55 protein-coding genes (2 of these 55 cut by a window edge) are annotated in these 55,320 nt (G+C 67.1%); 18 read left to right on the top strand and 37 right to left on the bottom strand.

The annotated features are described in order from the left end of the window. The 3 genes from ACIGKL_RS20340 to ACIGKL_RS20330 form a co-directional block, all read left to right on the top strand. Positions 1-593, top strand: the 3' portion of a protein-coding gene (locus ACIGKL_RS20340; protein ID WP_397488259.1) for a glutathione S-transferase N-terminal domain-containing protein. The gene continues 112 nt to the left of window position 1, outside the view; 593 of the gene's 705 nt are visible here — the last part of the coding sequence; the start codon falls outside the window, past its left edge; its stop codon occupies positions 591-593. Positions 594-703: 110 nt separating this feature from the next. Continuing rightward, positions 704-1,930, top strand: coding sequence for an MFS transporter (locus ACIGKL_RS20335; protein WP_397488258.1), 1,227 nt, complete (start codon positions 704-706; stop codon positions 1,928-1,930). Positions 1,931-1,996: 66 nt separating this feature from the next. Further along, positions 1,997-2,554 carry a hypothetical protein gene (locus tag ACIGKL_RS20330; RefSeq protein ID WP_397488257.1) on the top strand — a complete coding sequence of 186 codons (558 nt, stop codon included), beginning with the start codon at positions 1,997-1,999 and terminating at the stop codon, positions 2,552-2,554. Between the two features lie 12 nt (positions 2,555-2,566). Here ACIGKL_RS20330 and ACIGKL_RS20325 read toward each other — a convergent pair whose 3' ends face one another. After that, complete coding sequence (locus ACIGKL_RS20325) at positions 2,567-3,877, bottom strand: CitMHS family transporter (RefSeq protein ID WP_397488256.1); 1,311 nt, start codon at positions 3,875-3,877, stop codon at positions 2,567-2,569. A gap of 240 nt (positions 3,878-4,117) precedes the next feature. Here ACIGKL_RS20325 and ACIGKL_RS20320 point away from each other — a divergent pair, with 240 nt between their 5' ends. Beyond that, entirely contained in the window at positions 4,118-4,585 is a 468-nt protein-coding gene (locus ACIGKL_RS20320; RefSeq protein WP_397488255.1) for a hypothetical protein, read from the top strand. A 63-nt stretch (positions 4,586-4,648) separates the two neighbouring features. Here the strand turns inward: ACIGKL_RS20320 and ACIGKL_RS20315 are convergent, their stop codons facing one another. Beyond that, positions 4,649-5,068: a helix-turn-helix domain-containing protein gene (locus ACIGKL_RS20315; RefSeq protein ID WP_397488254.1), complete on the bottom strand. Its 420-nt coding sequence runs from the start codon at positions 5,066-5,068 to the stop codon at positions 4,649-4,651. An 84-nt stretch (positions 5,069-5,152) separates the two neighbouring features. Between ACIGKL_RS20315 and ACIGKL_RS20310 the strand changes: the two genes are divergently transcribed. Then, positions 5,153-5,650 carry a DUF2938 domain-containing protein gene (locus ACIGKL_RS20310; protein WP_397488253.1) on the top strand — a complete coding sequence of 166 codons (498 nt, stop codon included), beginning with the start codon at positions 5,153-5,155 and terminating at the stop codon, positions 5,648-5,650. A 55-nt stretch (positions 5,651-5,705) separates the two neighbouring features. Here the strand turns inward: ACIGKL_RS20310 and ACIGKL_RS20305 are convergent, their stop codons facing one another. The 9 genes from ACIGKL_RS20305 to ACIGKL_RS20265 all read right to left on the bottom strand — a co-directional run bounded on the left by ACIGKL_RS20305 (position 5,706) and on the right by ACIGKL_RS20265 (position 16,936). Then, positions 5,706-6,506: a substrate-binding periplasmic protein gene (locus ACIGKL_RS20305; protein WP_397488252.1), complete on the bottom strand. Its 801-nt coding sequence runs from the start codon at positions 6,504-6,506 to the stop codon at positions 5,706-5,708. A gap of 148 nt (positions 6,507-6,654) precedes the next feature. Next, on the bottom strand, positions 6,655-7,188 hold the full coding sequence (locus ACIGKL_RS20300) for a DUF3087 domain-containing protein (protein WP_397488251.1): 534 nt from the start codon (positions 7,186-7,188) through the stop codon (positions 6,655-6,657). Between the two features lie 192 nt (positions 7,189-7,380). After that, entirely contained in the window at positions 7,381-7,812 is a 432-nt protein-coding gene (locus tag ACIGKL_RS20295; RefSeq protein WP_397488250.1) for a hypothetical protein, read from the bottom strand. A gap of 253 nt (positions 7,813-8,065) precedes the next feature. Beyond that, positions 8,066-12,103, bottom strand: a complete 4,038-nt coding sequence (gene hrpA, locus ACIGKL_RS20290; RefSeq protein WP_397488249.1) for an ATP-dependent RNA helicase HrpA — start codon at positions 12,101-12,103, stop codon at positions 8,066-8,068. Positions 12,104-12,275: 172 nt separating this feature from the next. After that, positions 12,276-12,440, bottom strand: a complete 165-nt coding sequence (locus ACIGKL_RS20285) for an amidohydrolase family protein (RefSeq protein ID WP_397488315.1) — start codon at positions 12,438-12,440, stop codon at positions 12,276-12,278. 96 nt (positions 12,441-12,536) lie between these two features. Then, positions 12,537-13,661 carry an agmatine/peptidylarginine deiminase gene (locus ACIGKL_RS20280; protein ID WP_397488248.1) on the bottom strand — a complete coding sequence of 375 codons (1,125 nt, stop codon included), beginning with the start codon at positions 13,659-13,661 and terminating at the stop codon, positions 12,537-12,539. A gap of 218 nt (positions 13,662-13,879) precedes the next feature. After that, positions 13,880-14,968 (bottom strand): extracellular solute-binding protein, encoded by a 1,089-nt coding sequence (locus ACIGKL_RS20275; protein WP_397488247.1) that lies wholly within the window; start codon positions 14,966-14,968, stop codon positions 13,880-13,882. Between the two features lie 2 nt (positions 14,969-14,970). Continuing rightward, on the bottom strand, positions 14,971-15,879 hold the full coding sequence (aguB, locus tag ACIGKL_RS20270) for an N-carbamoylputrescine amidase (RefSeq protein ID WP_397488246.1): 909 nt from the start codon (positions 15,877-15,879) through the stop codon (positions 14,971-14,973). A gap of 4 nt (positions 15,880-15,883) precedes the next feature. Then, positions 15,884-16,936 carry an agmatine/peptidylarginine deiminase gene (locus ACIGKL_RS20265; RefSeq protein WP_397488245.1) on the bottom strand — a complete coding sequence of 351 codons (1,053 nt, stop codon included), beginning with the start codon at positions 16,934-16,936 and terminating at the stop codon, positions 15,884-15,886. A gap of 134 nt (positions 16,937-17,070) precedes the next feature. Here ACIGKL_RS20265 and ACIGKL_RS20260 point away from each other — a divergent pair, with 134 nt between their 5' ends. Next, entirely contained in the window at positions 17,071-17,943 is an 873-nt protein-coding gene (locus ACIGKL_RS20260) for a LysR substrate-binding domain-containing protein (RefSeq protein WP_397488244.1), read from the top strand. A gap of 96 nt (positions 17,944-18,039) precedes the next feature. On the opposite strand, the gene fadD1 is transcribed toward ACIGKL_RS20260, so the two are convergent. Both fadD1 and fadD2 read right to left on the bottom strand, forming a co-directional pair. After that, positions 18,040-19,728, bottom strand: coding sequence for a long-chain-fatty-acid--CoA ligase FadD1 (gene fadD1, locus ACIGKL_RS20255; protein WP_397488243.1), 1,689 nt, complete (start codon positions 19,726-19,728; stop codon positions 18,040-18,042). 403 nt (positions 19,729-20,131) lie between these two features. Beyond that, entirely contained in the window at positions 20,132-21,820 is a 1,689-nt protein-coding gene (gene fadD2 / locus ACIGKL_RS20250; RefSeq protein ID WP_397488242.1) for a long-chain-fatty-acid--CoA ligase FadD2, read from the bottom strand. A 182-nt stretch (positions 21,821-22,002) separates the two neighbouring features. On the opposite strand from fadD2, the gene ACIGKL_RS20245 reads away from it, so the two are divergent. From ACIGKL_RS20245 to codA, 4 genes are all read left to right on the top strand, one after another. After that, the gene (locus ACIGKL_RS20245; protein ID WP_397488241.1) at positions 22,003-22,737 is read left to right on the top strand and encodes a substrate-binding periplasmic protein; all 735 of its coding nucleotides are present in this window, start codon (positions 22,003-22,005) and stop codon (positions 22,735-22,737) included. A 63-nt stretch (positions 22,738-22,800) separates the two neighbouring features. Continuing rightward, a complete protein-coding gene (locus tag ACIGKL_RS20240) occupies positions 22,801-23,751 on the top strand; it encodes a lysophospholipase (protein WP_397488240.1) in 951 nt (316 codons plus the stop codon). Then, positions 23,748-24,218 carry a MaoC family dehydratase gene (locus tag ACIGKL_RS20235; protein ID WP_397488239.1) on the top strand — a complete coding sequence of 157 codons (471 nt, stop codon included), beginning with the start codon at positions 23,748-23,750 and terminating at the stop codon, positions 24,216-24,218. Before ACIGKL_RS20240 ends, ACIGKL_RS20235 begins: the two co-directional genes overlap by 4 nt. A 56-nt stretch (positions 24,219-24,274) precedes the next feature. After that, positions 24,275-25,510: a cytosine deaminase gene (gene codA / locus ACIGKL_RS20230; protein WP_397488237.1), complete on the top strand. Its 1,236-nt coding sequence runs from the start codon at positions 24,275-24,277 to the stop codon at positions 25,508-25,510. 121 nt (positions 25,511-25,631) lie between these two features. Here the strand turns inward: codA and ACIGKL_RS20225 are convergent, their stop codons facing one another. From ACIGKL_RS20225 to ACIGKL_RS20190, 8 genes are all read right to left on the bottom strand, one after another. Continuing rightward, a complete protein-coding gene (locus tag ACIGKL_RS20225) occupies positions 25,632-27,995 on the bottom strand; it encodes an EAL domain-containing protein (RefSeq protein WP_397488235.1) in 2,364 nt (787 codons plus the stop codon). Positions 27,996-28,162: 167 nt separating this feature from the next. Next, entirely contained in the window at positions 28,163-29,017 is an 855-nt protein-coding gene (locus tag ACIGKL_RS20220) for an efflux RND transporter periplasmic adaptor subunit (RefSeq protein WP_122107506.1), read from the bottom strand. Between the two features lie 14 nt (positions 29,018-29,031). Continuing rightward, entirely contained in the window at positions 29,032-29,232 is a 201-nt protein-coding gene (locus tag ACIGKL_RS20215; RefSeq protein ID WP_122107507.1) for a DUF1656 domain-containing protein, read from the bottom strand. Beyond that, entirely contained in the window at positions 29,219-31,204 is a 1,986-nt protein-coding gene (locus tag ACIGKL_RS20210) for an FUSC family protein (protein WP_397488234.1), read from the bottom strand. The genes ACIGKL_RS20215 and ACIGKL_RS20210 overlap by 14 nt, the downstream gene beginning before the upstream one ends. Positions 31,205-31,381: 177 nt before the next feature. Beyond that, positions 31,382-31,498 (bottom strand): cytochrome c oxidase subunit CcoM, encoded by a 117-nt coding sequence (ccoM, locus tag ACIGKL_RS20205; protein WP_397488233.1) that lies wholly within the window; start codon positions 31,496-31,498, stop codon positions 31,382-31,384. 200 nt (positions 31,499-31,698) lie between these two features. Next, positions 31,699-31,860, bottom strand: coding sequence for a hypothetical protein (locus ACIGKL_RS20200; RefSeq protein WP_021445693.1), 162 nt, complete (start codon positions 31,858-31,860; stop codon positions 31,699-31,701). After that, complete coding sequence (locus ACIGKL_RS20195) at positions 31,857-32,456, bottom strand: alpha-ketoglutarate-dependent dioxygenase AlkB family protein (protein WP_397488232.1); 600 nt, start codon at positions 32,454-32,456, stop codon at positions 31,857-31,859. The genes ACIGKL_RS20200 and ACIGKL_RS20195 overlap by 4 nt, the downstream gene beginning before the upstream one ends. Before the next feature lie 36 nt (positions 32,457-32,492). Continuing rightward, positions 32,493-32,786: an aspartate-semialdehyde dehydrogenase gene (locus tag ACIGKL_RS20190; protein ID WP_397488231.1), complete on the bottom strand. Its 294-nt coding sequence runs from the start codon at positions 32,784-32,786 to the stop codon at positions 32,493-32,495. A 163-nt stretch (positions 32,787-32,949) separates the two neighbouring features. On the opposite strand from ACIGKL_RS20190, the gene rapA reads away from it, so the two are divergent. Continuing rightward, on the top strand, positions 32,950-35,790 hold the full coding sequence (rapA, locus tag ACIGKL_RS20185) for an RNA polymerase-associated protein RapA (RefSeq protein ID WP_397488230.1): 2,841 nt from the start codon (positions 32,950-32,952) through the stop codon (positions 35,788-35,790). Between the two features lie 142 nt (positions 35,791-35,932). Here the strand turns inward: rapA and ACIGKL_RS20180 are convergent, their stop codons facing one another. Beyond that, on the bottom strand, positions 35,933-37,168 hold the full coding sequence (locus tag ACIGKL_RS20180) for an RNA polymerase sigma factor (RefSeq protein ID WP_397488229.1): 1,236 nt from the start codon (positions 37,166-37,168) through the stop codon (positions 35,933-35,935). Between the two features lie 163 nt (positions 37,169-37,331). On the opposite strand from ACIGKL_RS20180, the gene ACIGKL_RS20175 reads away from it, so the two are divergent. The 4 genes from ACIGKL_RS20175 (at position 37,332) to cmoB (ending at position 40,471) form a co-directional block, all read left to right on the top strand. Continuing rightward, entirely contained in the window at positions 37,332-37,967 is a 636-nt protein-coding gene (locus ACIGKL_RS20175; protein ID WP_397488228.1) for a lysoplasmalogenase, read from the top strand. Between the two features lie 80 nt (positions 37,968-38,047). After that, positions 38,048-38,620: a hypothetical protein gene (locus tag ACIGKL_RS20170; RefSeq protein ID WP_397488227.1), complete on the top strand. Its 573-nt coding sequence runs from the start codon at positions 38,048-38,050 to the stop codon at positions 38,618-38,620. Positions 38,621-38,762: 142 nt separating this feature from the next. Next, complete coding sequence (gene cmoA, locus ACIGKL_RS20165) at positions 38,763-39,506, top strand: carboxy-S-adenosyl-L-methionine synthase CmoA (RefSeq protein WP_397488226.1); 744 nt, start codon at positions 38,763-38,765, stop codon at positions 39,504-39,506. Beyond that, the gene (gene cmoB, locus ACIGKL_RS20160; RefSeq protein ID WP_397488225.1) at positions 39,503-40,471 is read left to right on the top strand and encodes a tRNA 5-methoxyuridine(34)/uridine 5-oxyacetic acid(34) synthase CmoB; all 969 of its coding nucleotides are present in this window, start codon (positions 39,503-39,505) and stop codon (positions 40,469-40,471) included. The genes cmoA and cmoB overlap by 4 nt, the downstream gene beginning before the upstream one ends. Positions 40,472-40,607: 136 nt before the next feature. Here cmoB and ACIGKL_RS20155 read toward each other — a convergent pair whose 3' ends face one another. Further along, positions 40,608-40,874, bottom strand: a complete 267-nt coding sequence (locus tag ACIGKL_RS20155; protein WP_397488224.1) for a hypothetical protein — start codon at positions 40,872-40,874, stop codon at positions 40,608-40,610. Between the two features lie 117 nt (positions 40,875-40,991). Here ACIGKL_RS20155 and ACIGKL_RS20150 point away from each other — a divergent pair, with 117 nt between their 5' ends. Next, complete coding sequence (locus ACIGKL_RS20150; protein WP_397488223.1) at positions 40,992-41,876, top strand: LysR substrate-binding domain-containing protein; 885 nt, start codon at positions 40,992-40,994, stop codon at positions 41,874-41,876. A 79-nt stretch (positions 41,877-41,955) separates the two neighbouring features. Here the strand turns inward: ACIGKL_RS20150 and pdxJ are convergent, their stop codons facing one another. From pdxJ to rpoE, 12 genes are all read right to left on the bottom strand, one after another. Beyond that, positions 41,956-42,702 (bottom strand): pyridoxine 5'-phosphate synthase, encoded by a 747-nt coding sequence (gene pdxJ / locus ACIGKL_RS20145; RefSeq protein ID WP_397488222.1) that lies wholly within the window; start codon positions 42,700-42,702, stop codon positions 41,956-41,958. Continuing rightward, positions 42,695-43,384, bottom strand: a complete 690-nt coding sequence (gene recO / locus ACIGKL_RS20140; protein ID WP_397488221.1) for a DNA repair protein RecO — start codon at positions 43,382-43,384, stop codon at positions 42,695-42,697. Before recO ends, pdxJ begins: the two co-directional genes overlap by 8 nt. Before the next feature lie 55 nt (positions 43,385-43,439). After that, complete coding sequence (gene era / locus ACIGKL_RS20135) at positions 43,440-44,339, bottom strand: GTPase Era (protein WP_031303358.1); 900 nt, start codon at positions 44,337-44,339, stop codon at positions 43,440-43,442. Next, positions 44,332-45,021, bottom strand: a complete 690-nt coding sequence (rnc, locus tag ACIGKL_RS20130; RefSeq protein ID WP_397488220.1) for a ribonuclease III — start codon at positions 45,019-45,021, stop codon at positions 44,332-44,334. Before rnc ends, era begins: the two co-directional genes overlap by 8 nt. Further along, positions 45,018-45,395, bottom strand: coding sequence for a DUF4845 domain-containing protein (locus ACIGKL_RS20125; RefSeq protein ID WP_397488219.1), 378 nt, complete (start codon positions 45,393-45,395; stop codon positions 45,018-45,020). Before ACIGKL_RS20125 ends, rnc begins: the two co-directional genes overlap by 4 nt. Positions 45,396-45,482: 87 nt before the next feature. Continuing rightward, positions 45,483-46,337, bottom strand: a complete 855-nt coding sequence (lepB, locus tag ACIGKL_RS20120) for a signal peptidase I (RefSeq protein ID WP_122108661.1) — start codon at positions 46,335-46,337, stop codon at positions 45,483-45,485. A 6-nt stretch (positions 46,338-46,343) separates the two neighbouring features. Continuing rightward, positions 46,344-48,143, bottom strand: a complete 1,800-nt coding sequence (gene lepA, locus ACIGKL_RS20115) for a translation elongation factor 4 (protein WP_397488218.1) — start codon at positions 48,141-48,143, stop codon at positions 46,344-46,346. Between the two features lie 151 nt (positions 48,144-48,294). After that, entirely contained in the window at positions 48,295-49,716 is a 1,422-nt protein-coding gene (locus tag ACIGKL_RS20110) for a DegQ family serine endoprotease (protein WP_397488217.1), read from the bottom strand. A 34-nt stretch (positions 49,717-49,750) separates the two neighbouring features. Beyond that, a complete protein-coding gene (locus tag ACIGKL_RS20105) occupies positions 49,751-50,206 on the bottom strand; it encodes a SoxR reducing system RseC family protein (protein WP_397488216.1) in 456 nt (151 codons plus the stop codon). Further along, on the bottom strand, positions 50,203-51,150 hold the full coding sequence (locus ACIGKL_RS20100) for a MucB/RseB C-terminal domain-containing protein (RefSeq protein WP_397488215.1): 948 nt from the start codon (positions 51,148-51,150) through the stop codon (positions 50,203-50,205). Before ACIGKL_RS20100 ends, ACIGKL_RS20105 begins: the two co-directional genes overlap by 4 nt. An 8-nt stretch (positions 51,151-51,158) precedes the next feature. Further along, entirely contained in the window at positions 51,159-51,731 is a 573-nt protein-coding gene (locus ACIGKL_RS20095) for a sigma-E factor negative regulatory protein (RefSeq protein WP_397488214.1), read from the bottom strand. Between the two features lie 30 nt (positions 51,732-51,761). Continuing rightward, positions 51,762-52,343, bottom strand: coding sequence for an RNA polymerase sigma factor RpoE (gene rpoE, locus ACIGKL_RS20090; protein WP_003245473.1), 582 nt, complete (start codon positions 52,341-52,343; stop codon positions 51,762-51,764). A 376-nt stretch (positions 52,344-52,719) separates the two neighbouring features. On the opposite strand from rpoE, the gene nadB reads away from it, so the two are divergent. Then, positions 52,720-54,342, top strand: coding sequence for an L-aspartate oxidase (gene nadB, locus ACIGKL_RS20085; RefSeq protein WP_397488213.1), 1,623 nt, complete (start codon positions 52,720-52,722; stop codon positions 54,340-54,342). Here the strand turns inward: nadB and ACIGKL_RS20080 are convergent. Continuing rightward, complete coding sequence (locus ACIGKL_RS20080; protein WP_397488212.1) at positions 54,305-54,763, bottom strand: protein YgfX; 459 nt, start codon at positions 54,761-54,763, stop codon at positions 54,305-54,307. The genes nadB and ACIGKL_RS20080 overlap by 38 nt on opposite strands. After that, positions 54,747-55,001, bottom strand: coding sequence for a succinate dehydrogenase assembly factor 2 (locus ACIGKL_RS20075; protein WP_397488211.1), 255 nt, complete (start codon positions 54,999-55,001; stop codon positions 54,747-54,749). Before ACIGKL_RS20075 ends, ACIGKL_RS20080 begins: the two co-directional genes overlap by 17 nt. 145 nt (positions 55,002-55,146) lie before the next feature. Between ACIGKL_RS20075 and ACIGKL_RS20070 the strand changes: the two genes are divergently transcribed. Then, a protein-coding gene (locus ACIGKL_RS20070) for a YgfZ/GcvT domain-containing protein (protein WP_397488210.1) crosses the window boundary here: on the top strand, positions 55,147-55,320 show its beginning. The gene runs 768 nt beyond the window's last position; 174 of the gene's 942 nt are visible here — the first part of the coding sequence; it begins with the start codon at positions 55,147-55,149; its stop codon lies off the right edge, out of view.

Genomic DNA, 55,320 nt, shown 5'->3' with positions numbered 1-55,320 from the left:
TGGAGGAAACCGGTCTGGCCTATGAGCCGCATCTGGTCAGCTTCGACAGCAACGACCAGTTCAGCGAAGCGTTTCTCTCGCTCAACCCGAACAACAAGATTCCCGCCATCCTCGACCCCAGCGGGCCGAACGGCGAGCCGCTGGCATTGTTCGAGTCCGGCGCCATCCTGCTCTACCTGGCGGAGAAGACCGGCCAGCTGCTGCCGCAGGCTGCCGGTGCACGCTACCAGGCGATCCAGTGGCTGATGTGGCAGATGGGCGGCGTCGGCCCGATGTTCGGCCAGCTCGGCTTCTTCCACCGCTTCGCTGGCCGCGACTACGAGGACAAGCGTCCGCGCGACCGCTACGTGGCGGAGAGCAAGCGCCTGCTCGGCGTGCTCGACCGGCACCTCGAAGGCCGCGACTGGATCATGGGCAGCGAATACAGCATCGCCGATATCGCCACCTTCCCCTGGATACGCAACCTGGTGGGCTTCTACGAGGCCGGCGAGCTGGTCGAGTTCGAGCGCTTCGCCAACCTGCGCCGCGTGCTCGAGGCCTTCCTCGCCCGCCCCGCCGTACAGCGCGGCTTGAACATCCCCGCGCGCGGCTGACGCACCTGAATACGACGAAAGCACCGATCTAGAGCCATTGCCAATCCCCCGACGCACTGTCGGGGGCCTATAATGCGCCGGCCGTTTACCCTCCCCGCCCAAGGTTATTCATGAACGACCATGCCGCCGCCGGCGCGACCAGCCTGTCGCCCGGTGCGATCCTTCTCATTCAACTCGCCCTGGCCCTCGGCGGCTTCGCCATCGGCACCGGCGAATTCGCCATCATGGGCCTGATGCCCAACGTCGCCGCCGACCTGGGCGTCAGCGAGCCGCAGGTCGGCCACGTGATCAGCGCCTATGCCCTCGGCGTGGTGGTCGGCGCGCCGGTGCTCGCCCTGCTCGGCGCGCGCCTGCCCAGGCGCATCCTGCTGTTGCTGCTGATGGGCTGCTTCGCCCTCGGCAACTTCGCCAGCGCCCTGGCCCCGGATTACCTGGCGCTGATGCTGTTCCGCTTCGTCGCCGGCCTGCCGCATGGCGCCTACTTCGGCATCGCCATGCTGGTGGCGGCGAACATGGCGCCGCCGCACAAGCGGGCCAAGGCGGTGAGCCGGGTGCTGGCCGGCCTCACCGTCGCCATCCTGATCGGCAACCCGCTGGCCACCTGGCTCGGCCAGGGCCTGAGCTGGCGCTACGCCTTCGCCCTGGTCGGGGTGATCGCCATCACCACCATCGCCATGGTGGCGATCTTCCTGCCGGCCGATCGCAACGAGCAACGCAGCAGCCCGATCGGCGAGCTGCGCGCCTTCAACCGCGCGCCGATCTGGCTGGCCATGGCCATCGGCTCGATCGGCTTCGCCGGGATGTTCTGCGTGTTCGCCTACATGGCGCCCACCCTGCTGCAGGTGACCGGCGTGCAACCGGGCTGGATTCCGCTGGCGATGGCGCTCTTCGGCGCCGGCTGCATCGTCGGCAACAGCGCCGGCGGCTGGCTGTTCGACCGCCTGCGCTTCAAGGCGGTGGCCTGGATCCTGCTGTGGAGCGCGCTGGTGCTGCTGTCGATGCCGCTGGCCGCGCAATCGGTGTGGAGCGTGGCCCCGGCGATCTTCGCCCTGGGCACCATGATCGCCCTCGGCCCGGCGCTGCAGACCCACCTGATGGACGTGGCCAGCGGCGCGCAGACCCTGGCCGCGGCCTCCAACCACGCCGCCTTCAATATCGCCAACGCCCTCGGCCCCTGGCTCGGCGGCCTGGCCATCGGCGCCGGCCTGGGCTGGACGGTCACCGGCTATATCGGCGCGGCCACCGCCGTGCTCGGCCTCGGCCTGTTCGCCTGGGCCTGGCAGGTGCAGCGCGCGCAGCCGGTCGCGGCGGCGCCCGCCGAGCCGGCGGCGAGCTAGCAAGGCGCGCCGGCGGCAGGTATCTTCTGCCGCCAACGCCAACCGCCCTTGCCCATCGAGTCGCCCATGAATCCGCGCCTGCTTCGCCCCCTCCTGCTCTGCAGCCTCGCCCTCGCCGCGCTCGGCGCGCAGGCCCGGGTCGAGGTCGAGGCGCGGGACGGCCTGCTGGCGGCGAAGATTTCCGAGGAGATCGCACCCGGCGACTACGAACGCCTGCTGCAGGGCCTGCGTGCCCATCCGGGCAGCTACAGACGCAAGATCGTCCTGCTCGACAGCATCGGCGGCAGCGCCCCAGAGGCGATGCGCATGGGCCGCCTGCTGCGCGAGACCGGCTTCGAGGCGCTGGTGCCGACCGACGGGGTCTGCCAGGGCAGCTGCGTCTACCTGCTGGCGGCCGGCAAGCGCAAGATCGTCAAGGGCCACGTCGCCCTGCGCCGCCCGCCCTTCGCCGCCGGCGACTCGGCCCAGGCCCAGGCCGCTCACGGCCGCCAGCCGTTCAGCCCGGCCGCTTACTTGCGCGAGATGGGCGTCGCAATCGACCTGGCCGCAGACATCTACCGCGCCGCCCCCGGCCAGTTACGCCTGCTGAGCAGGGACGAGCTGGCGCGCTATCGGTTGCACTGAGGCGACCGGCGCTTAGAACAAACCCAGCCCCCAGGCGGCCCCGAACAGCACCAGCGAGAAGCCCCACATCCACCACAGCGAGTAGCGGATGTGCCGCCCCAGGTCCAGCCCGGCCAGGCCCAGGGCCAGCCATAGCGCCGGCGAGAACGGGCTGATGAAGGTGCCGATGATATTGCCGATGGTCAGCGCGTAGACCACGCTGGCCGCCTCCACGCCCTGGCCATTGACCACTTCCAGGGTCACTGGCAGCAGGCCGAAGTAGTAGGCGTCGGTACTCAACATCAGTTCCATCGGCAGGCCGAACAGGCCCAGGACGATATGCAGCTGCCCCACCAGCGGCGCCGGCAGCAGCTGCACCAGATCCTTGGCGATGGCGGTGAGCATGCCGGTGCCGGTGAAGATGCCGAGCATCGAGCCGGCGGCGAGGATGATCATGCCCATGCTCAGCGCCGCCGGCGCATGCGCGGCGATGCGCTGCATCTGCAGCTTGCCGCCGGGGTAGTTGATCAGCAGCGCCAGGCACAGGCCGATCATGAAGATGTAGCCGGCCGGCAGCACGCCGGAAAACAGCGCGGCCAACACCAGCAGGAACAGCCCGGCGTTGACCCACAGCAGGCGCGGGCGCTCCAGTTCGCGTTCTGCCGCGCTGGGCTCGTGCAGATCGACACTGGTTTCCACCAGCACGCCCTCGTCGCCGCTCTGGCCGGCGGCGATGCGGCGCTGCTCGCGCCAGCCCAGCAGCACGGCCAGGGCGATCAACAGCGCCACGCCAATGCCCTGGATGACGATCAGCGGCCGCCACAGCTCGGTCACCTCGATGCCGGTCACCGCCGAGGCGCGCCCCAGCGGCCCGGCCCAGGGCAGCATGTTGAAGATGCCGGCGCCCAGTGCGAGCAACAGCAGCATCAGGTAGGGGCTCATGCGCAGTTGCTTGTACAGCGGCAGCAGCGCCGGAATGGTCAGCAGGAAGGTGGTCGCGCCGGCGCCGTCGAGGTGCGCCAGCATGCCGATCACCGCCGTGGCCACGGTCACCGCGATGACGTTGCCGCGGGTCAGCCGCACCATGCCGCCGATCAGCGGGCGGAACAGCCCGGTGTCCTGCAGCACGCCGAAGAAGGTGATGGCGAAGACGAACATGCTGGCGATGGCGATCACCCGGCCGATGCCGTCGGTGAAGAAGCCGGAGATCGCCTCCGGGCCGAAGCCGGCGCCCAGGGCCCCCAGCAGCGGCACCAGAATCAGCGGCAGGACAGGCGACATGCGCCCGATAAGCAGCAGCACAACCAGGCTGCCGATGGTCAACAGACCGATCAGGGTCAACAAATCGATTTCTCCTCTTTTTCTTGTCGAGCGCAGCAAAGGCGCGCGCGGAGGCTAAGGCGCGAACCTTTCAGCAAGCTTTAAGCGCCTGGCGCGGCGCGGCGGAAATGTCAGGGGATATGTCGGCGCGGGCTCGCCGCGTGCCGCATATCGCCGCGCCGGGAGCAGCGCGCGGACAGCGACTAGGCTGCATGAGGGACCTCATGCCCTACTCCGTCAAAACCCTACAAGGAGGTACCCGCGATGGTTTCAGCCCTGATTCAGAACCTGCCCCTCAACAACCATTCGCCGGTCGGCGGCATGCTGCCCTACCACCAGAACTGCGTGGCCATGGCCTTCTCCCGCACCCTCGGCATCGGCGTCAACGCGGCGGTCAACCTGTTTATCGCGCGGGGTTGGGTGGGCAGCGCCAGCGCCCTGCAGTACGACAACGCCATCGCCAATATCGTCGCCCAGCTGCCGCTGGCCAACGTCGCCCTGGACGAGTCTTGGCTGTCGCTCAAGCCGCGCCTGAGCACGCTGGCGGATGGCCGCTACTTCGCCGTCAATTCGGGGGCCAACAACTTCGGCGGCACCGGCATCGGCCATGCCTTCGCCATCGTCAAGCACGGCAGTTGGGGCACCGCCGCCAACAACTCGGAGAAAACCGACAGCAACTACGGCAGCAGCATCGCCGGCTCGAGCAAGATCAGCCTGTGGGGGCCGGCCTAGGCTGGACCCACTACGCCCAGGCCCTGCGCGCCGGAGTCATAGCGACGCTGCGCAGACAACGCACTAGCCTGCTTTCTTCCTACCGGTCTTGCGCGCATGGGCACCGGCGGCGGCGGCCTTGAGCAGGCGCTGGAAGGTCGGGCACTCGGCGTGGCTCGGCGCCGGGCAGGCGGCGGCATGGCGCAGGCCACGGCTCATGGCGCGCAGGCGCTTGATGCTGGCGTCGATCTCGTCGGCCTTGGCCAGCAGCGCCTGGCGATCGATGTTCGGCGCGCCGTTGCCGGTCAGCATGCTGCGGATCTCCTCCAGGCTGAAGCCGGCCGACTGGCCGAGGGAGATCAGCGCCAGCTGGTCGAGGATCTGCGGGCCGAAGCGACGTCGCTCGCCCTGGCGGTTGAGCACCTGCAGCAGCCCCTTCTCCTCGTAGAAGCGCAGCGTCGATGCGGGCAGACCGGAACGTTTGACGACTTCGGCGATATCCATGCGAATACCTCTTGACCTCAAGCTCACTTGAACTTGTAGCCTCACATCGAAGCCAGCAGTGGTCAACCCGAGTGAGGCACCGAAATGAACCCGTTACTGCAAAACCTTCTGCTGACTGTCGCCATAGGCGCCGGTGCCACCCTGGTGATGGATGCCTGGCTGCTGCTCCTGCGCCGCCTGGGTGTGCCAACCCTGAGCTTCGCCTTCGTCGGCCGCTGGGTCGGCCACCTGCTACGCGGAAAGGTGATGCACGAAGCCATCGCCAAGGCCGCGCCGATTGGCGGCGAGCTGGCCCTGGGCTGGCTCGTCCACTACGCCACCGGCATCGCCTTCGCCGCCCTGCTGCTGGTTCTCGCCGGTCCGGACTGGGCCGTACGTCCCTCGCTCCTGCCGGCCCTGGCGCTGGGCCTGGTCAGCGTGGCCGTGCCGCTGCTGCTGATCCAGCCGGCGATGGGCGCCGGTATCGTCTCGCGCCACACGCCGACGCCGCTGAAGAACTGCCTGAGAAGCCTGGCCAGCCATGGCGTGTTCGGCCTCGGCCTATACCTGAGTGCCAGCCTGCTGGCCGCGCTGCCGACCTGAGCCCGGCCTTCGCCCCAGGCGCTGCCTGTTGGCCAAAAGCGATGGGCGCACGTACTCAGGGCCCCAGGTAGCGCTGTTCGATGCGGGCGTAGCTGCCGTCCTCCACCAGCCCGCGCAAAGCGGCGGCATAGTTCTGCACAAACTCGGGCTGCACGCTCTTCCTGCTGAAGGCCACCTCCGCCGCGTCGCTGGACACCACCACGGCGGTCGGGCGGATCTGCTCGCTCAGGCCCAGGCCCTGCAGCTCGAAGCGGGCGGAGTGTTCGTCGGCGATCAGGCCATCGATGCGTCGCCGGGCGACCATCTGCCAGAGGTTGAGACGAGTGGCGTTGAGCACCACGCGGCTGGCGAAGGCCTCGTCGGCCATCAGCGTCTGGTAGTCCGCCCCGTAGGACACGCCGATCTGCGCACCGAGGCGCAGCGGCGTGTCGCGCAGTTGCAGCAGGTTGTCCAGCGGCCAGCGCTGCGCCGCGTCGCTGCGCAGGAAGAGGATATTGCGCGACGGCTCGAGGATGACGCCGGAAAAATGCGCGTAGGCCTCGCGCTCCGGCTTGCGGAAGGCGCCGGGCAGGACGTCGAGACGGCCCTGCTCCAGCTCCAGCAGCGCCCTGGCCCAGGGCAGGCGTACCAGGCGCGCCTGGCAGCCCAGGCGGGCGAACACCGCGCGATTGAGGTCGATATAGATGCCGCCGACCGAGCCGTCCGCCAGCTCCATGCTGAAGGGCGGGTCGTGATCCCAGCGCAGCGACAGTTCGCAGGCCGCCCCGGCCAGCCCCGGCAGCAGTATGAGCAGCAGCAGGAAGCGGCGCAGGGCACCTGGGCGAGCCAGCGGGGGACGAACTGCAGATAGCGTCAAAGGCGACTCTCGGGACTACAGGGGACCGATACGCCCGAGTCTAGGGAAAGCACCAGTGGATGGCAAAGCACCACGGCATTCGCGGCCAGCGGCGCCGACGAGACGTCGTCGCGTCAGGCTGAACCTGGGTTTGAAGCCCGCAGCGACCTTAGCGCGTGGCCGCAAAGCCCTTTATCCGCGCCAACCAGGCCGGGTCGAGGCGGTTCTGCTCCAGCTGCAGCCCCTGCGCCTGCATGGCTTCGCGGTGCGCGTCGATCTCGCGCACCATCTGGCTTAGCTCGCTGGAGTTGCCGTCGAGCTGGTGCATCTGGGTCAGACCCAGGTGGTAGAAGCGCAGCAGCTTCATCGCGCTGTCGTCGCCCTGGGCCACGCCGGCTTTTACCTGGTGCATGACATTGGTCACGCGCATCAGGCTGCGCTTGAGCCGCCAGCCGTACACCGCCGCCGCCATGAGGGGCCGCGACCACAGCTGCAGGCGCACCAAGGCGACGGTCAGGCCCAGGCCGGCCAGCACGCCGAGCAGGTTCCAGCGAAAATTGTCGCCGCCGGGCGTGCCGAACGCCTGGGTGCTGGCGGTGGCGCAGAGCATGGCCAGGGTCAGGAAGACGACCGCGATCAGCAGCGTGCTGCGGCGGGTCTGCTGGCGGTAGTGCTCGGGATCGATGGGGGTGATTTCGAACATGGGCTGGGCCATTCCTGCAGCGGGTCGAAAGCGGGGTCGCAGCCCCGGCTGGATGGGGCGCCAAGATGCCCTATCGGGGCAAAACGGTCGAGCCCCGGCGATAGCCGGAGTGCAACAAATCTTCAACACCCGCGCCGCGAAGCGGCAAAGCTCAGCAGGAGCACGCCGAACGACACGACAGCCGCAGCTCCCTCAGCGCCGCCCTTCGTTCTGCGTTGGACTCGAATACTCGCCGAGCATCGACCAGACCAATACTGCAATCTTGAAAATCTGGCCCAGTACCTGGGTAGAGCGGATATCCAAGCCAATTCGATAGGCCCGATAAAGTTCGCCTGAAACCATGCTGCGGATAATGCCCGCATTGCCACTTACCATTCGCCATTCCGAAACATAGTTCCCAGCCCAGTCGCTCCCCACATCCTTTGACTTGAACTGTCCGCCCATCGCCTGGATCAAGTCTTCCGCATGCGAGTAGTCGTCATGGATATTGACGTGGCGCGGATTGGACACCACAAGCGCCGCGGTAATCTTCTCGCTCTCGCCTTTGAGGTATCGCGCATTGCCCGATGTCGCCTCGACCGTCAAAGCCGGTTCAATAGCGTCTTGAAATAAATAGCTCGTCATTTATAACCTCCCTGCCATTGGCTCGCTCGATACCCGCGCGGCGCTTCACTGAGGCTGCTGGTACGCCACACCCCTTCAATCGAGAGATGAAGAGCCTAGCTTCGAGTCGCCAAAGCTGCAAAACGCCTCGTCGGCGAAGCGGAGCATGGCCGGGCGGGCGATGCCGCGCTTACGGGGAGTGCGGCATTCGCACAGGCTTTGCCGCGGGCCAGGCATATCGCCCAGCCGTTACCGCGCGCGCCGACCAAAAGCCTCAGGCCTCGACCTGACTCCACTGCTTGCTCAGGCGCTTGTCCGACACCGCCATCCTGGTGCCCAACTGCTGGGCGAACAGCGATACGCGGTATTCCTCGAGCATCCAGCGATACAGCGTCAGCTCGGGGTCGCGCTTGCCTTCCTGGGCGTGCTTGGCCGCGCGCGCCTGGTACTGCTGCCAGTAGCCGCTCAGCTCGCCGGTCCATACGCGGTCGCGCTGCACCTGGGCGCCGACCTTGTCCAGGCGCTGCTCGATGGCCTTGAGATAACGCGGGATTTCCTTGAGCCACTCGCCCAGCGTCTCGCGCACGAAACCGGCATAGACCAGGTTCGCCAGCTGCAGCTTGATGTCGTTGAGCGCCATGGCCTGGGCCAGGTCGATCTTGCCCTTGAAGCGCTTCTGCAGGCCATGGTGGAGCTTGAGAATCTCCAGCACCTGACGGGCGATACGTTCGGCATGGGCGGTCCAGTCGCCGCGCTTGCGCTCGGCCAGTTGCGCCAGGGCGGCGCCGTCGCGCGGCAGCGTGGCTTCGCCGTCGAGGATGCAGGCATCCAGGCTGGCCAGCAGAATATCCTCGACCAGCGCCTCGACGCGGCCGATCTCGCGATAGAGCAGGCCCAGTTCGGTCAACCCCGGCAGCTTGCCGCGGAGGAACTTGGCCTGCTCGGCCAGTTGCTGCAAGAGCAGACGCTGCAGGGCGCGGCGATGCTGGAAATCCGCCTCGGCCTGGGTCGGGAAGCGCCCTTCCTTGACCACACCCGCCTCTTCCACCAGCGCCGGGTAGACGGTCATGGAGAGGCCGGCGATCTTCTGCTGGGCCTTCTCGGCGACCTCGGCGAAGGCCTTGGCCTCCACCGCTTTCGGCTTGTCGCTCTGCTGCCCGATGGCCAACGCGGCCTGGCTGGCCTCGGCGAAACGCGCGGTCAGCTCGGCCAAATCGCGGCCTTCGCCGAGGAACTTGCCCTGGGCGTCGACCACCTCGATATTCATCTTCAGGTGGTTTTCCAGCCCGGCGGCAGCTTCCGCCCAGGCCTCGTCGGACACCCTTGCGCCGGTCATGCGCAGCAGCTCCTGGCCCAGCGCCTGCGGCAGCGAGCCCTGGCCGAACACCAGCTTGGCCAGCGCCGCACCGACGAAGTCCGGCACCGGCACGAAGTTCTTGCGCAGCGCCTTGGGCAGGCCGCGCACCAGGGCGATGCACTTGGCTTCCAGCAGCCCCGGCACCAGCCATTCGAGGCGCTCGGGTTGCAGTTGCGGCAGCAGCGGCGCCGGCACGCGCAGGGTCACGCCGTCGCGCGGGTGATTGGGCTCGAAGTGGTAGCTCAGCGGCAGTTGCAGCTCGCCGATACGCAGGCTGTCCGGGTACTGCGCGGCGGTGACGTCCTTGGCGTCGCGGGCCAGGGCGTCTTCCTCGCGCATGATCAGCAGCCCGGCGTCGGCGGCGCTACCCTTCTTGTACCAGCTCTCGAAACTGGCGGTCTGGTAGATGTCCGGCGGGATGCGCGCGTCGTAGTAGCCGAACAGCGTCTCTTCATCGGCGAGGATATCGCGCCGGCGCGACTTGGCCTCCAGCTCGTCGAGGCGTTCGAGCAACTGGCGGTTGGCGGTCAGGCAGCGCACGCGGCTGTTGATCTCGCCGCGCACCAGGCCCTCGCGGATAAACAGCTCGCGCGCCACCTGCGGGTCGATGGGGCCGTAATGCACCGGGCGGCGGCCGACCACGATCATGCCGTACAGGGTGACCTGCTCGAACGCCACCACCTGGCCGCGCTTCTTCTCCCAGTGCGGTTCCAGATGGTTCTTCTTCACCAGGTGCGCCGCCAGCGGCTCGATCCAGTCCGACTCGATCTTCGCCACCATACGGGCGAACAGTTTGGTGGTTTCCACCAGCTCGGCGGCCATCACCCAGTTGGGTTTCTTGCGCCCGATACTGCTTCCCGGGTGAATCCAGAAACGCCGCTGGCGCGCGCCGAGGTAGTCGCCCTCCTCGGTCTTCTGCCCGATCTGGCTGAGCAGGCCGGCAAGAATCGCCTTGTGCACGGCAGCGTAGTTCTTCGCCCGCAGCGCCGCCTCGCCGGCCTCGGCTTGCTGGCGGGCGATGGCGTTGACCTTAGTGTCGGTGGTGGGTGGCGGGGCCTTGCTGTCCGCCGGCTGTGGTTCGCGGCTGAAGCCGCTCCTACCGGTTCCGCGTTCGCCTTCGAGCTTTAGCTCGCGGACGATCAGCACCAGCTGGCGATGCGCATCGCGCCATTCGCGCAGGCGCATGTAGTTGAGGAAGTTCTTCTTGCACCAGTTGCGCAAGGGGTTGGCGCCCAGCGCCTGGCGCTGCTCCTCGAAGCCGCGCCAGAGGTTGATCAGCGCGGCGAAGTCCGAGTCCACGTCCTTCCACTGCGCGTGCGCCTGGTCGGCGGCCTGCTGGCGATCCATCGGCCGCTCGCGCGGGTCCTGCACCGACAGCGCCGCGGCGACGATCAGGATTTCCTCCAGGCTGCCCTGCTTGGCACCCTCCAGCACCATGCGCCCCAGGCGCGGGTCGATGGGCAGACGCGCCAGTTGCCGGCCGATGGGCGTGAGCTGATTGTCGCGGCCCACCGCCGACAACTCCTGCAGCAGGTTGAAGCCGTCGCTGATGGCCTTGCCGTCTGGCGGCTCGATAAAGGGGAAGTCCTCGATGCTGCCCAGGCGCAGATGGAGCATCTGCAGGATCACCGCCGCCAGGTTGGTGCGCAGGATCTCCGGGTCGGTGAATTCCGGGCGGCCGAGGAAATCCTCCTCGCTGTACAGACGGATGCAGATGCCCGGCTCGACCCGCCCGCAGCGGCCCTTGCGCTGGTTGGCGCTGGCCTGCGATACCGGCTCGATGGGCAGGCGCTGCACCTTGGCGCGGTAGCTGTAGCGGCTGATGCGCGCGGTACCGCTGTCGATCACATAGCGGATGCCCGGTACGGTCAGCGAGGTTTCCGCGACGTTGGTGGCCAACACTATCTTGCGCCCGGCCATGGGCGCGAAAATCTTCTGCTGCTCGGCCGGGGTCAGCCGTGCATACAGCGGCAGCACCTCGGTAAAGCGCAGGTTGGCCTTGCGCAGCACCTCGGCGGCCTCGCGAATCTCGCGCTCGCCGGGCAGGAACACCAGCACGTCGCCGGGGCGCTGGCCGACGTTGCGCTCGTGGGCGGCGATCTCGTCCAGCGCGGCGAGAATGCCCTGGTCGATGGACAGGTCGTCGAGCAGGCGCTCGCCCTCCTCGTCCACCTCGGCGGCCAGCGGGCGGTACCAGGTGTCCACCGGATAGGTGCGACCGGACACCTCGATGATTGGCGCGTTATCGAAGTGTTTGGAGAAGCGCTCCAGATCGATGGTCGCCGAGGTGATGATCAGCTTCAGATCCGGGCGGCGCGGCAGCAAGGTCTTCAGATAGCCGAGCAAAAAATCGATGTTGAGGCTGCGCTCGTGCGCCTCGTCGACGATGAGGGTGTCGTACTTCTCCAGAAAGCGGTCGTGCTGGGTCTCGGCGAGCAGGATGCCGTCGGTCATCAGCTTGATCAGCGTACCGTCATTGCTCTGATCCTCGAAACGCACCTGATAGCCGACCAGCTCGCCCAGCGGCGTGCCGATTTCCTCGGCCACCCTCGTCGCCACGCTGCGCGCCGCCAGCCGGCGCGGCTGGGTATGGCCGATCAGCCCATGCACGCCGCGACCGATCTCCAGGCAGATCTTCGGCAACTGCGTGGTCTTGCCCGAGCCGGTCTCACCGGCGATCACCACCACCTGGCTCTTCTCCAGCGCGGCCTTGATCTCGTCGCGCTTGGCGGCAATCGGCAGCGCATCGTCGTAGCGCATCGGCGGCACGCTCCGCTGGCGCGCCAGCACCTTGGCGCAGGACGCCTGGAAGCGCTCCAGCCACTGCGCCAGCTTGGCCTCGTCCGGCTTTTTCTGCAGCTCGTGCAGCTGCCGGCGCAGGCGATGGCGGTCGGCCTGCAGGGCCTGGTCGAGGTTCTTGTGCAGTTGGTCGAAGCTGGGGCTGGCGTCGGTCATCGGGGCCGTGCGGAGTCTGTCGTCGGGAAATCAGCCGGCGATTGTCGCAGATTGCGCCCCGCCCGCGTAGACACCGACCGCCCGTAGCGCCAGCGAACAGCCCGCCAGTGGCGCCAGCGGCAGCATGGCGGCCTTGGCCAAAACGTGCCCAGTCAGGCTACAGCTGCAGCCTCTAGAAGCCCGGGGCACGGTAGCCCTCTTCGCCACCGAGCAGGGCCCACAGCACCTTGGCCTCGCCGATCTGGCCGGTCGGCAGCTTGAAGATGTCGCGATCCAGCACCAGCAGATCGGCCTGCTTGCCCACCTCCAGCGAGCCGGTGCGCTCTTCCTGGCGCAGGGTGTAGGCAAGCAGAAAGCCATGCCCGAGTGGGCATGGCGCAAAGGAGGGGCTGATCGCCCCTACCGATGGGAGCAGTCAAGACAGAAGGCCAGATCACAGGCGCGGCATGTTCTTGGTCACACAATGGATACCGCCACCGCCGGCCGCAATCGGGTCGATATTGACCTGAACGATGGCGCGCCCCGGATACAGCTGGGCGAGTAGGTCCTTGCAGTACTTGTCGGCCAGCGCATCGCCGAATTGCGGGGCGATCACCGCGCCGTTGATCGGCAGGTAGTTGATATAGCCGGGGGCGAAGTCCGGGTTGTTGCGGGTGTAGACGTTGCTGCGCTTTTTCAGGGGCGGCGGCAGGGTGTGCACGACGAGGCGGCGACCGTCGGCGTCGGTGGCGTTCTGCAGGATCTGCAGGTGGGTGCGGGTCACCGCGTAGTCGTAGGACTTGGGGTCGTTATCCAGGTTGGCGATGACCACGCCCGGCTTGACGAAGCGCGCGTAGAAGTCGACGTGGGCGTCGGTGATGTCCTTGCCCTTGATGCCGGGCAGCCAGATGATCTTGCGCAGGCCGAGGTTGGCCTTTAGCTCGGCCTCGATCTGCGCGCGGCTCATGCCCGGATTGCGGTTGCCGTTGACCCAGCAGCTCTCAGTGATGATCGCCGTGCCGTGGCCGTCCACTTCGATGCCGCCGCCCTCGCCCACCAACTGGCTGGCGATGTAGCTGGCGTAAGTTTCGTAGCTCAGCTCATCGGCTACCCTGGCGTCGTTGCCCGCCGGTTGCTTGCCGCCCCAACCGTTGAAGTTGAAGTCGACCAGGCCACGACCGCCCTGGCCGTCGACCACGAAACAGCCGCCGTAGTCGCGCACCCAGATGTCGTCCAGCGGCATGGTCAGGAACTTGATATTGCTGGTACCGCACTTGCTCCTGGCCTGGCTCAACTGGTTGGCGCGGCACAGCACGGTGACCGGCTGGTACTTGGCGATGGTCTTGGCCAGCAGGGCGATGCAGTCGTTGACCGGCGCGGCCCAGTCCTCCCAGACCGCCGCGGAGGCGGCGAAGGCGAGAAAGACCCGTTCCTGCGGGGCGTGTTCGTCGGGCATGTACCAACTGCCGGCCAGGGCCGCGCGTACCCGCGGCGCATTCAGGCCGAGGCCCAAGGACGCGACTGCGCCCAGACCGGCGGCGGCAGTCAGTTGTTTGATGAAATCGCGACGCGTAGACATGCGGTGTCCCTCAGTGGTGGTGGGTAGGGCCTGGCGCGCAGGCATGCCTGCGCACCTGCAGCGCTGGTTTGCGGTCTTTGCCGGGCACGTAGGGTGCGCCGTGCGCACCGGAGGCCTGCGCGTGGCTTGTGGTGCGCGCGGCGCACCCTACGAGAGATCGTGAACAACCCCTTGCTCAGCTTGAGCCGCAATTCGTGGTGGCTGCTGCAGGTGGCGGCTCAGTGGCTGGCGGCCTTGAAGCTGGTCCAGGCGCGCATGCGCGCACGCATATCGCGCTGTGGGATGTCCTTGCCGGGAATCAGCCGCGCGTAGGTGGCCTCGTCGACGTAGATGTCCGGGTTGTTGCGCATGTCGGCATCGACCAGCGGCCGCGCCTTGGCGCTGGAGGTCGGGTAGCCGGTGAAGTTGCTGATCGCCGCCATGTTCTGCGGGCGCATGACGAAGTTGATGAAGGCGTAGGCGTACTCCGGATGGCTGGCGTCCACCGGGATGGCCATGGTGTCCATCCACACCGTGGTGCCCTCGCGCGGGATATGGAAACGGAAGTCCGCCGCCTTGCCGGCGCCGCTGGCGGCGCGCTGGGTCTGGGTGACGTCGCCGCTGTAGCCGAGCGACAGGCACAGGTTGCCGTTGACCAGGTCGGTGACCGGCTGCGACTGGAACTTGCGGATATAGGGCTTGATCGCCAGCAGCAGCTCGCTGGCGGCCTTGAGGTCGTCCGGTTCGGCGCTGCGCGGCGAGCGGCCGAGGTAGTTGAGCGCCACGGCCATGACCTCGTCGGGCGAGTCGATCATGGAGATGCCGCAGTCGGCGAACTTGGCCGCGTTCTCCGGCTTGAACAGCAGATCCAGGCTGTTCACCGGCGCGTCGCTCATGCGCTTGCCGATCATCTCGGCGTTGTAGGTGATGCCGATGCTGCCCCAGGTGTAGGGCACGGTGGCGTGTCGCGAGTAGGGATATTTGGTCTGCAGGCTGCGCAGTCCCGGTTCGAGGTCGGCCAGGTGCTGCAGCCTCGAAGGATCGAGCTTCTGCAGCGCGCCGGCGCGCATCAGGCGCTCGGCCACGGTGTCGCCGGGGAAGATCAGGTCGTAGCCGCTGCCACCTGCCATCATCTTAGCCTCCAGCGTCTCGCTGCCTTCCATGACGTCGTAGATCACCTTGATGCCGGTCTCCTTGGTGAAGTTGGCGAGGGTGTCCTCGGCAAAATAGTCGGCCCAGTTGTACAGACGCAGGGTTTTCTCCTCAGCCTGGGCCTGTGCGCAGCACAGCGCCAGTGCGGCGCACAGCAGCGTGGTGTTGGTCTTCATGGTCAGGCTCCCCTATGGTTCCAGTGGCTATGCAGGTGGCGGCCATCCAGGCCCAGCAGCGCTCCGTACATCTCCGGGCGACGGTCGCGGTAGATGCCCCAGGTCATGCGCTCCTCACGCATGGCGGCGAGATCCAGCTCGCGCACCAGCACGCCGCTGCTGTCGCGGTCGGCCTCGGCGAGCAGCCTGCCCTTGTGGTCGGTGATGAAGGACGAGCCGTAGAAGCTCATCTGCAGCGCCGGGTCGGTGCTCGCCACCTCGCGGCCGACGCGGTTGGCGGCGATCACCGGGACGATGTTGGCGGCGGCGTGGCCGCGCTGGGTCAGCTGCCAGTGGTCGCGCGAGTCCAGCGCCACAGCCCCCGGCTCCGAGCCGATGGCGGTGGGATAGAGCAATACTTCGGCGCCTTGCAGGGCCAGGCAGCGCGCAGTCTCGGGGAACCACTGGTCCCAGCAGATGCCGACGCCGATGCGCCCAACGGCAGTGTCCCAGACGCGGAAGCCGGTATCGCCGGGGCTGAAGTATTCCTTCTCCTGATAGCCGATGGCGTTGGGGATATGGGTCTTGCGGTACAGGCCCAGCAGGCGGCCGTCGGCGTCGGCCACCGCCAGGGAGTTGAAGTAGGCGTTGCCGGCCTTCTCGAACCAGGACAGCGGCAACACCACGCCCAGCTCGCCGGCCAGCGCGGCGAAGCGCTGGAGCAGCGGGCTGTGCTCGTACTCCTCGGCCAGCGCCAGGTGCTTGTGGTGCTGCTCGATGCAGAAGTACGGCGTGGCGAACAGCTCCTGCAGCAGGATCAAACGGGCGCCGCGGGCGGCGGCCTCGCGTACTAGCTGCTCGGCGCGGTCGAGGTTGTCCTTGAGGTCCCAGCTGCAGGCGAACTGGGTGGTGGCGACGGTCAGTCTGCTCATGGCATCACCCCTTCAGCGGCCACAGCGGCTGCTGCTGGGTGATGCAGTGCACCCCGCCGCCGCCGTGGGCCAGCTGGTTGATGCGTACCGGCACCACCTCGCGACCGGGGAAGGCCATGCGCAGGGTATCCGCCGCCACCTGGTCGGCGGCGATACCGTAGGCCGGCATGATGATGGCGCCGTTGCAGATGTAGAAGTTGGTGTAGGAGGCGCAGAACACGTCGGCCTCGGTGTCCACCGCCTCGCTGGCCTCGTACAACTCCAGCAGTTCCAGCTTGCGCCCCTTGGCGTCGGTGGCCAGCTCCAGGGCGCGGCGGTTCTCGCGCGCCACCTCGGCGTACACCGAGCCGTGATCGTGGGTGGCGTCCACCAGCAGCGCGCCGGGCTTGGCGAAGGCGCACACGCCGTCGACATGGCCGTCGGTCACGTCGCCGGTGACGTACTGCGGATCGCCCGGCAGCCAGATGGTTTTCTTCACGCCGAGCAGGCGAGCGAAGATCTCTTCCATCTCGGCCTTGCTCATGCCCGGGTTGCGGTTGGGGTTGAGCAGCACCGACTCGGTGGTGATCAGCGTGCCCTCGCCGTCCACATGGATGGCGCCGCCTTCGTTGGACAGCGGCGTGCCGAAGCACTCCAGGCCCAGGCCGTTGAGGATGCGCCGCGCCAGGCCCTCGTCGAGGCCATGCTCGGACTTGCCGCCCCAGGCGTTGAAGCGCCAGCTGACCCCGGCCAGCCCCAATTGGGGATGGCAGACGAAGCTCGGGCCGGAGTCGCGGCACCAGCTGTCGTTGACCGGTAGTTCGATCAGCTCGATGTTGGCCCCGCACAGTTCACGGGCACGGAACACGGCAGACGGGTCGACCACCATCTTCACCGGCTCGAAGCGGGCAATGGCGTTGGCGACGCGGGCGAAGTCGACCTGCACCTCGGCCAGGGTCACGCCCCAGCCGGATTCCCACAGTGGCTGATTGTGCGGCCATACCATCCAGGTGGCGGCGTGCGGGGCCCAGTCGGCGGGCATGAACCAAGCGTTCGGAATTGCTGCGTGCTGTTGCATACGAGTGCCTTTCAGTTAAGCCTTTGTTATCACTGAAAACCGCAGATGCGGTGATGGCTTGCATGCTAGGCCTGTAAAAAAGGCACAACAAACGATAGATTTTGCGCAATCCTGATTAGCTGGACTTATCAATCATGCTCAAGCACTGGCCTCCCCTGAACGCCCTGCGCGGCTTCGAAGCCGCCGCCCGCCTGGGTAGCTTCCACAAGGCGGCCGAGGAGCTGCACCTCACCCAGTCGGCCATCAGCCAGCAGATCCGCAGCCTGGAAAGCTTCCTCGAACAGCCGCTGTTCTTCAGGAATGGACGCAGCGTGGCGCTGACCGACGCCGGCTTCGACCTGCTCAGCACCACCCAGGCGCTGCTGCAGCAATTGGCCGTGGGCATCCGCCGCCTGGAGCAGTACCGCAAGCCCAACCAGTTAGTGGTCAACACCACGCCGGCCTTCGCCCGCCACTGGCTGGTGCCGCAGCTAGGCGACTTCCATCGCCGCCATCCGGAGGTGGACCTATGGCTGTTCACCAGCGACGAGGTGCCGGACATGGCCACCCAGACCATCGACATCGCCGTACGCGACGACCTCAGCGCCCAGGCCGAATGCAGCTTCCGCGTGTTGCTGGAGGATCGCCTCTACCCGGCCTGCCACCCCAGCCTGCTGACCACACCGGCGGGCGAACGCACCACCCTGCATGGCGAGCGCGAGATGGACTGGGCCCACTGGCAGGTACAGGGCGGCGCTCATGTCGGCCAGCACAGCCAGGGGCTGAACTTCTCCGACCCCGGCCTGCTGCTGGATGCCGCCAGCCAGGGCCTGGGCATCGCCCTGGTCAGCGAACTGCTGGCCTCTACCGCCTGCGCGCAGAAGCTGTTGCAGCCCTTGAGCGAGCAGCGGGTGCGTGGCCCACGCTGGACCTGGCTGGTGCACCGCGACAGCGAGGGCGATCCGCTGACGCAGAGCTTCTGCGACTGGCTGGAGCAGCGCCTGGCGCAGGGTGCGCGCACCGCCTAATCCGGGCGGCAGATGGTGCGCAGGACGCTGACCTAAGAGAGCTGCGCACCATAAGAAACGCCACCCGAAGGTGGCGTTTTCGTCAGCTCGGGCGAATCACTTCTTGCCCAGCTTCTTCAGCTCTTCGTCACGCAACTCGCGGCGCAGGATCTTGCCGACGTTGGTGGTCGGCAGCACGTCGCGGAACTCCACGGCCTTGGGCACCTTGTAGCCGGTGAGGTTGGCGCGCATGTGCTCCATCACCTGCTCCTTGGTCAGGCTCTCGCCCGGCTTGACCACCACGAACACCTTGATCGCCTCGCCGGATTTCTCGTCCGGCACGCCGATGGCGGCGCACTGCAGCACGCCCGGCAGGGTCGCCAGCACGTCTTCCAGTTCGTTCGGGTAGACGTTGAAGCCGGACACCAGAATCATGTCCTTCTTGCGGTCGACGATGCGCAGGTAGCCGTCTTCCTGGATCAGGCCGATGTCGCCGGTCTTCAGCCAGCCGTCGGCGTCGAGGATTTCGTCGGTGGCTTCCTGGCGCTGCCAGTAGCCCTTCATCACCTGCGGGCCCTTGACGCACAGCTCGCCGATCTCGCCGATGGCCAGCTCCTGACCGTCGTCGTTGACGATCCTGCACAGGGTCGAGGGCAGCGGAATGCCGATGGTGCCGAGCTGGATGGCGCTGAACGGGTTGACCGTGGCCACCGGGCTGGTCTCGGTCATGCCGAAGCCTTCGCAGATGGCGCAGCCGGTGACTTCCTTCCAGCGCTCGGCGGTGGCCAGCTGCAGGGCCATGCCGCCGGAAACGGTGAGTTTCAGGCTGGAGAAGTCCAGCTTGCGGAACTCCTCGTTGTTGCACAGGGCGACAAACAGGGTGTTGAGGCCGACGAAACCGGTGAAGCGGTACTTGGCCAGGTCCTTGACCACCGATGGCAGGTCGCGCGGATTGGTCAGCAGGATGTTGTGGCCGCCGATCAGCATCATCGCCATGCAATGGAAGGTGAAGGCGTAGATGTGATACAGCGGCAACGGCGCGATCAGCACCTCGCAACCTTCATCGAGGTTGGCGCCCATCAGCGCCTTGACCTGCAGCATGTTGGCCACCAGGTTGCGGTGGGTGAGCATGGCGCCCTTGGCCACCCCGGTGGTGCCGCCGGTGTACTGCAGCACGGCGATCTCGGCGCTGCTCGGGTTGGCTTCGTTGAAGCTCTGGCCGCGGCCCTTGGCCAGGGCGTCGTTGAGTTTGACCGCCTGCGGCAGGCTGTAGGCCGGCACCATCTTCTTCACGTGCTTGATCACGGCATTGACCAGCAGACGCTTGAAGGTCGGCAGCATGTCGCCGACTTCGGTGACGATCACGTGCTTGACGCCGGTCTTGGGCACCACCTGCTCGGCCAGGTGGGCCATGTTGGCCAGGCAGATCAGCGCCTTGGCGCCGGAGTCGTTGAACTGGTGCTCCATCTCCCGCGCGGTGTACAGCGGGTTGGTGTTGACCACCACCAGGCCGGCGCGCATGGCGCCGAACACCACCACGGGGTACTGCAGCACGTTGGGCAGCTGCACCGCGATGCGGTCGCCGGGCTTGAGGTCGGTGTGCTTCTGCAGGTAGGCGGCGAAGTCACCGGAGAGCCGGTACATCTCGCCGTAGGTGATGGTCTTGCCCAGGTTGCTGAAAGCAGGCTTGTCGGCGAAGCGTTGGCAGGACTCCTTCAGTACCGCGAGGATGTTCGGGTACTGGTCGGGATTGATTTCGGCAGCAACCCCAACGGGATACTTGTCCTTCCAGAAGTTTTCGGTCATGGAAGCCCACTCCTAAGCAACAGCTGATCTTCACCGCGCGCAGGCGGTTGTTTGTTGTGTGTTTAGCTCGCTTTTCCACGGGCCAGGCGCCCCGAAAGCGCGCCGAGAGTAGCAGCTTTGCCAGAGGCCGACCAGCACCCAACCTGGGCTATGCAGTTAAAAAAATGACTGAAAGAGACCGACCGGTCACAAGCAGTTCGCCCGCCCATAAAAGCAAGCGAAGCCTCTAGCTCGGCTATTGCAGCGCGCATCGCCGATGTCTTGGGTGGGTGCGAAGGGGGATTGCGCTCGACGAAAGGCGTCCGAACCTCGTCCGCTCGGTTACCAAATCACCACAAATGGAGTGCCGTCGCGGCATGGAAGGCGGGGGCTCCTCCGCCGGCAAGACGGAGGAGCTTGCGGGTCAGGCGATGTCGCGCAGTTCGCGACGCAGGATCTTGCCGACCGGGGTCATCGGCAGGGCGTCCTTGAACACGATGTGCTTGGGCACCTTGTAGCCGGTGAAGTTTTCCTTGCAGTAGGCCTTGAGCTCCTCGACCGTGACGCCGCCGTCGCGCGGCACCACGAACAGCTTGACCACCTCGCCGGATTTCTCGTCCGGCACGCCGATGGCCGCGCAGCTGGCGACTTTCGGGTGGGCCATGACCACGTCCTCGATCTCGTTGGGGTACACGTTGAAGCCGGAGACGATGATCATGTCCTTCTTGCGGTCGACGATGCGCACGAAGCCATCCGGGTCGATCACCGCGATGTCGCCGGTCTTGAACCAGCCCTCGGCGTCGAGCACCTCGGCCGTGGCTTCTTCGCGCTGCCAGTAGCCCTTCATCACCTGCGGGCCCTTGATGCACAGCTCGCCGCGCTCGCCCAGCGGCATCTCGTTGCCGTCGTCGTCGATCACCTTGAACGCGGTGCCCGGCACCGGGATGCCCACGGTACCGAGGCGCGCCTTGTCGCCATAGGGGTTGGTGCTGGCCACCGGCGAGGTCTCGGTGAGGCCGTAGCCTTCCACCACGGTGCAGCCGGTCATGGCCTGCCAGCGCTCGGCGGTGGCCTTGACCAGCGCGGTGCCGCCGGAGTTGGTGACCTTGAGCTTGGAGAAGTCGAGGTTCTTGAACTCGGGGTGATCCATCAGCGCGACGAACAGGGTGTTCAGCCCCAGCAGCGCGGAGAACTTCCACTTGCCCAGTTCCTTGACGAAGCCGGGGATGTCGCGCGGGTTGGTGATCAGCACGTTGTGGTTGCCGTTGACCATCATGCACATGCAGTTCGCGGTGAAGGCATAGATGTGGTACAGCGGCAGCGGCGCGATCATGATCTCCTGGCCCTGCTTCATCAGCGGCTTGCCGTCGTCGCCGAGCTGCGACAGGCAGGCGTCGACCTGCAGCATGTTGGCCACCAGGTTGCCGTGGGTGAGCATGGCACCCTTGGCCACCCCGGTGGTGCCGCCGGTGTACTGCAGCACGGCGATGTCGTCGTGGCAGGCCTTGACCGGCGTCAGCGCCTGGCCGTGGCCCTGCTTGAGCACCTGCTTGAAGGCGATGGCCTGGGGCAGATGGTAGTCGGGCACCATCTTCTTGACCTTCTTCACCACCGTGTTGACCAGCCAGCCCTTGAGGCTCGGCAGCAGGTCGCCCATCTTGGCTTCGATCAGGTAGTCGATCTCGGTGTCCGGCAGCACTTCCTGCACCAGCTTGCCGAACATGTTGAGGTAGACCAGCGCGCGCACGCCGGCGTCCTTGAACTGGTGGCGCATCTCGCGCGCGGTGTACAGCGGGTTGGTGTTGACCACGATCAGCCCGGCGCGCATGGCGCCGAACACGGCGATGGGGTACTGCAGCACGTTGGGCATCTGCACCGCGATGCGCTCGCCCGGCTTGAGGTCGGTGTGCTTCTGCAGGTAGGCGGCGAAGGCCGCGGACAGCCGATCGAGCTCGGCATAGGTCAGGGTCACGCCGAGGTTGCTGAACGCCGGGCGGTCGGCGAACCTCTTGCACGAGCGCTCGAACACCTCGATGACCGACTTGTAGCTGGCCAGGTCGATGTCGTTGGGCACGCCGGCCGGCCGTTTGTCGCTCCAGAAATCAGGTTGCATTGTTGTTGTCCTCTTCCCCTGAAATGGTCTGGCCCGCGCTGCGGGACTGCCCGGAAAGTAGCAGCTCGGCGCCGTTGCGCAAATAGCTCGAAGGCGTCATTGATGGGCTGAATCTCGCAGCCCACCCGACACTTTCGTTGCGCAACATCTATGATTAGCGCTCCCGCCCGAACTCGACCTCGATGCCGCCACTCGCCCTGATCGCCTGCCTGCTCCTGCTGACCTGCGCCCTGGCCCGGGCCGAGCCCGGCCCGCGCCTGGCCACCCTGGAGTACCCGCCCTACGCCTCGCAGCAACTGGACGACGGCGGCAGCATCGTCGCGCTCACCCGCCGCGCCTTCGCCCTGCGCGGCTACGCGGCGCATATCGATTTTTTGCCCTGGGCGCGGGTGCGCGCCGAACTGCGCAACGGCACCTACCAGGGCGCGCTGGCGCTGTGGCCCAGGGAGATCGGCGAAGAAGGCCTGATCGCCTCGCGCCCGCTGTTCTACAGCGAACTCGGCCTGTTCGTCCGCCAGGGCCACGAGCTGCGCTTCCAGCGCCTGCAGCAGCTGGCCGGGCAGAGGCTCGGCATCGTCCGCGGCTACGGCTACCCGCAGCGCATCCTCGACGCCGGGCTGACGCTGGAGGAAGCGGTGGACGACATCAGCAACCTGCGCAAGCTGCACGCCGGGCGTTTCGACCTGGTGCTGCTGGAGCGCCGGGTCGGCGAATACCTGATCGCCGGCGACCCGCAACTGCACGGCCAGCTGCGCTGGCACGGCCGCGCCCTGGAGCGCATTCCGTTGCTGGTGGGCTTCGTCCCGGCGCGGCCGGGGCAAACCGACTGGAGCGCGATCTTCGAGCAGGGCCTGCGCGACCTGCATGCCAGCGGCGAATATATGCAGATCCTGCGGCGCCACAGCAGCAATCCCTGACAGGCTTTGCGCCGCACGGTGCGCGGTGCACAATGCGGCCAACTTCCGGCACAAGGATTCGCCATGCGCCACGACGCATTCACCCTGAGCGCCAGCGACGGCCAGCCGCTGCAGGTCAACCACTGGCATGCCGAGCAGCCGCCGCGGGCGGTGGTCATGCTCGCCCACGGCATGGCCGAGCACAGCCTGCGCTACGCGCGCCTGGCCGAGGCGCTGGTGGCGGCGGGCCTGGCGCTCTATGCCCTGGACCAGCGCGGCCACGGCCAGAGCGCGGCGTACGGCACGCTCGGCCACTACGCCGACGAGGGCGGCTGGGACAAGGTGGTCGGCGACCTGGCCACCCTCAACCACCATATCCGCCAGCAGCATCCGCAGGCGCCGATCTTCCTGCTCGGCCACAGCATGGGCAGCTACATCGGCATGGCCTACCTGATGGGTCACAGCTGCAGCCTGCAGGGCGCGGTGCTGTCCGGCTCCAACTACCAGCCAGTGGCGCTGTACCGCATCGCGCGGCTGATCGCCGGCTTCGAGCGCTGGCGCCTGGGCCCCAAGGGGCGCAGCAAACTGATCGACTGGCTCTCCTTCGGCTCGTTCAACAAGGCGTTCAAGCCCAACCGCACCGCCTTCGACTGGCTCAGCCGCGATGCGGCGGAGGTCGATAAATATGTGGCCGACCCGCTGTGCGGCTTCGTCTGCACCACCCAACTGTGGTGCGACCTGCTCGACGGCCTGCAGCAGATCACCCCGCCGGCCAACCTGGCGCAGATCGACGCCGACCTGCCGCTGCTGGTGATCGGCGGCGCGCGCGACCCGGTCAGCGACGGCAAGCGCCTGGGCCACCTGGCGAATGCCCTGCGCCAGGCCGGCATCAAGGACGTGCAACTGAAGATCTACCCCGAGGCCCGCCACGAGCTGCTCAACGAGAGCAACCGCGACGAGGTCACCGCCCACCTGATCGACTGGCTGCAGCAGGCGCTGAGCCACAGTCGGCAACCTCGCAAGGAGTCCCCATGACCCAGATCACCAATATCCCCTATGCCGCCCTCGAAGTCGGCCAGCAGGCCAGTTTCGAGAAGCGCGTGGAAGAGCGCGACGTGCAGCTGTTCGCCGCCGTTTCCGGCGACAACAACCCGGTGCATCTGGACGCCGCCTTCGCCGCCGAGACGCTGTTCAAGGAGCGTATCGCCCACGGCATGTTCAGCGGCGCGCTGATCAGCGCGGCGATCGCCTGCCGCCTGCCCGGCCCGGGCACCATCTACCTCGGCCAGCAGCTCAAGTTCACCCGCCCGGTGAAGCTCGGCGACACCCTCACGGTCAAGCTGGAGGTGCTGGAGAAACTGCCGAAGAACCGCGTGCGCATCGCCACCCAGGTGTTCAACCAGGACGGCAAGCAAGTGGTCGACGGCGAAGCCGAAGTGCTGGCGCCGAGCAGCGAGCAGACCGTGAACATGCCGGCCATGCCGCAGGTGAGCATCGGCTGATTCGAATGAGCGTGGCCGTCACCGGCGACGGCCGCACCACCCAGCGAGGCGCCCCCATGCTTATCCACAACGCCCGCCTGCGCGACCGCGACGGCCTGCAGCGCATTACCCTGGATGGCGCCCGCATCGTCGCCATCGACCTGCAAGGCAGCGCAGAACCCATCGCAGCCGGCGACCTCGACGCCGCCGGCCATCTCGTCGTGCCGCCCTTCGTCGAGCCGCACATTCACCTCGACGCCACCCTCACCGCCGGCGAACCGGCCTGGAACCTGAGCGGCACGCTGTTCGAGGGCATCGAGCGCTGGGCCGAGCGCAAGGCCCTGGTCACCTTTGAGGACACCAAGACCCGCGCCAGGAAGACCATCGACATGCTGGTCGACCACGGCATCCAGCACGTACGCACCCATGTCGACGTCACCGACCCGACCCTGGCCGCGCTCAAGGCCCTGCTCGAAGTGCGCGAGGAAACCCGCCAGCTGATCGACCTGCAGATCGTCGCCTTCCCCCAGGAGGGCATCGAGTCGTACGCGGGTGGCCGCGCGCTGATGGAGCAGGCCATCGCGCTGGGCGCCGACGTGGTCGGCGGCATCCCGCACTTCGAGAACACCCGCGAGCAGGGCGTCAGCTCGATCAAGTTCCTCATGGATCTGGCCGAGCGCACCGGCTGCCTGGTGGACGTGCACTGCGACGAAACCGACGATCCCAACTCGCGCTTTCTCGAAGTGCTGGCCGAGGAAGCCCGCGTGCGCGGCATGGGCGCACGGGTCACCGCCAGCCACACCACGGCCATGGGTTCCTACGACAACGCCTATTGCTCCAAGCTGTTTCGCCTGCTGAAGATGAGCGGCATCAGCTTCGTCTCCTGCCCCACCGAGAGCATCCACCTGCAGGGCCGCTTCGACAGCTACCCGAAACGCCGCGGCCTGACCCGCGTGGCCGAGCTGGATCGCGCCGGTCTGAACGTCTGCTTCGGCCAGGACTCGATCGTCGACCCCTGGTACCCGCTGGGCAACGGCAACATCCTGCGCATCCTCGAAGCCGGCCTGCATATCTGCCATATGCTCGGCTACGACGACCTCAAGCGCTGCCTGGACCTGGTCACCGACAACTCGGCGCGGGCGCTAAATCTGGGCGAGGGCTACGGCCTGGAGGTGGGCCGCCCGGCCAACCTGCTGATCCTCTCGGCGCCGGACGACTACGAGCTGCTGCGCAGCCAGGGCCAGGCGCTGGTATCAATCCGCCACGGCAGGGTGCTGATGCGCCGTACCCCGGCCAGCGTGCAACGCAGCTAAGGGCCGAGATGCAGGTGGTATTCGCCGTGGGAGGGGCTTCAGCCGCGAAACCCGTGCCGAGCCTCTGTGTGAGTAGTACGCGCGGCGCACCCCAGGGAAATACGCCGGCCGCGGGCCTTGCTCAGTGCCAGGCCGACAGGGCCTCCCAGGCGCGGAACTTGTCGCCGGGCAGCGGCTGGCTGATCGAGAAGCCCTGGGCGATGTCGCAGCCGAAGTTGCCCAGGCGGGTCAGGGTCTCCTGGTTCTCCACGCCTTCGGCGACCACCTCGAGGTCGAGGTTGTGCGCCAGCTCGACGATCGAGCGCACGATCTTCGCCGAGTCATCGTCGTCGCTGAGCATGCGGGTGACGAAGGACTGGTCGATCTTCAGCGAATCCACCGGCAGCTTCTGCAGGTAAGCCAGCGAGGAATAGCCGGTGCCGAAGTCATCGATGGTCAGCCGGGTGTCGAGGTTCTTCAGTTGGGTCAGGGTCTCCAGCGCCGCTGCCGGGTCTTCCATCAGCGCGCTTTCGGTTAGCTCGAATTCCACCCAGTTCGGCTCGGCGCCCCAGGTGGCGAAGGTGCCGCGAATCCGTTCGAGCAGCTTGGGGTCGCGCAGGTCGTGGGCCGACAGGTTGACCGCCACCGGTCGCTGGTCGCCCTCCTCGCGCCAGGCGTAGCTCTGGCCCAGCGCCGCATCGAGCACCCAGTAGGTGAGTGGGGTGATCAGTCCGGCGCTCTCGGCCAGCTTGATGAAGTCGTTGGGCGGCAGCAGACCGTGCTGCGGATGCTGCCAGCGCACCAGGGCTTCGCTGCCGCACACCTTGTTGGTGGCGATCTGCAGCTTCGGCTGGTAGTGCAGCAGCAGCTGGTTGCCGTCGATCGCCCGGCGCAGCTCGCTCATCAGGGTCAGGTGCTGGGCGCATTCACGGTCCATCCCGCCCTGGAACAGCGCATAGCCGGTGCTGGAACGCTTGGCCTGATCCATGGCGCTGGCCGAGCGGCGGACCAGGGAGTCCGGGTCGGTGCCATGGCCGGGGTAAAGGGCGATGCCGATGCTGGCGCGGGTATCGAGCAGCAGCCCGGACAGGTCGATCGGCTCGTACAGCGCCACCAGGATCTTCTGCGCCAGTTGCGACGCCTGCTCGGCGCCACCGCTGGGCATCAGCACGGCGTACTCGCTTTCGCCGATGCGCGCCAGCCTGTTGCCGGCGCCCAGCGCCTGAACCAGGCGGGCGGCGATGGCTTGCTGCAGGCGGTCGCCTTCGCGGTAGCCGAGGGTTTCGTTGATCGCCTGGTTGCGGCCGACCTCCAGCTGCAACAGACCGAGTGCCCGACGCTCCTGCTTGGCGTCGGCGATCGCCTCTTCCAGCAACTCGCGCAGGCGCAGGCGGTTGGGCAACCCGGTCAGCTCGTCGGTATAGGCCATGCGCCTGATGGTCGCCTCGGCCTGCAGCGCCCGAGCCCGGGTACGCAGAGTGGCGATGCCGAAACCCAGGTCGTTGGCGGTGGCGAACAGCAACTCGACCTCCTGTTCGTCGAAGGTGTCGCTCGCCGCGGCCATGATCACCAACTTGCCGATCAGCCGGTCGTCCACTCGTAGCGGCAGCACTATGGTCGCCGCAAAGCCGTGCTCCTTGGCCTCGTCCCTCAGCCCCCCGTCCACCGGCTCCTCGGGGAGGTTGCGGATAACCAGAGGCCGGCCGCCTTCGAGCCGGGCATCGACGCGCTGGATGTAGGCTTTGCCCTCGGCACTGGCGGCCCAGCCCTCGGCGCGCGCAAGGAAACCGTGATCGTCGCCGGCGTAGGCGACGTGGCGCACCGGCTCGGCGGGGTCTTCCTGGCGATAGGCGACCCAGGCCAGGCGGTAGCCGCATTCGGCCACCAGTACCCGGCAGACCTCCTTGAGCAGCGCAGATTCGGCGTCGGCATGGATCAGTGCATGGTTGACCGCCACCCGCGTCGACAGGGCGCGGTTGAGGCGCTGGATCTCCCGCTCGGCCTGGGCGCGCCGCGCCTTGATGCGCAGGGTCTCGAGGCCGAACGCCAGATCCTCGGCAGCCTCGCTGAGCAACTCCATTTCTTGCGGGCCGAAGGCATCGGCTTCCGGCGCGCCGATGCCGAGGGCGCCGAAGATCTGGCCTTCGACCCGCAGCGGCAGCGACATCACCGAGGCAATGCCGTGCTGGATGGCCCCCTCGCGCCAGGGCGCGGTATTCGGGTCGGTCAGCAGATTCTGGGTCAGGCTCAGCTGGCCGGTGCGGATCGCGGTGCCGGAGGGGCCGTGGCCGCGCGCGTTGTCGGCCCAGGAGATATTCAGCGAGTCGACGTAGGCCTGTTCGACCCCGGCGTGGGCCAGGGGGGTGACCGTTTGCGCCGGATCGTGCTCGGCACGGCCGACCCAGGCCAAGCGGTAACCGGCCTGCTCGACTATGACCCGACAGATATCCTGGAGCAGGCTGGCTTCGTTTTCGGCGCGCAGCAGCGCCCGGTTGCAGCCGCTCAAAGTGCGCAATGCACGGTTAAGGCACAAGTGTTCCTGATGGGTGGAACGCGACGTTGGCACGGCTTGCCTCCGACTCATGCACGACCTGGCTTGAGTATAGAGCTGCCGCCCGGGCACCGGGTTCCGCTGGCCGGACGGTTCGCTGTGGCCGCCGGCGTCGCCCCAGACTACTGCGCCACCCGCACGCTGGCAGTCATTCCCGCACTGAGCAGCAGGCCCTCGGGCAGCTCGTCGAGCTTGATCCGCACCGGAATCCGCTGCGCCAGGCGTACCCAGTTGAAGGTCGGTTCGACGTCGGCCAGCAGCTGGCCGTCCGGGCTGGCGTTGCGGTCGGTGATGCCGCGGCTGATGCTCTCCACCTCGCCGCGCAGCGGCTGGTCGCCGCCCATCAGCCAGATGTCCACCGGCGCGCCGACGCGGATGCGCGGCAGCTTGGTCTCCTCGAAATAGGCCTGGATATAGAACGACGCCTCGTCCACCAGCGCCAGCACCGGCTCGCCGGCCTTGACGTAGTTGCCTTCGGCCAGGCGCAGGTTGGTCACCTGGCCGGCGCGCGGTGCGCGCACCTCGCTGCGCGCCAGATCCAGCTCGGCGGATTTGACCGCCACCTGCGCCTGGCGATACTCGCCGCGGGCGATCTCGGCGCTGATCTGGGCGTTGTCGCGCAGCTCGGCGCTGATCGCCTGCGGCCCCAGGCGCACGCGACGGCTGGCCTCGTGCTCGCGCAGCAGCAGTTGCTGGCGCCGCGTCTCGGCCACCGCCTGGGCCTGTTCCAGGGCCACCTGATAGCGCTCGCGATCCAGGCTCAGCAGCAGCTCGCCGGCCGCCACCCGCTGGTTGTCGCGCACCTTCAGTTGGGTGACCCAGCCGGCCAGATCCGGGGCCAGGGTCACCACCTCGGCGCGCACCCGCGCGTCGCGGGTCCAGGGCGAATACAGGTAGTGCTGCCACAGCCAGGCGCCGGCCAGCAGGGCCGCTGCCACCAGGCTCAGGGTGAGGCCGAGGCGAATGCTCGCACGCATGGACATCTCCTTCATCAACTCAACACGGCGACCAGCGCCGCCAGCACGCAGACATACAGGGCGCAGTCGAACAACGCCTCGTGCCAGATCCAGCGCGCCACACCAAGCCGCTGCAGGGCCAGGCGCAGCGCGCCGGTGAGCAGCAGCGCCAGCAGCGCATAAAGCAGCATGGGGCTGAGCAGCACCCCGCCCAGCGCCCATTCACGCAAGCCCATGGGCTTCTCCTTGTTGCCCGCACCAGTGTTGCCAGCCGCTGTGCAGCTGCAGCAGGGCCGCCTCGGCCAGACGCCGGTCGATGCTCGGCGGCGCGCCGCGCAGGGCCTGAAGCAAGTCGTCCAGCGCGGCATCGAGGGCAGCACGCCGCGACGGCGCCGGGCCGAGCAACAGCTGTCGGCGCAGATGATCGAGAAAATTCGTTTCGGCCAGGCCCAGCGCGCGGTCGCCCGCCGCCAGGCAGGCGCGCAGGTGCAGCAGCTCGTCGCCCAGATCCAGGCTGGCGATGCCGTCGTCCCAGCGGCTGCGGCTCTGGCTGGGCAGCGCCGGATAGTGCCGCGCCAGTTGCAGCAGGCGGTCGGCCATGCGCCCGCCGAACCAGCTCTCGGCCCCGGCCAGCGGCTGACGGGTGAGCCGGGCCAGGTCCTGCAGGGTCGCGCGCAGCAGACGGCGGCCATGCCAGGTCGGGCTGCGCAAGCCGATCAGGTTGAACGCCAGCACCGCACAGCCGACGCCGATCAGCATGGCCAGCGCCTCGTTGAGGAAGAAGGCGACGTCGTACTGCATGTCGTTCTGCGGCGCGCAGAGCACGATGAAATGCAGGCTGAAGGAGGTGGCGGTGGCGCCCAGCGCCGGCTTGGCCATGCCCAGGGCGCCGAAGAACAGCGGCACGCCAAGGGCCAGGCAGAGCATGGCGAAGCCGTTGAGCTGCGGCAGCAGGATCTGTCCGACAAGGAATGCCAGCGGCAGCGCATAGAAGATCCCGCGCATGAACAGCAGGCCGATCTGCGCGGCGTTCTCGCGGCTAGCGAACAGGCTGCAGACCACGCAGCACAGCAGCAAGGCGCCGCTGGCGGCGGTCCAGCCGCTGGCCAGCCAGAACGCCGCCAGCGCCAGGAAGGCCAGGGCGCTGCGCGCGCCATAGACCGCGGCGGTCTGCCAGTCGCTGTGCCAGGACAGTGCCGGCGACGCCTGCCCGCTCTCGCCGCGTTCCACCGCCGCCAGCGACTGGCTGGCGGTATCCAGGCGCAGCGCCAGCAACGCCAAGCGCTCCAGGCACAAACGCTGCACCGCGCTGAGCGTCGGCGCCTCGGCGGCCTGGCGCAATTGCTCGGCCAGCGCCGACACCTGCTGCGCCTGCGCCGCCGCCAGCTGCTCGCCTACCCGCTCCAACCAGGGCGCCAGGGCGTGGCGCTCGGCCTCGCTCAACTGCCGCCACTGGCGCGCCACGCCGCGCGCCAGGCGCAGCAGGGTGAGCAGATCGCGACTCAGCGCGCGCAGGGCACGGGCGCGCTGGCGGCCGCGAGCGCCCTCGAACCAGGCGTGCTCGCGTTGGGCATCCACCGCGACGATACGCCCCAGCACCTCGAGCAGGCCCTGACGCGCCATGGCCTCGCCGACCAGTGCCGAGGCCGCGGCGTTCACTCCGGCCTGCCAGGCGCTGCGTGCCTGCTGCACCAGCTGGCGCTCGACCCGCTGCGGCCAGAGCACCGCGCTGACCGCGGTGGCGCAGACAATCCCCAGGCAGATTTCCGTGCAGCGCGCCACCGCCTGAGCGAACACCGTCAGCGGCGCGTCGATGGCCGGCAGGCCGATGATCGCCACGGTGTAGCCGGCCAGCACGAAGGCGTAGCTCCAGGCGCTGCGCAGCATGCTCGAGGCGGCGGTGCACAGCCCCAGCCAGAGCGCCAGGGCGAGCAGGAACAACCAGGGCGCCTGGGCGAACAGCGCCATCAGCAGCACCGCCATGACGGTGCCGACCAGGGTGCCGAGCAGGCGCGCCAGGCCCTTCTGCACCACCATGCCGGACAGCGGCTGGGCGACGATAAAGGCGGTCATCAACGCCCACTGCGGCTGCGGCAGATCGAAACGGAAGGCGAACCACAGCGCCAGGCCGCCGCCCAGCAGGGTCTTGATCGCAAACTGAAGGGCCTGGGCGCTGGGCGCCACAAAGGCCAGCAGGGCATCGCGCATGGAATCGGCTTCAAGGACTGGGCGAGGAAAGCGTAGACGAGCGTCATAACGCCCTACGAAACAAGCTAATTATTAGCTAGCTACGTAGTTTGCGTCCAGCTCCGTCCGACGCACGCCCATAAAAAAGGGCGACCGAAGTCGCCCGAATTGCCTTGCGTGCCCTGTAAACCGAAAAGATCAGCTCGGCTTGCGCTTGTGCGAATCCTTCCAGATGAAGTAACCGACCCCGCCGAAAAAGGCGAACATCAGAAGAACCGTGCCGACTCCGGCGAGAACCACTGTATCGACGAACATGGCTGCCTCCTGTTGTGCCTGTCTGTCTGGGATGGCTTCACGTTACCAGCGGCGGCGGGAGGACAATTGATCTGGATCAATGCGCGACGGCGGCCGCCGCCCCGGAGGCGGCAACACTGATCCAGGTCAAGCAATCGAGGGGCACGGAGCGAGCGGACACGGCAGCAGCGCCGCCCGGGGCGGCACAGGGGCAGGAGGCTTCAGCGCTTCTTCGGTTTGTGCTTGGGCTTCTTCTTCGCCTTGGCCAGCGGCAGGGCCTGCTCGAAGGCCTGGCGCATCTCGTCGAGACGCTTGTCGTTGAGGTCGTGGATGCGCTTGCCGCGTTCGGCGGCGAAGTCGATCAGCTTGTCGTCGTTGCTCATAGCGGAAACCGGATGAGGCGGAAGGTCAGGTTCAGGCGCGGCGCGCAGGGCTGGCGCGTCTTCGCCACTTGGTGCTGCCAATGATGCTGGGTCGGCCCGCGCATGACCAGTAGCGAGCCGTGCTCCAGGGTCAGCGAATGGCCGATGTGCGTACTGCCGATCCGGCGCAGATCGAAGCGCCGGCTGCCGCCCAGATTGAGCGAGGCGATCAGCGGGTTGCGTCCCAGCTCGGCCTCGGCGTCGCTGTGCCAGCCCATGGAATCCTGGCCATCGCGGTAGTAGTTGAGCAGCACGGCATTAAGCGGCTGGCCCACGGATGTCACCACCCGCCGGCGGATCTCGTTCAGCAACGGGGTCCAGGGCAAGGGCTCATGCACCTGCCCGGAATAGCGATAGCGCGCCCCGGGCTCGCCATACCAGGCGGTCAGCCGCGGCACTCGATGATAACGGCCATGGATGAACAGCTCCGGCTGCTGCCAGGGCGTCTCGTCCAGCAATGCGGCGAGCCAGGCGTCGGCAACGGCGGCATCGACCCAGCCCGGCTGGTAGTCCAGCTCGGCATCGGCCAGTTCGGGCAAGGGATCGGCAAACAGCATGATGGGACTCGGAGAAAGACACAGGCGGCCAGTCTGTCAGACTTCCACATCCACCCATAATCCCTGGCGCGGCAGATCGCCCAGCGCCTGCTCCACCTCCTCCGGCTCGGCTTCGGCCAGCTGTTCGGGGGTGTAGCCGCGGCGCTGGCGGCGGCGCTGCTCTTCGCGCAGCAGTTCCTCGGTTTCCTGCGGGTGGCGCTTGTCCAGGTTCAGCGCGCTTTCCTTGGCGCTGGCCTCGGCTGGCGTCACCGGCGGAATCTCGGGCTTGGGTTTGATCACGTCTTGCGAGGCAGTGACCGGCACCAGGCTGTGGGGGATAGGTGGTAACACGTAATCGCACCTCCTTTGGTCAGGCTGTCGGCCCCGCAAGCCGCGACTTTAGGCGGTGCTCGCTACACTTTCGACTGAGTCGAACGGCATAAGTGCCATGGCCGCTTTGGCCCGGGCAGCGCATCCGTTACCATAGCCGGCTTTTTCACGCGGGGAGACAGGCATGCAGTATCAACCGGGGCAACGCTGGATCAGTGACAGCGAGGCGGAATTGGGGCTGGGCACCATCCTCGCCGAGGACGGCCGCCTGCTCACCGTGCTCTACCCGGCCACCGGCGAGACGCGCCAGTACGCCACCCGCAACGCCCCGCTGACCCGCGTGCGCTTCGCCCCGGGCGACGAGATCACCCATTTCGAGGGCTGGAAGCTCACCGTACAGGAAGTCGAGGACATCGACGGCCTGCTGGTCTATCACGGCCTCAACGGTCAGCACCAGAGCGTCACCCTGCCGGAGACGCAGCTGTCGAACTTCATCCAGTTCCGTCTGGCCAGCGACCGCCTGTTCGCCGGGCAGATCGACCCGCTGGCCTGGTTCGCCTTGCGCTACCACAGCCTGGAACACAACAGCCGCCTGCTGCAATCGTCGCTGTGGGGCCTGGGCGGCGCGCGCGCCCAGCCGATCGCCCACCAGCTGCACATCGCCCGCGAAGTCGCCGACCGCATCGCCCCGCGCGTGCTGCTGGCCGACGAGGTGGGCCTGGGCAAGACCATCGAGGCCGGCCTGGTGATCCACCGCCAGCTGCTCTCCGGCCGTGCCGGCCGCGTGCTGATCCTGGTACCGGAGAACCTGCAGCACCAGTGGCTGGTGGAGATGCGCCGGCGCTTCAACCTGGACGTGGCGCTGTTCGACGCCGAGCGCTTCATGGAAAGCGACGCCAGCAACCCCTTCGAGGATTGCCAGCTGGCGCTGGTCGCCCTGGAGTGGCTGAAGGACGACGACAAGGCCCAGGACGCGCTGTTCGCCGCCGGCTGGGACCTGCTGGTGGTCGACGAAGCCCACCACCTGGTCTGGCACCCGGAACAGGCCAGCGCCGAGTACTCGTTGGTCGAGCAACTGGCCGAAGTCATCCCCGGCGTGCTGCTGCTCACCGCCACCCCCGAGCAGCTCGGCCAGGACAGCCACTTCGCCCGCCTGCGCCTGCTCGATCCGGCGCGCTTCCATGACCTGGACGCTTTCCGCGCCGAGAGCGGCCAGTACCGTCCGGTGGCCGAGGCGGTGCAGGAACTGCTCGACCACGGCAAGCTCAGCGCCCAGGCGCGCGACGCCATCGGCGGCTTCCTCGGCGACGAGGGCCGCGAGCTGCTCGATGCCATCGACGGCGGCGACGAAGCGGCGCGCGCGCGTCTGGTGCGCGAGCTGCTGGACCGCCACGGCACCGGTCGCCTGCTGTTCCGTAACACCCGCGCCGCCGTGCAGGGCTTCCCCGAACGCGAGCTGCACCCCTACCCGCTGCCCTGCCCGGTCGAATACCTGGAGCTGCCGGTCGGCGAGCATGCCGAGCTGTACCCGGAAGTCGGCTACCAGGCCCAGGACGAGGTGGACGAGGAGCAGCGCTGGTGGCGCTTCGACCCGCGCGTCGAGTGGCTGATCGACACCCTGAAGATGCTCAAGAAATACAAGGTGCTGGTGATCTGCGCCCACGCCGAGACCGCCCTGGACCTGGAAGACGCCCTGCGCGTGCGCTCCGGCATCCCGGCCACGGTGTTCCACGAGGGCATGAGCATCCTCGAGCGCGACCGCGCCGCCGCTTACTTCGCCGACGAAGAATTCGGCGCCCAGGTGCTGATCTGCTCGGAGATCGGCTCCGAAGGCCGCAATTTCCAGTTCGCCCATCACCTGGTGCTGTTCGACCTGCCGGCCCACCCGGACCTGCTCGAACAGCGCATCGGCCGTCTCGACCGCATCGGTCAGAAGCACCGTATCCAGCTCCATGTGCCCTACCTGGAGAACAGTCCGCAGGAACGCCTGTTCCAGTGGTATCACCAGGCGCTGAATGCCTTCCTCGCCACCTGCCCCACCGGCAACGCCCTGCAGCACCAGTACGGCCCGCGCCTGCTGCCGCTGCTGGAAAGCGGCGACGACGGCCAGTGGCAACAGTTGATCGACGAGGCAACCGCCGAGCGCATTCGCCTGGAAGGCGAGCTGCACAGCGGCCGCGACCGTCTGCTGGAACTCAACTCCGGTGGCGCCGGTGAAGGCGAGGCGCTGGTCGAAGCCATCCTCGAGCAGGACGACCAGTTCAGCCTGCCGATCTACATGGAAGAGCTGTTCAACGCCTTCGGCATCGACAGCGAAGACCACTCCGACAACGCCCTGATCCTGCGCCCCAGCGAGAAGATGCTGGACGCCAGCTTCCCGCTCGGCGACGACGAGGCGGTGACCGTGACCTACGACCGCGACCAGGCCCTGGCCCGCGAGGACATGCAGTTCCTCACCTGGGAACACCCCATGGTGCAGGGCGGCATGGACCTGGTGCTGTCCGGCTCGATGGGCAACACCGCGGTGGCGCTGATCAAGAACAAGGCGCTCAAGCCCGGCACCGTGCTGCTGGAGCTGCTCTACGTCAGCGAAGTGGTCGGCCCACGCAAGCTGCAACTGGGCCGCTTCCTGCCCCCGGCCGCCTTGCGCTGCCTGTTCGACGCCAATGGCAACGACCTGGCCGCCAAGGTCGGCTTCGAAACCCTCAACGACCAGCTGGAAAGCGTGCCGCGCGCCAGCGCCAACAAGTTCGTCCAGGCCCAGCGCGACGTGCTGACCAAGCAGCTCAACGACGCCGAAGCCAAGGTCATGCCGCGCCACGTCGAGCGCGTGGCCGAGGCCAAGCGCCGCCTGATCGCCGAGCTGGACGAGGAACTGGCGCGTCTGGTCGCCCTGCAGGCGGTCAACCCCAGCGTGCGCGACAGCGAGATCGACGCCCTGCGCCAGCAGCGCGAACAGAGCCTGGCGATGTTCGACAAGGCCGCCCTGCGCCTGGAAGCGATTCGCGTATTGGTGGCGGGTTAAAGCCCGTAGGGTGCGCCGCGCGCACCGACCGCTGGCGCCGGAAAATAGGGTACGCGCGGCCCAGGCAGCCCCGCGCCTCTAAGGTTCAGCGGCCGCCCCGTCCCATCCAGCATTTCCATTTATGCGGTGCGCACGGCGCACCCTACGGGTCACTCAACTCCTCCAGCCTTTTCTGCAAAAACTGCCGATCCGGCCCCTGCTGCGCCAGCGCCAGGGCCTGGCGGTAGGCGGCACGCGCCTGTTCGCGGTGGTCCAGGCGGCGCAGCAGGTCGGCGCGCGCGGCATGGGCCAGGTGGTAATTGTCCAGTTCGCCGGCCGCCAGCAGCCGGTCGACCTGCGCCAGCCCCGCCTCGGGGCCGTCGCGCATGGCCAGGGCCACCGCGCGATTGAGCTCGATCACCGGCGAGGGCGTCAGGCGCAGCAGTTCGTCGTACAGGCCGACGATCTGCGCCCAGTCGGTCGCCTCCAGGCTCGGCGCCTCGGCATGCACCGCAGCAATCGCCGCCTGCAGGCTGTAGGGGCCGAAGCGTCGCGAATGCAGGGCCTGCAGCACCAGCGCCTCGCCCTCGGCGATCAGCTCGGGGTTCCACAGACCGCGATCCTGCGCCTCGAGCAGAATCACCTCGCCATCGACGCCGCTGCGTGCGGCGCGGCGCGACTCGTGCAGCAGCATCAGCGCCAGCAGCCCCTGCACCTCCGGCTCGGGCAGCAACTCCGCCAGCAACCGCCCCAGGCGAATGGCCTCGTCGGACAACTGACTGCGGGTCAGCGAATCGCCGGAGCTGGCGAAGTAGCCCTCGTTGAACACCAGGTAGACCACCCGCAATACCGCCTCCAGGCGCTCGGGCAGCTCGCTGCGCCCCGGCACCTCGTAGGGAATCCGCGCCTCGCGGATCTTGCTCTTGGCACGAACGATGCGCTGGGCCAGGGTCGCGGGGCTGGCAAGAAAGGCACGGGCGATCTCCTCGGTGGTCAGGTCGCACACCTCGCGCAGGGTCAGCGCCACCTGGGCATCGCTGGCCAGCGCCGGGTGGCAGCAGGTGAAGATCAGGCGCAGACGGTCGTCTTCGAGCAGCTCACCCTCCTCCAGCGGCGCCTCGTCGGGCAGCTCGGCCTGCTCGTCGAGCGGCTGGAAACGACGCTGGCGGCGCAGGTTGTCGATCGCCTTGAAGCGCCCGGTCGACACCAGCCAGGCACGCGGATTGGCCGGCACGCCCTCCTGCGGCCACTGTTCCACCGCCACGCGAAAGGCCTCGTGCAGCGCCTCCTCGGCCAGGTCGAAGTCGCCCAGCAGGCGGATCAGGGTCGCCAGCACGCGGCGCGACTCCTCGCGATACAGGCGTTCGATCAGGGCGCCGATCTCGCTGGGTGTATCCATTGCAACGGCCTCCATGGCGACGACGAGGCTCAACAATGCCCGCTAAGCGGGCAATGGTCGAGCGGCGGCACGATCCGCCACTCAGCCTGGCACGCTGCGCATTGGCAGCGCCACGCCTGCCCGGCATAGTGCCGGCCATTCGATCATTGGATGGAGCCTCACTATGCGCTGGTTGTTGCTCGGCTTGGCGGGAGCCGCGATCTTTCTCTACGGCCGGATCAGCGGCGATGCGCAACTGAGCCTGCTGACCAAGGGCATTCCGGTGATCGCCCTGCTGCTCTGGCTGCGCCAGGCGCCGGCCGGCACTTACCGGCGCTGGATCGGCATCGGCCTGCTGTGCTCCCTGGCCGGCGACATCCTGCTGGACTGGCCGGGCGATCTGTTCGTGTTCGGCCTCGGCGCCTTCCTCCTCGGCCACCTGGCCTACCTGCGCGCCTACTGCTCCGACAGCCGCCGCCCGGCCCTGCCCGCCCTGCTGCTGGCGCTCGGCGCCGGCGGCGCGATGTTCGCCGTGCTGGCCGCCAGCGGCCTGGGCCCGCTGTTGATTCCGGTGGCCTGCTACGCCCTGGTCATCAGCCTGATGCTGTGGCGCGCCCTGGCCCGCCTCGGCAACCCCGAGCTGCAGCCGCGCTCGACTTATCTGGCCGCCGCCGGCGCGGCGCTGTTCGTGCTGTCCGACAGTCTGATCGGCATCGATCGCTTCGTCGCCAGCTTCGCCGCCGCGCCCTACGCCATCATCCTCAGCTACTGGGCCGGCCAATGGGGCATCACCGCCTCGGCCTTCGCCCGCCGCGCCTGAGCTGTTACGCCGATGAAACAGCAGGACGGCGATAAATCGACTATAGGAGTTACAGGGCAGTCCACTTCAGGGTGAGCGAGATGGCAGGGTACGTGCGGGTAGTCGGCCTGGTGTTGGTATCGGTTGCGCTGGTGGGTTGCGGCAGCCTGTTGCCCAGCGAGCGGGCCGAATCGCTGTCGCCCTTCGGCGACTACCTCGACGCCGAGATGCGTTACTCGCAGGCGGTGCCGGGGCTGACCGACCGCGCCGAACTGTTCTCACTGGGCTTCGACCCGCTGGCCCATGGCAACGGCAAGATGCTCTCGTTCATCGACGTGCGGCTGATGTTCGTCCAGCCCAACGTACCCATCGCCTACCTGCCGGACGGCCTGGTGCACTGCCTGGAGGCCAAGGATCGCTGCGTCGGCTACGCCTTCGAATTCACCAAGACCGATACCCAGCGGGTCGGCAGCTTCTGGGCCGACGTGCTGAACTTTCGCAAGAACCGCGAACTGCAGGGCTGGGTGTTCCGCGCGGTGTTCGTGCTGGTCGACGACAAGCTGGTGCACAAGGTCAGCAACGGCGAGCCGAACATCCGCCGCCTGGAGGTCAAGCGCAACCCGCTGGGCCCGCTGCAGGGCGCCGGCGAATTCTTTTCCGACCAATTGAAATGAGCGGTAAGCGGCAAGCCACAAGCTGCAAGTAGAAGCGACGCCCTACGGTGCTTTTGCTCTTAACTTGCGGCTTGAAGCTTGAGGCTTGCCGCCGCCTCTTTGCTAAAATGCCGGCCTTTTCCGCTGCCCGTTGCGACCGCCCGTGAGCCAAGAACCCGACCGTCTATTCGCCCAGCCACTGGCCGAGGTGCCCGATTTCGTCTTCAACGAGGACGTGGTGCGGGTGTTCCCCGACATGATCAAGCGCTCGGTGCCCGGCTACCCGACCATAGTCGAGAATATCGGCGTGCTCGCCGGCCAGTTCGCCCAGCCGCACACCACCCTGTACGACCTCGGCGCCTCGCTCGGCGCGGTGACCCAGGCCCTGCGCCGCCATGTGCGCGTCGATGGCTGCAAGGTGATCGCGGTGGACAACTCGCCGGCCATGGTCGCTCGCTGCAACGAGTACCTGCACGCGCAGGACGCCATGTTCCAGGAGCTGCTGCCGGCGGAAGTGATCGAGGCCGACATTCTCGCCCTCGAGCTGCAACCCGCCTCGCTGGTCACGCTCAATTTCACCCTGCAGTTCATCCCGCCGGAACGCCGTCAGGAGCTGCTCACGCGCATCCGCCAGGCGCTGCTGCCAGGCGGCGCGCTAATCCTCTCGGAGAAACTGCGCTTCGAGGACGCCGCCGAACACGAGCTGCTCAGCGAGCTGCACGTCGCCTTCAAGCGCGCCAACGGCTACAGCGAACTGGAAATCGCGCAGAAGCGCAGCGCCATCGAGAAGGTGATGCTGCCCGACAGCCTCGAGCAGCACCGCGAGCGTCTGCTGGCCTCCGGTTTCAGCCAGGTGGTGCCCTGGTTCCAGTGCCTGAACTTCGCCTCGCTGGTGGCCCTGCCATGATGCGCGACCTGGATCTCGATGCCCTGCAAGCGCAACTGGCCGGCACCCCGCTGCAGGAATGGGCTTGTGAGCTGCCCGGCCAGCTTGATGCCAAGCTGGCCATCGGTCACGGCGACCTGGCGCGCTGGTACGGCGCCGTGCAGGCACTGCCTGAATTACCGGTGAGTGACGTGGAGCTGCTGCAGCGCTTCGCCTTCGGCGGCGCCTGCGATGACGCCACCCGCGCGCAATTAAAAACCGCCCTGCAGGGCCTGATTCCCTGGCGCAAGGGGCCGTTCGAGCTGTTCGGCGTACACATCGACACCGAATGGCGCTCGGACTGGAAATGGCAGCGCGTCGCCCCTCATCTGGATCTGGTCGGCAAGCGCATCCTCGATGTCGGCTGCGGCAACGGCTACTACATGTGGCGCATTCTCGGCGCGGGTGCCGACAGCGTGGTCGGCATCGACCCCAACTGGCTGTTTCTCTGCCAGTTCCTGGCAATGAAGCGCTACCTGCCAGATCAACCGGTGTGGCACCTGCCACTGGCCTTCGAGGAACTACCGGCCAAGCTGCAGGGCTTCGATACGGTGTTCTCCATGGGCGTGCTGTATCACCGTCGCTCGCCCATCGACCATCTGCTGGATCTCAAGGATGCGCTGGTCAAGGGCGGCGAACTGGTGCTGGAAACCCTGGTGGTCGAAGGCGATGCCGAGCAGGTGCTGGTGCCCGAAGATCGCTACGCGCAGATGCGCAACGTCTGGTTCCTGCCGTCGGTGCCGGCGCTGGAGCGCTGGCTGCGCCGCGCCGGTTTCGAGGACGTACGCTGCGTCGACGTCAGCACCACCTCGGTGGAGGAACAACGCGCCACCGAGTGGATGCGCTTCCAGTCGCTGCCCGAGTTCCTCGACCCGGCCGACCACAGTCGCACCGTCGAAGGACTGCCGGCGCCGACCCGCGCCGTGCTGATCGCGCGCAAGCCGTGAAGCTGGGCTAACGCCAAACCGAGGGAGGCGCTTTAGTCGCGACGGATCGCCGAGAAAGCCCCGCAGCGCGCTCGGCGGCTGCGGCGATCAGCGCGATGTGTAGGGTGCGCCATGCGCACCGCCCGCATACTCGATTTCACGACTCACCGCGCAACCAGCACGCCCGCCGCTGCGCGATCAGCCGCAGCGGTTCGCTCGCCCCCTGCTCCACCACGCCGCGGGCACTACCCAGGCGAATCCGTCCCTCGACATCCTGCGCCAACAGGCGGCGCATGCGCCGGCGCCAGCACCAGGCGCCGATCCAGTCGGCAATGGCATTGTGCAGATCCAGCGGCCACATGGCCGGCATATAGAACTCGGGCATGGCTGGACGCGACTTGTCGCATTCGTTCGAACCTTTCATGGCCTTTCCTCCTGTTCGGTGCCGGCTTCTGGCCGGGCTTGCGATCAGGATGAATCGCACCTATCGTTCAAACAAACGACAAAAATCAAACCATGAGTTAACTATTACTTAACAACCATGAACACGACAGCCCCCATCTCCCTGCCGCTGCTGGAAAGCGATGTGCTACGCACCTTTGTCGCCATCGCCGACAGCGGCAGCTTCACCCGCACCGCGGCGCAGGTGTTTCGCAGCACGGCGGCGGTCAGCCTGCAGATCAAACGCCTGGAGGAAAGCCTCGGCCAGCGCCTGTTCGTGCGCGAGGCCCGGCGCGTGCGCCTGACCGCCGAGGGTGAGCTGCTGCTGGGTTATGCCAGGCGCCTGCTCAGGCTCAACGAGGAGGCGGTGGCGCAGTTTCTCCAGCCGCCGCTGAGCGGCCGGGTCTGCCTGGGCATCCCCAACGATCTGAGCACCCGCCTGTTGCCCGGCGTGTTGACGACCTTCGCCCGCAGCCATCCGGCCGTGCAGGTGGACGTCTGCGTGGGACGCAGCGTGGATCTGGTGGCGAAACTGGAGCTGGGCGAACTCGACCTGTGCCTGATCGAGACCGGCAACCAGGGCCTGGACGATACGCTCGGCGTGCTGGTCTACACCGAGCCGCTGGTCTGGGCCGGTCGCGACGGCGGCCTGGCGGTACAGCGTTCGCCGCTGCCGCTGGCCCTGGCCAATCCCGGCTGCGCCTGGCGCCGTGCGGCGCTGGACGCCCTCGACCGGATTGGCTTGGACTATCGCGTGGCGTACTCCTGCGATCAAAGTGCCGGGCAGGAAGCGGCGATGATCGCCGACCTGGCGATAGCCCCCTTCCCGCGCGGCCTGATCCGGCCGCCGCTCCGTCGCCTGGGCGAGGAGCACGGCCTGCCGCCGCTGGACGACTACCAGATCAGGCTACTGCGCGGCGCTCAGGCCAACGACGCGGTCGAGGCACTGGCTGCGCAGGTGGTGCAGGCGTTTGCGCAGGGCTGAGTCGGACGAAGTGGGAGGCACTTCAGCGGCGCCCCGCCGCCACGGCAGTCGCGGCTAAAGCCCCTCCCACGGCCATCTGTCAACCGCGATTGGCCGCCGCGACGATCAGCGCCTTCATCTCCGCCACCGCCTGCTTGAAGCCGACGAACAGCGCGTGGGCGACGATGGCGTGGCCGATGTTCAGCTCGTTGATCCCGGCAATCGCCGCCACCGCCTCGGCGTTGTGGTAGTGCAGGCCGTGCCCGGCGTTGACGATCAGGCCGTGCTGCAGGCCGCAGGCGACGCCGTCGCGGATGCGCGCCAGTTCGCGGGCGGCTTCCTCGGGGGTGTGGGCATCGGCGTAGCGTCCGGTGTGCAGTTCGATGGCCGGCGCACCGACGCGCCGGGAAGCCTCGATCTGCCGCGCCTCGGCGTCGATAAACAGCGACACCTCGCAGCCGGCGCGGGAAAGCCGCTCGACCGCGGCGGCGATGCGCGCCTCCTGGCCGGCCACATCGAGGCCGCCCTCGGTGGTCAGCTCCTGACGGGTTTCCGGCACCAGGCAGACGTGCGCCGGGCGGATCTGCTCGGCGAAGCCCAGCATGAAGTCGGTGACGCCCATCTCGAAGTTCATCCGCGTCTGCAGCACCTCGGCGAGGATTCGCACGTCGCGATCCTGGATATGCCGGCGATCCTCGCGCAGGTGCACGGTGATGCCGTCGGCGCCGGCTTCCTCGGCATCCAGCGCGGCTTTCACCGGATCGGGGTAGCGGGTGCCACGGGCCTGGCGCAGGGTGGCGACGTGATCGATGTTCACGCCGAGCAGGATTCGATTGGCATCAGTCACGCTTGGGCTCCTTGAGCGTCATGAAGAGTTCGCGGCTGACCAGCGGTCGGCCGCCCAGATGAGGGGCCAGCGCCTGACGCATCAGGCGCTTGGCCGCAGCCAGGGCGCCGGGGGCGCTCCAGTCGGCCTCGGCCATGGCCAGCAGGTCGCGACCGTGGAAGACCCCGGGCTGCAATTGCGCCACCGGCACCAGGCCAGCGTCCAGCTGCCAGCGGTACAGCCCGCCGGGAGCGACTGGCGCGCCCTGCTGGTCGCGATCCAGGGCGAAACCATAGCCCAACTCGTCCAGCAGGCGCCATTCGAAGGCGCGCAGCAAGGGCTCCAGCGGCCGGCCGGCGGCCAGCGCCTGCAGCGTCAGGGCGTAGTGTTCGAGCATCACGGGGTGCGGGTCTTCGGCCGGCAGCAGGCGGATCAGCAGTTCGTTGAGGTAGAGCCCGGAGAACAGCGCCTCGCCGCTCAGCAGCAGCGGAATGCCGGCGCTTTCCAGACGCCCGACTGTCTTCAGCTCACCACGCCCGCGCAGTTCCAGCTCCAACGGGGCGAACGGCCGGGCGATGCTGCCGGCCTTGCCGCGCGCGGCGCGCAGCACGGCACGCAGGCGCCCCTGGGGGGTGAAGAAATCCACCAGGGCGCTGCTTTCCTTGTACGGACGGCTATGCAGGACGTAGGCGGCGTGGCTCATCGGCGTGGCCGCCCGGGTACTCTATGACGGGCACCGATGCTGCGCACGGCGCGGTCTACTCCAGGTAGCCCAGCGAACGCAGCGCGCGCTCGTCGTCGGACCAGCCACCCTTGACCTTGACCCAGAGGTTGAGCATGACTTTGGAGTCGAACAGCACCTCCATGTCCTTGCGCGCCTCCTGGCCGATGCGTTTGATGCGCTCGCCCTTGTCGCCGATGATGATCTTCTTCTGCCCGTCGCGCTCCACCAGGATCAGCGCGTGGATATGCAGAATGCGCCCTTCCTGCTTGAACTCCTCGATCTCCACGGTGATCTGGTAGGGCAGTTCGGCGCCGAGCTGGCGCATGATCTTCTCGCGCACCAGCTCGGCGGCGAGGAAACGGCTGGAGCGATCGGTGATCTGGTCTTCCGGGAAGAAGTGCTCGCCTTCCGGCAGGCGCTCGGCCACCAGTTGCTCCAGGGTGTCGAGGTTGCTACCCTGCTGCGCCGAGATCGGCACCACTTCGGCGTTCGGCAGCTGCTGCTGCAGCCATTGCAGGTGCGGGATCAGCTCGGCCTTTTCCTCGAGGCGGTCGACCTTGTTCACCGCCAGGATCACCGGTCCCTGCACGTACTGCACGCGCTCGAGCACCATCTGGTCTTCGTCGGTCCAGCGCGCGCGGTCGACCACGAAGATCACCACGTCGACGTCCTTGAGCGCCGAGGCCGCGGTCTTGTTCATGTAGCGGTTGAGCGCCTTGTCGCTGTTCTTGTGCAGGCCGGGGGTGTCGACGTAGACCGCCTGGATCTCGCCCTCGGTCTTGATCCCGAGCATGTTGTGGCGCGTGGTCTGCGGCTTGCGCGAGGTGATCGCCAGCTTCTGCCCGAGGATATGGTTGAGCAGCGTCGATTTGCCCACGTTGGGGCGACCGACGATGGCGACATAGCCGCAGCGGCTCACAGGTGCATCAGTCATTGCCGTTCTCCACCCCAAGGGCGATCAGTGCCGCAGCCGCGGCGACCTGCTCGGCGATACGCCGGCTGCCGCCCTGGCCCAGGGTCTTTTCATTGAGCAGGGCCACCTGGCACTCGACCATGAAGGTACGGCAGTGCGGCTCGCCCTGAATGTCCACCACCTCGTAACGGGGCAGTTCGCAGGCGCGCGATTGCAGAAACTCCTGCAGGCGCGTCTTCGGATCCTTGTTGGTGTCGACCAGCGTCAGGCCATCGAGCTCGCCGGTCAACCAGTCCAGCACGCGCTCGCGCGCCGCGTCCATGCCGGCATCCAGGTAGATGGCGCCGATCAGCGCCTCCAGGGCATCGGCGAGAATCGACTCGCGGCGGAAACCGCCGCTTTTCAGCTCGCCCGAGCCCAGGCGCAGGTACTCGCCCAGCTCGAAGCCGCGCGCCAGCACGGCCAAGGTCTCGCCCTTGACCAGGCGCGCGCGCAGGCGCGACAACTGGCCCTCGCGCGCCTGCGGGAAGCGCTCGAACAGCGCTTCGCCGGCGACGAAGTTGAGGATGGCATCACCGAGGAATTCCAGGCGTTCGTTGTTGCGCCCGGCGAAACTGCGATGGGTCAGGGCCAGGACCATCAGGTCCTGGTCCTTGAAGCTGTATCCGAGCTTGCGCTCGAGGCGGGACAGGTTGGAACTCACGGCATGCGTACACGAAATTCTTTGTCGAAGTTCACCACCAGATCGAGGTTCTCGATCAGCGGCTCGCGTTTCTCATACTTCAGGTGGACCAGGAACTCGTTGTTCTCCACCTTGACCTTGACCACGTCGCGCAGGTCCAGGTCGCGGATGTTGTTGACCTGCATACCCTTGCTGACATGCCCGTAGAAGTCGCCGACGGTGCGCACGTCCTGCGCGGCGTCGGTCTCCACCGAGGTGATGATCTTCTCCATCGACATGTAGTCGAGGTAGTGCGGAATCACCTTGAACGCCGTGCTGGCGAAGAACGCCACCACGGCCAGTACCACCAGCCAGCCCAGGATGGACAGGCCCTGCTGCGAACGCGCGAAAGTCATGTGTATCCCCAATAGACGGTCTTGTTTGGAGCCTTGCGGCAAGACTAGTTATAGCCTGCAGCGCTGCCGAAAGCAGCGCGCCAGTGCTCAATGAATCAGGCCGACGCGGGAGAAATTGGGCAGGTTGCTGGTCTTGGGCTCCGGCCAGCTCATCCAGATGGCGAATGCCTTGCCGACGATATGGTCGTCCGGAACCATGCCCCACAGCGCCTGCGGGATCTTGCGGTCGCGCCAGTAGCGGCTGTCGTTGGAGTTGTCGCGGTTGTCGCCCATCATGAAGTAGTGCCCTTGCGGCACCACCCACTCGCCGCCGGGTTCGCGGCGCATGCGGCTCATTTCCTTGCGAATGGTGTGCTGCACCTGGCCCAGGCGCTCCTGGTAGAGCATCGCGCTGCCCAGGCTGCCGGCTTCTTCGCCGAGCAGTTTCTCCGCGACCGGCTCGCCGTTGATCAGCAGACGCTTGCCCTGGGTGTACTGGATGCGGTCGCCGGGCAGGCCGACCACGCGCTTGATGTAGTTGATGGTCGGGTCGCTGGGGTAGCGGAACACCATGACGTCGCCGCGCAGCGGGTTGTCCACCTCGATCACCTTGGTGTCGAGCACCGGCAGGCGGATGCCGTAGGCGAACTTGTTGACCAGGATGAAATCGCCCACTTCCAGGGTCGGTTTCATCGAGCCGGAGGGAATCTGGAACGGCTCGACCAGGAAGGAGCGCAGCACCAGGACGATGGCCAGCACCGGGAAGAACGACTTGCCGTACTCGACCAGCAAGGGCTCCTTGCTCAGCCGCTCCAGCACGCGCTCGTCGGGCTCGTCGACGCGCCCCTGATAGGCGGCGATGGCCGAACGCCGGCGCGGCGCCAGCAGAACCAGGTCGACCAGAGCCAGAAAGCCGCAAACGGCGACCGCGATAACCAACAGGAGCGGGAAATTGATCGACATAGAGCCTTAGCTATCCAACCTGAGCACGGCAAGGAAGGCTTCCTGTGGAATTTCCACGTTACCCACCTGCTTCATGCGTTTCTTACCGGCCTTCTGCTTCTCCAGCAGCTTCTTCTTACGGCTGACGTCGCCGCCGTAGCACTTGGCCAATACGTTCTTGCGCAGCGCCTTGACCGTGGTTCGCGCGATGATCTGGCCGCCGATGGCGGCCTGGATCGCCACGTCGAACATCTGCCGCGGAATCAGTTCCTTCATCTTCTCGGTCAGTGCACGGCCCTTGTAGGCCGCGTTGTCGCGGTGCACGATCAAGGCCAGGGCATCGACCTTGTCGCCGTTGATCAGCACGTCCAGCTTGACCAGATTGGCCGACTGGTAGCGATCGAAATGATAGTCCAGCGAGGCATAGCCGCGGCTGGTCGACTTCAGACGGTCGAAGAAGTCCAGTACCACCTCGTTCATCGGCAGGTCGTAACGAACCTGAACCTGGGAACCGAGGAACTGCATGTCGCGCTGCACGCCGCGCTTCTCGATGCACAGGGTGATGACGTTGCCCAGGTGCTCCTGCGGCACCAGGATGGTCGCGGTGACGATGGGCTCGCGGAAATCGGCGACGGACGAGACGTCCGGCAGCTTGGACGGGTTGTCGACGGTGATGGTTTCACCGGTCTTGAGCTCGAGCTCGTAGATTACGCTTGGTGCCGTGGTGATCAGGTCCAGGTCGTACTCGCGCTCCAGGCGCTCCTGGATGATCTCCATGTGCAGCATGCCGAGGAAGCCGCAGCGGAAACCGAAGCCCAGGGCGTCGGAGCTTTCCGGCGCGTACTGCAGCGACGAATCGTTGAGGGTCAGCTTCTGCAGGGCATCGCGGAAATCCTCGAAGTCATCGGAGCTGACCGGGAACAGGCCGGCGTAGACCTGCGGCTGGATTTTCTTGAAGCCCGGCAGCACCTCGACCTCGGGGGTCGAGGACAGGGTCAGGGTGTCACCCACCGGCGCACCGTGAATGTCCTTGATGCTGGCGATGATGAAGCCCACTTCACCGGCTTTCAGATCGGCGGTGGCGGTATGTTTCGGAGTGAATACGCCGACGCTGTCGACCAGGTGCACCTTGCCGGTGGACTTGACCAGAATCTTGTCGCCCTTCTTCACGCGGCCGTGACGCACGCGCACCAGCGAGACCACGCCCAGGTAGTTGTCGAACCAGGAGTCGATGATCAGCGCCTGCAGCGGCGCCTCGATATCCCCGGTCGGCGCCGGAATGGTCTGCACCAGGCGTTCGAGCACCTCGTCCACGCCCATGCCGCTCTTCGCGCTGCAGGCCACGGCGTCGGTGGCGTCGATACCGATGATCTTCTCGATCTCGTCCTTGACGCGGTCCGGGTCGGCCTGGGGCAGATCCATCTTGTTCAGCACCGGCATGACCTCGAGGCCCTGCTCGATGGCGGTGTAGCAGTTGGCCACCGACTGCGCCTCGACGCCCTGACCGGCATCGACCACCAGCAGCGCGCCCTCGCAGGCTGCCAGGGAGCGACTGACCTCATAGGTGAAGTCGACGTGACCGGGGGTATCGATGAAGTTCAGCTGGTAGGTCTTGCCGTCCTGCGCCTTGTAGTGAAGCGTGACGCTGTGGGCCTTGATGGTGATGCCGCGCTCACGCTCCAGATCCATGGAGTCCAGGACCTGAGCCTCCATTTCGCGCGCGGCGAGGCCGCCGCACATCTGGATGAAACGGTCAGCCAGGGTGGACTTGCCGTGGTCGATGTGGGCAATGATGGAAAAATTGCGGATATGACTCAGGTCACTCACGGATCAACACTCGAAGAAGGCACAGGCAAGACGCTTGCCGAAAATAGCCGCGGATTGTACCCGATCCCGCGCGACCGCGTCACGTCCGCACCGCGCCGGTGCAGAAACGCAGAAGGGCGCCCGGAAGCGCCCTTCTGCAGCCTTGCCCGGATTACTCGGCCAGCTTGAAGGTGATAAAGCTGGCGCGCCCCTGGCGCAGCACGCGCATCGATACCGAACGGTTCTTCGGCAGCTCCTGCGCGACCTTGGCGAAGGTGGCGGTGGAGTCGATGGCCTGGTTGTTCAGGTGGGTGATCACGTCGCCCGGACGCAGGCCGATCATCGCCGCCGGGCCGTTGAGCACCTCCTTGACTACCACGCCCCCCCTGAGGTCGAGCCCCTTCTTCTGCTCGGCGGTCAATTCCACCACGCTCACGCCCAGGCGGTTATTGCTGCGTTCACCGCCCGGCGTGCCGGTGGCCGCCAGTTCCTGACCCTCTTCCGGCAGGGTGCCGATGGTGAGTTTGAGCTCCTTGCGCGAGCCTTCGCGCACCACATCCATCTCGGCCTGCTCGCCCGGCTTGAGGCCACCGACCAGATGCGGCAGGTCGGCCGACATGACGATGGGCTTGCCGTTGAGACTGAGGATCACATCCCCCACCTGCAGGCCACCCTTGTCCGCCGGACCGCCTTCCAGCACTTGGGCGACCAGCGCGCCGGCCGGTTTGTCCAGGCCGAAGGATTCGGCCAGATCCTTGTTCACTTCCTGAATCACCACACCGAGCCAGCCACGGGTGACCTTGCCGTCCGCCTTGAGCTGGTCGGCCACCTGCAGCGCCACCTCCATGGGAATGGCGAAGGACAACCCCATGAAGCCGCCAGAGCGGGTGAAGATCTGCGAGTTGATCCCCACCACCTCGCCCTGCAGGTTGAACAGCGGGCCGCCGGAGTTACCGGGGTTGATCGCCACGTCGGTCTGGATAAACGGCACGTAGCTGTCGCTCGGCAGGTTGCGCCCCTTGGCGCTGACGATGCCGGCGGTCACCGAGTGGTCGAAGCCGAAGGGCGAGCCGATGGCCAGCACCCACTCGCCGACCTTGAGCGCGTCGGACTTGCCCAGGCGCACGGTGGGCAGGTTCTCGCCCTCGACCTTGAGCAGGGCCACGTCGCTGCGCGGGTCGGCGCCGATCAGCTTGGCCTCCAGCTCGCTACGGTCGGACAGGCGCACGATGATCTCGTCGGCGTCGGCCACCACATGGTTGTTGGTCAACACATAACCGTCGGCGGAAATGATGAAGCCCGAGCCAAGCGACTGCGCCTCGCGCTGGCGACCGCCGGGGCCGCGCGGCACCTGGGGAATGTTGCGCTCGAAGAACTCGCGGAACATCGGCGGCAGGCCTTCCAGGTCGGGCATGCCCGGCTGACCGCCGGCCACCCGCTCCGGCACCTTCTGCCGGGTACTGATATTGACCACCGCCGGCGAGGCCTCCTCCACCAGTTCGGTGAAGTCGGTCAGGCTGGCCTGGGCCAGCAGGCTCTGCCCCCAGAGCAGGGCGACCGCCAGCAGCGGCGCAACGGATCCGAGTTTTCTCATCGACTACGACTCCCCATATGAAACGCAAACACTCTCAACTCGCCGCCGGCCCACCGGCCAGCAGCGCACGCAGGACAACGGGTTGCAAGGCCGGATCGTCGGCGACGCGCGACGCGCGCCAGCGCACCAGCAGCCAGGTGACGAACAGACCGGCAAGCGCGCCGAGGATGACCCAGGGCTCGCTCAGGCCGAGGCCGTCGGCCAGCAGGGCGGCGCCCAACAGGCCGAGCAGCGGCAACAGATAGACCAGCAGCGAGCTGCGCACCAGCAAATCCTCGCGCACGCCGATCACCACGGCATCGCCCACCGCGAGTTGCAACTGACAGAGGGCGCGCACATAACCGCGCTGGCGGCCGACGCCGAGACGCTCCATCAGCCCCTGGCCGCAGGCGGCATTGGCCGAACAGCTGGAACAGGTGCTCTTGCGCAGCGTTTCGACCCAGACCGCGCCGGACTCGACCGCCACCACGCGCCCCTGTTCTTCGATCATTGACTGACCTGTTCGGCGGCCCCGGCACGCATGGACAGGGCGATACGCTCGGCGGTGCCCAAGGGGATCTCGCCGACCACGGTGACCATCACGTCGCCGGCCTCGGTGGCCATGCGTCGCGACACCGCGACGGTGGGGCCGAGCTGGCTGCGCGCGTCTTCCACCACCGCCCCCTGCAGGGGCTCGAGAAAGACCGAGAAACGCGCCAGGCCGTCGCCGTACATCAGGCAGGCGACCGCCTCGTCGGAGGCAGGACTGCGCCGCAGCTGGGCGGCGTTGAGGGTGAAACCGGGGGGCAGCCAGTCCGAACGCCAACTGCCTTCGGCCACCTGATCGACCGAACGCAGGCGCACCGGACGGCAGCGCGAACTGGGTTGCAGGGCGCCCGCTTCGGGGGCCGTGGTCTGCAGTTGGGTGAACTGGAAGCGCTCCAGCAACTGCCCCTTTTCGTTGAGCAGCAGGGATTTCAGCGGCAGACCGGTTTCCTGGTCCAGGTGCAATTCGAAGCCATAGCGGTGCTGATCCTTGGGTGCCAACACCAGCACCACGGCGTTGCGGCCGGCGATGCGCGACTGGCCGGCGACGCGGATGTCGTACCAGTTGCCCAGCTGCTCGGCGTCCAGATGCCGCGCCGGCCAGGCCTGGGCGTCGCCGACCTGGTCGGCCAGCGCGCCGCTGACGCATTGGGTCTGGCCGTCGACCTTGAGCACTTCCTGGGCCGGGCCGTCGAGCTGCAGCAGGCGTTCGCGGATCGAACCGCCCTCCTCTACCCGATGCCACACGCTGTGGGTGGAGAAACTGCCGTTGCGCTCGTAAACGAAGGTGCCCTGAAAGCTCTGCCCACGCTCGGCTTCGGCGAGGCGCTTGAGCCAATCTTGTGCATCAGCGGCATGAACCGGCAACGCCAGCCAGCCGCTGAGAAGAAAGAGAGGGATCGCGCGCATGTGGCTCCTTAGCGGTTTTCCAGGCTGGCGGCTCGTGCATAGGGCAAGGCGGTTTCGCCGGCGCCCATCGCCGCCTGCTGCGTATGCTGGCGCAGGTAGGTCGGCAGGCGCTGCTCATGCCAGCCGGCGGTGCCGGGCTTGGCGGCTTCGCTCGACGCCTCGCCGCTGCTGTATCCGGCCAGCAGCGCCGGCCCTTGCACCTGCGGCACCGACAGCGTCGGCGCAGCGTCCTGCTGGGCCAACTGGCTGCCGCTCAGTTCGTCCTGGTTGTACAGACGCACGCCGGCGAGCACGGCAACGGTCACCGAAGCCGCCACCGCGAGACGACCGACACTGCGCCACAGCGGCGCCTTGCGCACCGGCACCACCTCGTCGGCCAACGCCGCCGAGACCGCCGCGGCGATATCCAGGCGCGGCTCGAGCAATTCCCTGTGCATGGCTGCACGGGCGATCTGGTAACGCGACCAGGTGCCACGCAGCTCGCCATCCTCACTGGCCGCGAGCACGCGCCGCAGCTCCAGTTCGTCCGCTTCGTTATCCATCACCGCGGACAGCGATTCCTGCAGGGTTTCACGACTCATGGTGTTCCTCTCTTGGCTGTCGCCGCTGCCTCAGGCTTCCTGCAACAAAGGTTGCAGAGATTTATCAATGGCCTCACGCGCACGGAAGATCCGCGAACGCACGGTGCCGACCGGACACTGCATGACGCTGGCAATGTCCTCGTAACTCAGTCCCTCGAACTCGCGCAAGGTCAAAGCCGTGCGCAAATCGTCCGGTAGCTGGGCGATGGTTCGATGCACCGTGGCCTCGATCTCGTCGCGCAGCAATGCCCGTTCCGGTGACTCGATGTCCTTGAGGGCGTGGTCGCCGTCGTAGAACTCCGCGTCATCGCTACTGACATCACTATCTGGTGGCCGCCGACCGCGGGACACCAGATAATTCTTCGCCGTGTTGATGGCGATGCGGTACAGCCAGGTATAGAACGCGCTGTCACCGCGAAAGTTTCCAAGCGCCCGGTACGCCTTGACGAAGGCTTCCTGGGCAACGTCCTGAGCCTCGTGGGTGTCGTGCACGAATCGCACGATCAAACCGAGGATCTTGTGCTGATACTTCAGCACCAACAGATCGAAGGCGCGCTTGTCGCCGCGCTGCACTCGTTCGACCAGTTGCTGATCATCTTCCTGGGTTAGCATGCACTCTCCTCATGGTGCTCGGAGGAGGCTTGCGCCCGTGAGCGAATCAGCCTGCCAAGATAGACTCGGGCCTCGCGCAAAAGTTCTCCCCTCCAAGCAAGCTTCCCGCAGAGTCTGTTTTTCCCTCTGCACGGAACGGCACCAACGGGACGCATCCCGCTCGCGCGAATATTTATCGCCACACGTTTTCCCAGCTGATCGACGGTTTGGCCGAAGATCGAGCAGGCACATGCCGGCGCTCTCCCTTATATGGGCGACCCTCTATGGAACCTTAACGACTAAGAAAGTTCCCGAGCACTGCGGTCGGTCATAAGCTGGCTATTGTGCCGCTGGCCCTCTCTATATACTAGGGCTCGCATTCCCGCGGAATTCGGACATGAGCCAACACTTCCAGCACGACGTTCTGGTCATCGGCAGCGGCGCCGCCGGCCTGACTCTCGCCCTCACCCTGCCCGCCCAGCTGCGCATCGCCGTGCTGAGCAAGGGCAACCTGGCCAATGGCTCGACCTACTGGGCGCAGGGCGGCGTGGCGGCGGTACTGGACGACACCGATACCGTCGAATCCCACGTCGCCGACACCCTCAATGCCGGCGCCGGCCTGTGCCGCATCGAGGCCGCGCGCTTCACCGTGGAACACAGCCGCGAAGCCATCCAGTGGCTGATCGACCAGGGCGTGCCCTTTACCCGCGACGACCAGACCGCGGGCGAAGACGGCGGTTTCGAATTTCACCTGACCCGCGAGGGCGGCCACAGCCACCGGCGCATCATCCACGCCGCCGACGCCACCGGCGCGGCGATCTTCAACACCCTGCTGGAACAGGCTCGCCAACGGCCCAACATCGAGCTGCTGGAACAGCGCGTGGCGGTCGACCTGATCACCGAGCGCAAGCTCGGCTTGCCCGGCGAACGCTGCCTGGGCGCCTACGTGCTGGATCGCGCGCGCGGCGAGGTGGACACCTTCAGCGCGCGCTTCGTGATTCTCGCCACCGGCGGCGCGGCCAAGGTCTACCTCTACACCAGCAACTCCGACGGTGCCTGCGGCGACGGCATCGCCATGGCCTGGCGCGCCGGCTGCCGGGTCGGCAACCTGGAGTTCAATCAGTTCCACCCCACCTGCCTGTACCACCCACAGGCGAAGAATTTCCTGATCACCGAGGCGCTGCGCGGCGAAGGCGCCCTGCTCCGCCTGCCCAGCGGCGAGCGCTTCATGCCGCGCTTCGACGAGCGCGGCGAGCTGGCCCCGCGCGACATAGTCGCGCGCGCCATCGACCACGAGATGAAGCGCCTCGGTATCGACTGCGTCTATCTGGACATCAGCCACAAGCCGGCGGAGTTCATCAAGAATCACTTCCCCACCGTCTACGAACGCTGCCTGGGCTTCGGCATCGACATCACCCAGGAGCCGATCCCGGTGGTGCCGGCGGCGCACTACACCTGCGGCGGCGTGGTGGTCGACCAGCACGGGCGCACCGATGTACCCGGCCTGTACGCCATCGGCGAAACCAGCTTCACCGGCCTGCACGGCGCCAACCGCCTGGCCAGCAACTCGCTGCTGGAATGCTTCGTCTACGCCCGTTCGGCCTGCGCCGATATCGTCGGCAAACTCGGCGAGGTGGCGATGCCGGCCGACCTGCCCGGCTGGGACGCCAGCCAGGTCACCGACTCGGACGAGGACGTGATCATCGCGCACAACTGGGACGAGCTGCGGCGCTTCATGTGGGACTACGTCGGCATCGTGCGCACCAACAAGCGGCTGCAGCGCGCCGAGCACCGCGTGCGCCTGCTGCAGGGCGAGATCGACGAGTTCTACAGCAACTACAAGGTCAGCCGCGACCTGATCGAGCTGCGCAACCTGGCCCAGGTCGCCGAACTGATGATCGAGTCGGCGATGCGCCGCCACGAGAGTCGCGGCCTGCACTACACCCTGGATTACCCCGAGCAGTTGGCCGAGGCGCGCGACACTATCCTGACCCCGGCGCAGCCCAGCGCCGGCGGCTGAACTTCAGGCGCAGACGCAGGCGCCGGTGCAGCTCGCGCGGCAGCGCATCGCGGGGAATACACAGGCCGCGCGTGAAACGCTCGCCCGGCCGGCGAAAGCGCAGCACCACCGCCAAGGGCAAGGCCAGGCTATCGGGGCGCAACTGCACCGGCTGCCAGCCCCGCGCCGCGCTCCACAGCTGCCAGCCGAGGGCATCGCGACGCAGCCCGCGCACGGCATGCGGCGAAGTCAGCAGGATATGCCGCGGCAGCACCCAGGCGGCATGCGCCAGACAAGACAGCAGCGCCAGAACCTTGCCCCACAGGGGCACGGCGGCCAGCCAGGGCGCCAGCAGGGCCAGCGCCAAGGCGGCCAGATAGAGCCTCAGCAGCCCGCGCGAGGGCTGCCAATGGCACTCGAACAGCTCACTGGGGTTGGACACGATCCAGGATCATGCGCACCATGCGCTTGAGGTCGGCGTCTTCCGGCTCGCCGCGCTGCATGAACCAGCCGAACATGTCCTGATCCTCGCACTCCAGCAGCTTGCGGTAGCGCGCCTGGTCGTCGGCATCCAGGTTGGGGTAGACCTCCTTGACGAAGGGCACCAGCAGTACGTCCAGCTCCAGCATGCCGCGACGGCTGTGCCAGAACAGGCGGTTGAGTTCGGTTGCATCGACCATGGAACGGCTCCTTGAAAGAGGCCGGCAGTATAACGGCGAAAAGTCTCGCTGTTGACCCGAAGCGACGACCGCGCCCGCTGACAAGCGCCTATCGCGCCCTCTATGATGACGCCCCTGTCTTTTCTCCAGCGACTCGATTCCCACCATGGCCGATAGCGCGTACTTCACCCTCCTCGACCACGAAGGCCTGCTCGCCGTGCGCGGCGCGGATGCCGGCAAGTTTCTCCAGGGCCAGCTGACCTGCAACCTCGACTACCTGTCCGCCACCCAGTCCAGCCTGGGTGCCCGCTGCACGCCCAAGGGGCGCATGCTGTCGAGC

The organism is Pseudomonas sp. NPDC077186 (assembly GCF_044543505.1).
In the GTDB taxonomy this organism is placed as follows: Bacteria; Pseudomonadota; Gammaproteobacteria; order Pseudomonadales; family Pseudomonadaceae; genus Aquipseudomonas.
Note: the sequence above shows the minus strand (reverse complement) of the source record. Positions and strands in the feature narration are given on the sequence as shown.

What these genes read in the sequence shown, in the direction of transcription:
- ACIGKL_RS20335 (WP_397488258.1), top strand. Translation starts at nt 704, where the DNA reads ATGAACGACCATGCCGCCGCCGGCGCGACCAGCCTGTCGCCCGGTGCG.
- ACIGKL_RS20330 (WP_397488257.1), top strand. Translation starts at nt 1,997, where the DNA reads ATGAATCCGCGCCTGCTTCGCCCCCTCCTGCTCTGCAGCCTCGCCCTC.
- ACIGKL_RS20320 (WP_397488255.1), top strand. Translation starts at nt 4,118, where the DNA reads ATGGTTTCAGCCCTGATTCAGAACCTGCCCCTCAACAACCATTCGCCG.
- ACIGKL_RS20315 (WP_397488254.1), bottom strand. Translation starts at nt 5,068, where the DNA reads ATGGATATCGCCGAAGTCGTCAAACGTTCCGGTCTGCCCGCATCGACG.
- ACIGKL_RS20310 (WP_397488253.1), top strand. Translation starts at nt 5,153, where the DNA reads ATGAACCCGTTACTGCAAAACCTTCTGCTGACTGTCGCCATAGGCGCC.
- ACIGKL_RS20300 (WP_397488251.1), bottom strand. Translation starts at nt 7,188, where the DNA reads ATGTTCGAAATCACCCCCATCGATCCCGAGCACTACCGCCAGCAGACC.
- ACIGKL_RS20295 (WP_397488250.1), bottom strand. Translation starts at nt 7,812, where the DNA reads ATGACGAGCTATTTATTTCAAGACGCTATTGAACCGGCTTTGACGGTC.
- hrpA (WP_397488249.1), bottom strand. Translation starts at nt 12,103, where the DNA reads ATGACCGACGCCAGCCCCAGCTTCGACCAACTGCACAAGAACCTCGAC.
- ACIGKL_RS20280 (WP_397488248.1), bottom strand. Translation starts at nt 13,661, where the DNA reads ATGTCTACGCGTCGCGATTTCATCAAACAACTGACTGCCGCCGCCGGT.
- ACIGKL_RS20275 (WP_397488247.1), bottom strand. Translation starts at nt 14,968, where the DNA reads ATGAAGACCAACACCACGCTGCTGTGCGCCGCACTGGCGCTGTGCTGC.
- aguB (WP_397488246.1), bottom strand. Translation starts at nt 15,879, where the DNA reads ATGAGCAGACTGACCGTCGCCACCACCCAGTTCGCCTGCAGCTGGGAC.
- ACIGKL_RS20265 (WP_397488245.1), bottom strand. Translation starts at nt 16,936, where the DNA reads ATGCAACAGCACGCAGCAATTCCGAACGCTTGGTTCATGCCCGCCGAC.
- ACIGKL_RS20260 (WP_397488244.1), top strand. Translation starts at nt 17,071, where the DNA reads ATGCTCAAGCACTGGCCTCCCCTGAACGCCCTGCGCGGCTTCGAAGCC.
- fadD1 (WP_397488243.1), bottom strand. Translation starts at nt 19,728, where the DNA reads ATGACCGAAAACTTCTGGAAGGACAAGTATCCCGTTGGGGTTGCTGCC.
- fadD2 (WP_397488242.1), bottom strand. Translation starts at nt 21,820, where the DNA reads ATGCAACCTGATTTCTGGAGCGACAAACGGCCGGCCGGCGTGCCCAAC.
- ACIGKL_RS20245 (WP_397488241.1), top strand. Translation starts at nt 22,003, where the DNA reads ATGCCGCCACTCGCCCTGATCGCCTGCCTGCTCCTGCTGACCTGCGCC.
- ACIGKL_RS20240 (WP_397488240.1), top strand. Translation starts at nt 22,801, where the DNA reads ATGCGCCACGACGCATTCACCCTGAGCGCCAGCGACGGCCAGCCGCTG.
- ACIGKL_RS20235 (WP_397488239.1), top strand. Translation starts at nt 23,748, where the DNA reads ATGACCCAGATCACCAATATCCCCTATGCCGCCCTCGAAGTCGGCCAG.
- codA (WP_397488237.1), top strand. Translation starts at nt 24,275, where the DNA reads ATGCTTATCCACAACGCCCGCCTGCGCGACCGCGACGGCCTGCAGCGC.
- ACIGKL_RS20220 (WP_122107506.1), bottom strand. Translation starts at nt 29,017, where the DNA reads ATGCGTGCGAGCATTCGCCTCGGCCTCACCCTGAGCCTGGTGGCAGCG.
- ACIGKL_RS20215 (WP_122107507.1), bottom strand. Translation starts at nt 29,232, where the DNA reads ATGGGCTTGCGTGAATGGGCGCTGGGCGGGGTGCTGCTCAGCCCCATG.
- ACIGKL_RS20210 (WP_397488234.1), bottom strand. Translation starts at nt 31,204, where the DNA reads ATGCGCGATGCCCTGCTGGCCTTTGTGGCGCCCAGCGCCCAGGCCCTT.
- ccoM (WP_397488233.1), bottom strand. Translation starts at nt 31,498, where the DNA reads ATGTTCGTCGATACAGTGGTTCTCGCCGGAGTCGGCACGGTTCTTCTG.
- ACIGKL_RS20200 (WP_021445693.1), bottom strand. Translation starts at nt 31,860, where the DNA reads ATGAGCAACGACGACAAGCTGATCGACTTCGCCGCCGAACGCGGCAAG.
- ACIGKL_RS20195 (WP_397488232.1), bottom strand. Translation starts at nt 32,456, where the DNA reads ATGCTGTTTGCCGATCCCTTGCCCGAACTGGCCGATGCCGAGCTGGAC.
- rapA (WP_397488230.1), top strand. Translation starts at nt 32,950, where the DNA reads ATGCAGTATCAACCGGGGCAACGCTGGATCAGTGACAGCGAGGCGGAA.
- ACIGKL_RS20180 (WP_397488229.1), bottom strand. Translation starts at nt 37,168, where the DNA reads ATGGATACACCCAGCGAGATCGGCGCCCTGATCGAACGCCTGTATCGC.
- ACIGKL_RS20175 (WP_397488228.1), top strand. Translation starts at nt 37,332, where the DNA reads ATGCGCTGGTTGTTGCTCGGCTTGGCGGGAGCCGCGATCTTTCTCTAC.
- ACIGKL_RS20170 (WP_397488227.1), top strand. Translation starts at nt 38,048, where the DNA reads ATGGCAGGGTACGTGCGGGTAGTCGGCCTGGTGTTGGTATCGGTTGCG.
- cmoB (WP_397488225.1), top strand. Translation starts at nt 39,503, where the DNA reads ATGATGCGCGACCTGGATCTCGATGCCCTGCAAGCGCAACTGGCCGGC.
- ACIGKL_RS20155 (WP_397488224.1), bottom strand. Translation starts at nt 40,874, where the DNA reads ATGAAAGGTTCGAACGAATGCGACAAGTCGCGTCCAGCCATGCCCGAG.
- ACIGKL_RS20150 (WP_397488223.1), top strand. Translation starts at nt 40,992, where the DNA reads ATGAACACGACAGCCCCCATCTCCCTGCCGCTGCTGGAAAGCGATGTG.
- recO (WP_397488221.1), bottom strand. Translation starts at nt 43,384, where the DNA reads ATGAGCCACGCCGCCTACGTCCTGCATAGCCGTCCGTACAAGGAAAGC.
- era (WP_031303358.1), bottom strand. Translation starts at nt 44,339, where the DNA reads ATGACTGATGCACCTGTGAGCCGCTGCGGCTATGTCGCCATCGTCGGT.
- ACIGKL_RS20125 (WP_397488219.1), bottom strand. Translation starts at nt 45,395, where the DNA reads ATGACTTTCGCGCGTTCGCAGCAGGGCCTGTCCATCCTGGGCTGGCTG.
- lepB (WP_122108661.1), bottom strand. Translation starts at nt 46,337, where the DNA reads ATGTCGATCAATTTCCCGCTCCTGTTGGTTATCGCGGTCGCCGTTTGC.
- ACIGKL_RS20110 (WP_397488217.1), bottom strand. Translation starts at nt 49,716, where the DNA reads ATGAGAAAACTCGGATCCGTTGCGCCGCTGCTGGCGGTCGCCCTGCTC.
- ACIGKL_RS20105 (WP_397488216.1), bottom strand. Translation starts at nt 50,206, where the DNA reads ATGATCGAAGAACAGGGGCGCGTGGTGGCGGTCGAGTCCGGCGCGGTC.
- ACIGKL_RS20100 (WP_397488215.1), bottom strand. Translation starts at nt 51,150, where the DNA reads ATGCGCGCGATCCCTCTCTTTCTTCTCAGCGGCTGGCTGGCGTTGCCG.
- ACIGKL_RS20095 (WP_397488214.1), bottom strand. Translation starts at nt 51,731, where the DNA reads ATGAGTCGTGAAACCCTGCAGGAATCGCTGTCCGCGGTGATGGATAAC.
- rpoE (WP_003245473.1), bottom strand. Translation starts at nt 52,343, where the DNA reads ATGCTAACCCAGGAAGATGATCAGCAACTGGTCGAACGAGTGCAGCGC.
- nadB (WP_397488213.1), top strand. Translation starts at nt 52,720, where the DNA reads ATGAGCCAACACTTCCAGCACGACGTTCTGGTCATCGGCAGCGGCGCC.
- ACIGKL_RS20075 (WP_397488211.1), bottom strand. Translation starts at nt 55,001, where the DNA reads ATGGTCGATGCAACCGAACTCAACCGCCTGTTCTGGCACAGCCGTCGC.